This is a genomic window from Paraburkholderia unamae (assembly GCF_003268775.1).
GTDB lineage: Bacteria > Pseudomonadota > Gammaproteobacteria > Burkholderiales > Burkholderiaceae > Paraburkholderia > Paraburkholderia unamae.
This window is the reverse complement of record NZ_QLSU01000002.1, coordinates 113,030-170,700: the sequence shown is the minus strand read 5'-3', so window position 1 is coordinate 170,700 and position 57,671 is coordinate 113,030. Positions and strand designations below refer to the sequence as shown.

At 65.6% G+C, this 57,671-nt stretch carries 50 protein-coding genes, 1 tRNA gene, 1 pseudogene and 2 riboswitches (2 of these 54 running past the window's edge); of the genes and pseudogenes, 37 read left to right on the top strand and 15 right to left on the bottom strand.

Annotation, left to right across the window (positions count from 1 at the left end):
• The 5 genes from gcvP to C7401_RS03345 all read right to left on the bottom strand — a co-directional run.
• A protein-coding gene (gcvP, locus tag C7401_RS03365) for an aminomethyl-transferring glycine dehydrogenase (protein ID WP_112169943.1) crosses the window boundary here: on the bottom strand, positions 1–1,705 show its 5' portion. It extends 1,247 nt beyond the left edge of the window; only the first 1,705 of its 2,952 coding nucleotides appear in the window; the start codon lies at positions 1,703–1,705; its stop codon lies off the left edge, out of view.
• A gap of 73 nt (positions 1,706–1,778) precedes the next feature.
• Entirely contained in the window at positions 1,779–2,159 is a 381-nt protein-coding gene (gene gcvH / locus C7401_RS03360) for a glycine cleavage system protein GcvH (RefSeq protein ID WP_112169942.1), read from the bottom strand.
• 73 nt (positions 2,160–2,232) lie between these two features.
• Entirely contained in the window at positions 2,233–3,351 is a 1,119-nt protein-coding gene (gcvT, locus tag C7401_RS03355) for a glycine cleavage system aminomethyltransferase GcvT (protein ID WP_112169941.1), read from the bottom strand.
• A gap of 81 nt (positions 3,352–3,432) precedes the next feature.
• Positions 3,433–3,569: riboswitch (glycine riboswitch) on the bottom strand.
• A 56-nt stretch (positions 3,570–3,625) separates the two neighbouring features.
• Positions 3,626–3,727, bottom strand: a riboswitch (glycine riboswitch).
• 212 nt (positions 3,728–3,939) lie between these two features.
• Positions 3,940–4,314 (bottom strand): hypothetical protein, encoded by a 375-nt coding sequence (locus C7401_RS03350; protein ID WP_112169940.1) that lies wholly within the window; start codon positions 4,312–4,314, stop codon positions 3,940–3,942.
• Between the two features lie 188 nt (positions 4,315–4,502).
• Positions 4,503–5,552, bottom strand: a complete 1,050-nt coding sequence (locus tag C7401_RS03345; RefSeq protein ID WP_112169939.1) for an oxidoreductase — start codon at positions 5,550–5,552, stop codon at positions 4,503–4,505.
• 377 nt (positions 5,553–5,929) lie between these two features.
• On the opposite strand from C7401_RS03345, the gene C7401_RS03340 reads away from it, so the two are divergent.
• Both C7401_RS03340 and C7401_RS03335 read left to right on the top strand, forming a co-directional pair.
• Positions 5,930–8,020: a UvrD-helicase domain-containing protein gene (locus C7401_RS03340; RefSeq protein ID WP_112170277.1), complete on the top strand. Its 2,091-nt coding sequence runs from the start codon at positions 5,930–5,932 to the stop codon at positions 8,018–8,020.
• A gap of 87 nt (positions 8,021–8,107) precedes the next feature.
• Complete coding sequence (locus tag C7401_RS03335) at positions 8,108–8,686, top strand: hypothetical protein (protein WP_112169938.1); 579 nt, start codon at positions 8,108–8,110, stop codon at positions 8,684–8,686.
• 84 nt (positions 8,687–8,770) lie between these two features.
• On the opposite strand, the gene C7401_RS03330 is transcribed toward C7401_RS03335, so the two are convergent.
• Entirely contained in the window at positions 8,771–9,682 is a 912-nt protein-coding gene (locus tag C7401_RS03330) for a c-type cytochrome (protein ID WP_112169937.1), read from the bottom strand.
• Between the two features lie 319 nt (positions 9,683–10,001).
• Between C7401_RS03330 and C7401_RS03325 the strand changes: the two genes are divergently transcribed.
• Positions 10,002–10,077 (top strand) — tRNA-Arg (locus C7401_RS03325).
• 239 nt (positions 10,078–10,316) lie between these two features.
• Here the strand turns inward: C7401_RS03325 and fliT are convergent.
• The 3 genes from fliT to C7401_RS03310 all read right to left on the bottom strand — a co-directional run bounded on the left by fliT (position 10,317) and on the right by C7401_RS03310 (position 13,585).
• Positions 10,317–10,616: a flagellar protein FliT gene (fliT, locus tag C7401_RS03320; protein ID WP_112169936.1), complete on the bottom strand. Its 300-nt coding sequence runs from the start codon at positions 10,614–10,616 to the stop codon at positions 10,317–10,319.
• A 19-nt stretch (positions 10,617–10,635) separates the two neighbouring features.
• Positions 10,636–12,219, bottom strand: coding sequence for a flagellar filament capping protein FliD (gene fliD / locus C7401_RS03315; protein ID WP_112169935.1), 1,584 nt, complete (start codon positions 12,217–12,219; stop codon positions 10,636–10,638).
• A 184-nt stretch (positions 12,220–12,403) separates the two neighbouring features.
• Positions 12,404–13,585: a flagellin gene (locus C7401_RS03310; RefSeq protein ID WP_112169934.1), complete on the bottom strand. Its 1,182-nt coding sequence runs from the start codon at positions 13,583–13,585 to the stop codon at positions 12,404–12,406.
• Between the two features lie 187 nt (positions 13,586–13,772).
• On the opposite strand from C7401_RS03310, the gene C7401_RS03305 reads away from it, so the two are divergent.
• From C7401_RS03305 to C7401_RS03250, 12 genes are all read left to right on the top strand, one after another.
• Positions 13,773–15,563: a glycosyltransferase family 2 protein gene (locus C7401_RS03305; protein WP_258396822.1), complete on the top strand. Its 1,791-nt coding sequence runs from the start codon at positions 13,773–13,775 to the stop codon at positions 15,561–15,563.
• Positions 15,564–15,647: 84 nt separating this feature from the next.
• Positions 15,648–16,769: a DegT/DnrJ/EryC1/StrS family aminotransferase gene (locus C7401_RS03300; RefSeq protein ID WP_112169932.1), complete on the top strand. Its 1,122-nt coding sequence runs from the start codon at positions 15,648–15,650 to the stop codon at positions 16,767–16,769.
• Entirely contained in the window at positions 16,766–17,008 is a 243-nt protein-coding gene (locus C7401_RS03295; protein WP_112169931.1) for an acyl carrier protein, read from the top strand. The genes C7401_RS03300 and C7401_RS03295 overlap by 4 nt, the downstream gene beginning before the upstream one ends.
• Before the next feature lie 28 nt (positions 17,009–17,036).
• Positions 17,037–18,050, top strand: a complete 1,014-nt coding sequence (locus C7401_RS03290) for a ketoacyl-ACP synthase III (protein ID WP_258396821.1) — start codon at positions 17,037–17,039, stop codon at positions 18,048–18,050.
• A 2-nt stretch (positions 18,051–18,052) separates the two neighbouring features.
• Positions 18,053–18,808 (top strand): SDR family NAD(P)-dependent oxidoreductase, encoded by a 756-nt coding sequence (locus C7401_RS03285; RefSeq protein WP_112169929.1) that lies wholly within the window; start codon positions 18,053–18,055, stop codon positions 18,806–18,808.
• A gap of 1 nt (position 18,809) precedes the next feature.
• Positions 18,810–19,454, top strand: a complete 645-nt coding sequence (locus tag C7401_RS03280; RefSeq protein ID WP_112169928.1) for a NeuD/PglB/VioB family sugar acetyltransferase — start codon at positions 18,810–18,812, stop codon at positions 19,452–19,454.
• A gap of 64 nt (positions 19,455–19,518) precedes the next feature.
• The gene (locus C7401_RS03275; RefSeq protein ID WP_258396820.1) at positions 19,519–20,574 is read left to right on the top strand and encodes an aromatic ring-hydroxylating oxygenase subunit alpha; all 1,056 of its coding nucleotides are present in this window, start codon (positions 19,519–19,521) and stop codon (positions 20,572–20,574) included.
• Positions 20,571–21,770 carry an FkbM family methyltransferase gene (locus tag C7401_RS03270; RefSeq protein WP_112169926.1) on the top strand — a complete coding sequence of 400 codons (1,200 nt, stop codon included), beginning with the start codon at positions 20,571–20,573 and terminating at the stop codon, positions 21,768–21,770. The genes C7401_RS03275 and C7401_RS03270 overlap by 4 nt, the downstream gene beginning before the upstream one ends.
• Before the next feature lie 20 nt (positions 21,771–21,790).
• Positions 21,791–22,708, top strand: a complete 918-nt coding sequence (locus C7401_RS03265) for a nucleotidyltransferase domain-containing protein (protein WP_112169925.1) — start codon at positions 21,791–21,793, stop codon at positions 22,706–22,708.
• Complete coding sequence (locus C7401_RS03260) at positions 22,709–23,899, top strand: FkbM family methyltransferase (RefSeq protein WP_112169924.1); 1,191 nt, start codon at positions 22,709–22,711, stop codon at positions 23,897–23,899.
• 13 nt (positions 23,900–23,912) lie between these two features.
• Positions 23,913–25,058 carry an aromatic ring-hydroxylating oxygenase subunit alpha gene (locus C7401_RS03255; protein WP_112169923.1) on the top strand — a complete coding sequence of 382 codons (1,146 nt, stop codon included), beginning with the start codon at positions 23,913–23,915 and terminating at the stop codon, positions 25,056–25,058.
• Positions 25,059–25,235: 177 nt separating this feature from the next.
• Positions 25,236–25,757, top strand: a complete 522-nt coding sequence (locus tag C7401_RS03250) for an LbetaH domain-containing protein (protein WP_181565482.1) — start codon at positions 25,236–25,238, stop codon at positions 25,755–25,757.
• A gap of 145 nt (positions 25,758–25,902) precedes the next feature.
• Here C7401_RS03250 and C7401_RS03245 read toward each other — a convergent pair whose 3' ends face one another.
• Positions 25,903–30,792, bottom strand: a complete 4,890-nt coding sequence (locus tag C7401_RS03245) for an O-linked N-acetylglucosamine transferase family protein (protein ID WP_258396819.1) — start codon at positions 30,790–30,792, stop codon at positions 25,903–25,905.
• A 324-nt stretch (positions 30,793–31,116) separates the two neighbouring features.
• On the opposite strand from C7401_RS03245, the gene C7401_RS03240 reads away from it, so the two are divergent.
• Both C7401_RS03240 and rpsU read left to right on the top strand, forming a co-directional pair.
• The gene (locus C7401_RS03240) at positions 31,117–32,058 is read left to right on the top strand and encodes an aldo/keto reductase (protein WP_112169920.1); all 942 of its coding nucleotides are present in this window, start codon (positions 31,117–31,119) and stop codon (positions 32,056–32,058) included.
• Positions 32,059–32,493: 435 nt separating this feature from the next.
• Entirely contained in the window at positions 32,494–32,706 is a 213-nt protein-coding gene (rpsU, locus tag C7401_RS03235; RefSeq protein ID WP_006401410.1) for a 30S ribosomal protein S21, read from the top strand.
• 124 nt (positions 32,707–32,830) lie between these two features.
• On the opposite strand, the gene C7401_RS03230 is transcribed toward rpsU, so the two are convergent.
• On the bottom strand, positions 32,831–33,277 hold the full coding sequence (locus C7401_RS03230) for a hypothetical protein (RefSeq protein WP_112169919.1): 447 nt from the start codon (positions 33,275–33,277) through the stop codon (positions 32,831–32,833).
• A gap of 371 nt (positions 33,278–33,648) precedes the next feature.
• On the bottom strand, positions 33,649–34,245 hold the full coding sequence (locus tag C7401_RS03225) for a DNA-3-methyladenine glycosylase I (RefSeq protein WP_112169918.1): 597 nt from the start codon (positions 34,243–34,245) through the stop codon (positions 33,649–33,651).
• A 221-nt stretch (positions 34,246–34,466) separates the two neighbouring features.
• Between C7401_RS03225 and C7401_RS03220 the strand changes: the two genes are divergently transcribed.
• Together C7401_RS03220 and C7401_RS03215 are read left to right on the top strand one after the other, a co-directional pair.
• Positions 34,467–35,351 carry a glucosamine kinase nucleotide-binding domain-containing protein gene (locus C7401_RS03220; protein WP_112169917.1) on the top strand — a complete coding sequence of 295 codons (885 nt, stop codon included), beginning with the start codon at positions 34,467–34,469 and terminating at the stop codon, positions 35,349–35,351.
• Positions 35,352–35,522: 171 nt separating this feature from the next.
• The gene (locus C7401_RS03215; protein WP_112169916.1) at positions 35,523–36,344 is read left to right on the top strand and encodes a Cof-type HAD-IIB family hydrolase; all 822 of its coding nucleotides are present in this window, start codon (positions 35,523–35,525) and stop codon (positions 36,342–36,344) included.
• A gap of 87 nt (positions 36,345–36,431) precedes the next feature.
• Here C7401_RS03215 and C7401_RS03210 read toward each other — a convergent pair whose 3' ends face one another.
• Complete coding sequence (locus C7401_RS03210; RefSeq protein ID WP_112169915.1) at positions 36,432–37,040, bottom strand: histidine phosphatase family protein; 609 nt, start codon at positions 37,038–37,040, stop codon at positions 36,432–36,434.
• A gap of 333 nt (positions 37,041–37,373) precedes the next feature.
• Positions 37,374–38,120 carry an aquaporin Z gene (gene aqpZ / locus C7401_RS03205; protein ID WP_112169914.1) on the bottom strand — a complete coding sequence of 249 codons (747 nt, stop codon included), beginning with the start codon at positions 38,118–38,120 and terminating at the stop codon, positions 37,374–37,376.
• Between the two features lie 287 nt (positions 38,121–38,407).
• Between aqpZ and C7401_RS03200 the strand changes: the two genes are divergently transcribed.
• Positions 38,408–38,704 carry an H-NS histone family protein gene (locus tag C7401_RS03200; protein ID WP_112169913.1) on the top strand — a complete coding sequence of 99 codons (297 nt, stop codon included), beginning with the start codon at positions 38,408–38,410 and terminating at the stop codon, positions 38,702–38,704.
• 215 nt (positions 38,705–38,919) lie between these two features.
• Here the strand turns inward: C7401_RS03200 and C7401_RS03195 are convergent, their stop codons facing one another.
• Positions 38,920–39,984: a glycosyltransferase family 4 protein gene (locus C7401_RS03195; protein ID WP_112169912.1), complete on the bottom strand. Its 1,065-nt coding sequence runs from the start codon at positions 39,982–39,984 to the stop codon at positions 38,920–38,922.
• Positions 39,985–40,533: 549 nt separating this feature from the next.
• On the opposite strand from C7401_RS03195, the gene flhD reads away from it, so the two are divergent.
• The 17 genes and pseudogenes from flhD to flhA form a co-directional block, all read left to right on the top strand.
• Positions 40,534–40,851 (top strand): flagellar transcriptional regulator FlhD, encoded by a 318-nt coding sequence (gene flhD / locus C7401_RS03190; protein WP_112169911.1) that lies wholly within the window; start codon positions 40,534–40,536, stop codon positions 40,849–40,851.
• 103 nt (positions 40,852–40,954) lie between these two features.
• Entirely contained in the window at positions 40,955–41,497 is a 543-nt protein-coding gene (gene flhC / locus C7401_RS03185) for a flagellar transcriptional regulator FlhC (protein WP_112169910.1), read from the top strand.
• 342 nt (positions 41,498–41,839) lie between these two features.
• Entirely contained in the window at positions 41,840–42,700 is an 861-nt protein-coding gene (gene motA / locus C7401_RS03180; protein ID WP_112169909.1) for a flagellar motor stator protein MotA, read from the top strand.
• Positions 42,701–42,710: 10 nt separating this feature from the next.
• Positions 42,711–43,865: a flagellar motor protein MotB gene (gene motB / locus C7401_RS03175; protein ID WP_112169908.1), complete on the top strand. Its 1,155-nt coding sequence runs from the start codon at positions 42,711–42,713 to the stop codon at positions 43,863–43,865.
• 13 nt (positions 43,866–43,878) lie between these two features.
• Entirely contained in the window at positions 43,879–44,253 is a 375-nt protein-coding gene (locus C7401_RS03170; protein ID WP_112169907.1) for a response regulator, read from the top strand.
• A gap of 46 nt (positions 44,254–44,299) precedes the next feature.
• Positions 44,300–46,633 (top strand): chemotaxis protein CheA, encoded by a 2,334-nt coding sequence (cheA, locus tag C7401_RS03165; protein ID WP_112169906.1) that lies wholly within the window; start codon positions 44,300–44,302, stop codon positions 46,631–46,633.
• Positions 46,634–46,691: 58 nt separating this feature from the next.
• Positions 46,692–47,231, top strand: coding sequence for a chemotaxis protein CheW (locus C7401_RS03160; protein ID WP_372460323.1), 540 nt, complete (start codon positions 46,692–46,694; stop codon positions 47,229–47,231).
• Between the two features lie 176 nt (positions 47,232–47,407).
• Positions 47,408–49,249: a methyl-accepting chemotaxis protein gene (locus tag C7401_RS03155; RefSeq protein ID WP_112169905.1), complete on the top strand. Its 1,842-nt coding sequence runs from the start codon at positions 47,408–47,410 to the stop codon at positions 49,247–49,249.
• A gap of 228 nt (positions 49,250–49,477) precedes the next feature.
• The gene (locus C7401_RS03150) at positions 49,478–50,440 is read left to right on the top strand and encodes a CheR family methyltransferase (protein ID WP_112169904.1); all 963 of its coding nucleotides are present in this window, start codon (positions 49,478–49,480) and stop codon (positions 50,438–50,440) included.
• Positions 50,437–51,243, top strand: coding sequence for a chemoreceptor glutamine deamidase CheD (gene cheD / locus C7401_RS03145; protein ID WP_112169903.1), 807 nt, complete (start codon positions 50,437–50,439; stop codon positions 51,241–51,243). Before C7401_RS03150 ends, cheD begins: the two co-directional genes overlap by 4 nt.
• A complete protein-coding gene (locus C7401_RS03140; RefSeq protein ID WP_112169902.1) occupies positions 51,240–52,370 on the top strand; it encodes a protein-glutamate methylesterase/protein-glutamine glutaminase in 1,131 nt (376 codons plus the stop codon). The genes cheD and C7401_RS03140 overlap by 4 nt, the downstream gene beginning before the upstream one ends.
• Positions 52,371–52,500: 130 nt before the next feature.
• Positions 52,501–52,896 (top strand): chemotaxis response regulator CheY, encoded by a 396-nt coding sequence (gene cheY, locus C7401_RS03135; protein WP_112169901.1) that lies wholly within the window; start codon positions 52,501–52,503, stop codon positions 52,894–52,896.
• A gap of 82 nt (positions 52,897–52,978) precedes the next feature.
• A complete protein-coding gene (gene cheZ, locus C7401_RS03130; protein WP_112170275.1) occupies positions 52,979–53,692 on the top strand; it encodes a protein phosphatase CheZ in 714 nt (237 codons plus the stop codon).
• Positions 53,693–53,911: 219 nt separating this feature from the next.
• On the top strand, positions 53,912–54,508 hold the full coding sequence (locus C7401_RS03125; RefSeq protein WP_112169900.1) for a DUF2844 domain-containing protein: 597 nt from the start codon (positions 53,912–53,914) through the stop codon (positions 54,506–54,508).
• A gap of 19 nt (positions 54,509–54,527) precedes the next feature.
• Positions 54,528–55,847, top strand: a complete 1,320-nt coding sequence (locus C7401_RS03120) for a DUF3443 domain-containing protein (RefSeq protein WP_258396888.1) — start codon at positions 54,528–54,530, stop codon at positions 55,845–55,847.
• A 251-nt stretch (positions 55,848–56,098) separates the two neighbouring features.
• A pseudogene (flhB, locus tag C7401_RS03115) lies at positions 56,099–57,298 on the top strand (flagellar biosynthesis protein FlhB); the annotation flags it as partial.
• Positions 57,299–57,438: 140 nt separating this feature from the next.
• On the top strand, positions 57,439–57,671 hold the beginning of the coding sequence (flhA, locus tag C7401_RS03110) for a flagellar biosynthesis protein FlhA (RefSeq protein ID WP_112169897.1). The gene runs 1,867 nt beyond the window's last position; 233 of the gene's 2,100 nt are visible here — the first part of the coding sequence; the start codon lies at positions 57,439–57,441; its stop codon lies off the right edge, out of view.

The window sequence follows — 57,671 nt, the reverse complement described above, 5'->3', positions numbered from 1 at the left end:
GCTGATCGACCATCTCGCGATAGCCGACCGTTTGTTCGGCGGGCGCGAACGGGTGGATGCGGCCGAACTCGGGCCACGTGACCGGCAGCATTTCCGACGTTGCGTTGAGCTTCATCGTGCACGAGCCGAGCGGGATCATCGAGCGGTCGAGCGCGAGGTCCTTGTCGGAGAGGCTGCGCAGGTAGCGCAGCATTTCCGTTTCCGAATGATGACGGTTGAACACCGGGTGCGTGAGGTACGCGCTTTCGCGCGCGAGCGCGGCCGGGAACGACACGGCGGCGCTGGCGGTGAGTTCGGCGTCGAGCTTGTCGAGCGAAGGCGTTTCGCCCGCGAACGCGGCTTGCGCGAACACGGCGAGCAGGTCGGCCAGATCGGCGCGCGTGGTGGTTTCGTCGACGGACACGCCGACACGCGTTTCGCTCACGTGGCGCAAGTTCATGCCGCGCGCGAGCGCCGCGTCGTGCAGCGCCTGCGTGCGCGGGCCGGCTTCGAACGTGAGCGTGTCGAAGAAGGCGTCGTTCACCAGCGTGTAGCCCAGTTGCTTCGCGCCCGCGGCGAGGATCGCGGCGACCCGGTTCACGCGCTGCGCGATGCGCTTCAGGCCTTGCGGGCCGTGGTAGACGGCGTACATGCTCGCCATGATCGCGAGCAGCGCCTGCGCCGTGCAGACGTTCGAGGTGGCCTTTTCGCGACGGATGTGCTGCTCGCGCGTTTGCAGCGCGAGGCGCAGTGCGGAGTTGCCATTCGCGTCGACGGTCACGCCGACGAGACGGCCCGGCATCTGGCGCTTGAATTCGTCCTTGACCGCGAGGTAGGCGGCGTGCGGGCCGCCGAAGCCCATCGGCACGCCGAAGCGCTGCGAGTTGCCCACGGCCACGTCCGCGCCCCATTCGCCCGGCGGCGTGAGCACGGTGAGCGCGAGCAGGTCGGCGGCGGCGATCACCGCGCCGCCTGCGGCGTGGATGGCGGCGGCGAGTTCGCGGTAGTCGCGCACGTCGCCGTTGACGCCCGGATATTGCAGCAGCACGCCGAAGGCGCCCGCCTGAGCGGCTTCAGCGGCCGGGCCGACCTTCACCTCGATGCCGATCGGCTTCGCGCGCGTCTTCACCACTTCGAGGGTCTGCGCGAGCACGTCGTCGGCGACGAAGAACACGTTCGACTTCGACTTGCCCACGCGCTGCACGAGCGTCATGGCTTCGGCGGCGGCCGTGGCTTCGTCGAGCAGCGATGCGTTCGAGATCGCGAGGCCCGTCAAGTCGGTGATCATCTGCTGGAAGTTCAAGAGGGCTTCGAGGCGGCCCTGCGAGATTTCCGGCTGGTACGGCGTGTACGCGGTGTACCACGCCGGGTTTTCGAGCACGTTGCGCAGGATGACGGCCGGCGTGTGCGTGTCGTAGTAGCCCTGCCCGATGTACGAGCGGAACACCTGGTTCTTGTCCGCGAGCGCGCGCAGGGCGGCGAGCGCCTCGGCTTCCGAGCGCGGCTGCGAGAACGGCCCGAGCGGCAGCGTCTCGTTGCGGCGGATCTTCGCCGGAATCACCGCATCGATCAGCGCGGCGCGCGAGGCGAAGCCGAGCGCGTCGAGCATCGCCTGCTGGTCGGCCGTGTCGGGGCCGATGTGGCGGGCGGCGAAAGCGTCGTGCGCTTCGAGCGCAGCAAGCGAGAGCGGGGAGTTCATCAGACGATCCGGGTGTTCGAGCTTCATAGGGGTTCCTGCGGGCGCGGGCGGCGATGTCAGCGCGCCGCCGCGCCATGGCGGTTAAGGCGAGATTGCCAGCTTATGCGCCGATTGCCTTTTCGTACGCGGCAGCGTCGATCAGCGAGTCGAGCTTGGCGTCGGCGGCGGGCTTGATCTTGAAGAGCCACGATTCGTACGGCGCGCCGTTCACCTGGTCGGGCGTGTCGACGAGCGACGTGTTCGACTCGACGATCTCGCCCGCAACCGGCGCGTAGATGTCCGAGGCGGCCTTGACCGACTCGATCACGGCCACGGCGTCGCCGGCGGCGACCGCGCGGCCCGCGTCAGGCAGTTCGAGGAAGACGATGTCGCCCAGCGCTTCCTGCGCGTGGTCGGTAATGCCGACGGTCAGCGTGCCGTCGGCTTCGGTGCGGATCCACTCGTGCGATTCGGTGTATTTCAGATCGGCCGGGATGCTCATGGTTGCTCCAGTGCGTGGTTCGGTTTTTGTTGCTTGAAAAGGGGAGGGCGTGCGCGGCTCGAATCCTTGCGGATCAGGCGACGAGCACCTTGCCGTTGCGCACGAACGGCAGTTTTACCACGCTTGCGGGAAGGGCTTTGTCACGGATCTGCACCTGCACGACATCGCCCGGCTGCACGCCCTGGGGCACGCGTGCGAAGGCGATGGATTCCTGCATGCTCGGCGAGAAGGTGCCGCTCGTGATCTCACCCTCGCCGTGCGGCGTGAGCACCTTCTGGTGCGCGCGCAGCACGCCGCCGGCCTTGCCGTTTTCCTTTTGCAGGATCAGACCGACGAAGGCCGAGCGCGAGCCGTTGGCTTCGAGCGCCGGGCGGCCGACGAACTCGCGCGGCTCCTTCATGTCGACGGTCCAGGCGAGGCCCGCGTCGAGCGGCGAGACGCCGTCGTCCATGTCCTGGCCGTAGAGGTTCATGCCTGCTTCGAGGCGCAGCGTGTCGCGTGCGCCGAGACCGCAGGGCTTCACGCCCTGGCGTTGCAGGGCGTCCCAGAGTTCGCACACGGCGGCGGCCGGCACCACGATCTCGAAGCCGTCTTCGCCGGTGTAGCCGGTGCGCGCGATCATCAGTTCGCCGAACGGCGTGGCTTCGATCTTCGCGGCGTTGAAGGGTTTGAGCACTTCGGTGGCGCTGCGCGACGAGGGCGCGACCTGCCAGACCTTTTCGCGCGCGTTCGGGCCTTGCACGGCCACGATCGCCAGATCGCGGCGCGGCGTGATGGTGAGGCCGAAGCCGCCTTCGGCGTTGAGCTTCTCGAACCAGGCGATGTCTTTTTCAGCCGTGCCCGCGTTGACGACGGTGCGGAACTGGTCGTCGGCGAAGAAGTAGACGATCAGGTCGTCGATCACGCCGCCTTCTGGGTTCAGCATGCACGAGTAGAGCGCCTTGCCGGGCGTCGTGAGCTTGGCGACGTTGTTGGCGAGCGCGCGGGCGAAGAACTCGCGCGCCTTCGGGCCCGCAAAGTCGACCACGCACATGTGCGAGACGTCGAACATGCCGGCGTCGGTGCGCACGGCGCGATGCTCGTCGATCTGCGAGCCGTAGTTGACGGGCATGTCCCAGCCGCCGAAGTCGACCATGCGGGCGTTGAGCGCGCGGTGCGTGTCATTCAGCGGGGTGCGTTTGAGTTCGGTCATGGGGCCTCAGCGAGATACGCGCGAAAACGAAAAAGGCCATGCAGGAAGCGCCGCAGGCACGATGCCCGTGGTCGATTCTTGCATGGCCCCTCTGTCCTCGGTACCTGAGAGATTGCGCCTTGCTGCGACTGGCGCGCGCCCCTTCGGTGGGCAGCCTGAACGCGTGGGGGTACGATCCGCCGCCGCCCGTTCTACTGCCGCTCTCCAGAGTTGCGGACTTGTCTGCTGTCTCGCTTGCCTCGCGCCAAAGCACGAAACAGGCGAATCAGCGGTCCGGCGCGCACGGTCCTTTTGCCTGAGAGTTTGTGGGTTGCCCCTTCGGCGGCGCCGCTTGCACTGGTGAAAGGCAAACGGCACGCTCTCCCGGCGCGCGCAGCGATTGTGCGCGACGCCTCGGGGCTATGTCAATGCGGAAAAATTCGGCGCGCGGCGCGGCCAACGGGCGGGAAGGCCGGTGGCTGTTGGTGCGTGCGGGATTGCGCAGATCGAGGGCGCACGCGGCGCGGCGCCGGGGGAAACGGGGGCGGTATGGATAGCGGCCGGAAGGCAGTGCGAGCCGCGACCGCGCGGCTCGTACCAGGAGGACGCTTACTCGCCGATGGCGCGCGCGGCCGTGTCGAGTTCCTGGTTCAGCACATGCTGTTCGTCGGCCGAAATGCCGCCGCCGTGCTGCGCAGCCATGTCGTGCGCTTCGCCGCGGATCGTGTCGAGGCGATGATGCAGCGCGCCGCCCTGGGGCGGCGGGTAGTAGCCCTGGCTCACGCGCATGTCGATGCGGTGGCCCAGATTGTCGATGCGGCTGTCGACCTGATGCAGGCGATCGACGGCGACTTCATGCGGGTTCGGGCCCGGCGGGGGCGGCGCAACGGGGCGCGACGCCGGCTGGTTCACCACGCACGCGGCGAGGGTCGAGACGAGCACGCCGGCGGCGGCAAGGCGTAGAGCGTGGGTAAAGCGGGTCATTCAGACTCTCCTTTGTCTTGTCGTTGCTGCTTTTTTGGTCTTGCATGTCCACAAACGTCTGGCGATTGCCGCGTGATGACCCGGCCGCAGCAACCAGATGTAACCAATTGTTCGGACCTTTCAGCGGCGTCGGCGCAATGCAAGCTCGACGCCGCCGCATCCGAAAGCGGCGGCGCGAGCCGGCGCCGTCAGGACTCGCGCACGAACGCCAGCGTGCGGCCTTCTTTCGCGCTTTGCATCGCCAGCTCGATGAGCGTCATGACGTCGATGGCGTCCTGGGGGCTCACCGGGAACGCCTGGCCTTCGCGGATCGCGGCGGCCAGCGCGCGATACAGATCGGCGTAATTGCCCGCGGCGTTGGGCACTTCGAGATCGGCTTCCTGGCCGTCGTCTTTCAGCACGTGCAGGCGCCCCGCCTCGTTGCCCGCGCCGAAGCCGGGCTGACCGGGACGCAGCCCGTCCTTGAGCTGATCTTCCTGGGTGTCGAGCCCGTTCTTCAGATAGCTGCCGCGCGTGCCGTGAATCGCAAAGCGCGGCGCGTACGCGGCGAGGGCGCTCGCGTGCAGCACCGCGTCGTGGTGCGGGTAGCGCAGCACGAGGTGCGCGTAGTCCGGCGCGCTCGCGTGCTCGCGGCGCGTGTGGACGAACGCGGTGATCGATTCGGGCGCGCCGAAAAGCGCGAGCGTCTGGTCGATCAGATGCGGCCCGAGGTCGTAGAGCAGGCCGCCGCCGCGCGTGGCGTCCTCGCGCCAGCGCTGGCGCACCTGCGGGCGGAAGCGGTCGAAGTGCGACTCGTAGTGCGTGACGCGCCCGAGTTGGCCGCCTGCGATCAGGTCGCGAACGGTGAGGAAGTCGCCGTCCCAGCGGCGGTTGTGGAAGGGCGCGAACACGAGGCCGCGCTGCTTCGCGATGGCCGCGAGCGTGCGCGCTTCCTCGGAAGTGAGCGTGACCGGCTTGTCCACCAGCACGTGCTTGCCGCGCTCGAGCGTGCGGCGCGCGAGATCGTAGTGCGTGTCGTTGGGCGTGGCGATCACGACGCATTCGATCGCGTCGAGCGAAAGCAGGGCGTCGAGGTCGGGCACGATCGCGGCGTCCGGATAGTCGACCTGGGCGCGCTCGCCCTGGCTCGTCGCGATGGCGGCGAGTTGCGCCGCGCCGCTGTGCGCGATCACGGGAGCGTGGAAGGTCTGGCCGGCGAAGCCGTAGCCCATCAGGCCGATTTGCAGCGGTGCAGTCATGAGGCGCGTCCTTTTTCCAGCAGGGTGGCGGGTGGCGGGAGCCCGTTATTGTGGCACGGTCTGTGGCACGGTCGCCCACGTGTGCGGAGCGCGTCGAGGGACGGATGCGCCGCGGGCCTGCCGCGCGGGCTGGGGCAACGCGTGGGCAACTGCGGGGCAACGCGGAGGCAACTGCGGACAACTCGGGGCAACATCGTCGCACCGCGCGACGTGTTAACATCGCACCTCCCGCGTGAGAGGCCGCCGCGATGTTCGCGCGCCTCGCGCCGTGCGGTGCGCCGCGCTTTGGCGGTTATTGCCCGAAGCGGCGGCGTCACGAGAGGCGCAACGCCCGCACGCATCCCAGCCGTACCACCCGTTTTTCCAATCCAGCAACGATGTCCGCAGGCCTGAATCCCGCCCAAAGCGAAGCGGTGCGCTATCTCGACGGTCCCTGTCTCGTGCTCGCGGGCGCGGGCAGCGGCAAGACGCGCGTGATCACCCAGAAGATCGCGCACCTCATCGAAGCGAAAGGCTTCGAGCCGCGCCATATCGCCGCCGTCACCTTCACCAACAAGGCCGCCGCCGAAATGCGCGAGCGCGTGGGCAAGCTGCTCGAAGGCAAGACGCTCACCACGCCCGGCAAGGAGGGCCGCAAGGTGCCGACCAACCAGCTCACGGTTTGCACGTTCCACTCGCTGGGCGTGCAGATCCTGCGCCAGGAAGCCGAGCATCTGAGCCTCAAGCCCCAGTTCTCGATCATGGATTCCGACGACTGCTTCGCCATGATCCAGGAGCAGGTGGGCTCGACCGACAAGGGCTTTATCCGCAAGATCCAGTCGATCATCTCGCTCTGGAAGAACGGCCTCGTGATGCCCGAGCAGGCGCTCGCGACCGCGTCGAACGAGGACGAGCACCAGGCCGCCATCGTCTATCGCAACTACATGGCGACGCTGCATGCCTATCAGGCCGTGGACTTCGACGACCTGATCCGCCTGCCTGCCGAATTGTTCGCGAAGAACGAGCCGGTGCGCGAGCGCTGGCAGAACAAGCTGCGCTACCTGCTGGTCGACGAGTACCAGGACACCAACACCTGCCAGTACGAGCTGCTCAAGCTGCTGGCGGGCCCGCGCGCCGCGTTCACGGCCGTGGGCGACGACGACCAGGCCATCTACGGCTGGCGCGGCGCCACGATCGAAAATCTCGCGCAGCTCGGCAAGGACTACCCGAAGCTGCACGTCATCAAGCTGGAGCAGAACTACCGCTCGACGGTGCGCATTCTCACGGCGGCGAACAACGTCATCGCGAACAATCCGAAGCTCTTCGAAAAGAAGCTCTGGTCCGAGCACGGCATGGGCGACACCATCACCGTCACGCCCTGCAACGATGAAGAGCACGAAGCCGAGTCGGTGGTGTTCCGCCTTTCCGCGCACAAGTTCGAGCGGCGCGCGCAATTCCGCGACTACGCGATTCTTTATCGCGGCAATTTTCAGGCGCGCATCTTCGAGCAGGTGCTGCGCCGCGAGCGCATTCCCTACGTGCTCTCGGGCGGCCAGTCGTTCTTCGACAAGGCCGAGATCAAGGACATCTGCGCGTACCTGCGCCTGATCGCCAACCACGACGACGATCCCGCGTTCATCCGCGCGATCACCACGCCGCGCCGTGGCGTGGGCAACACCACGCTCGAAGCGCTCGGCTCGTTTGCCGGGCAGGCGAAGGTGTCGCTGTTCGAGGCGGTGTACATGGGCGGCATCGAGGCGCGGCTGTCGGCGCGCCAGGTCGAGCCGATGCGCGTGTTCTGCGACTTCATGCAGCGCCTCGCCGAGCGCGCGCATAAAGATCCGGCGACGGTCGTGCTCGACGACCTCATGGACGCGATCCACTACGAGGCGTATCTCTACGACGCGTTCGACGAGCGCCAGGCGCAGTCGAAGTGGCAGAACGTGCTCGAATTCCTGGAGTGGCTCAAGCGCAAGGGCACGAAGCCGGAGCAGGAGATCGGCGAGGAGAGCGAGGCCACGGGCTACGACAATGCCGACGGCCTCGCGGACACCGGCAAGAACCTCATGGGCCTGATTCAAACCGTCGCGCTGATGTCGATGCTCGAAGGCAAGGAAGAGGACCCGGACGCGGTGCGCCTGTCCACCGTGCATGCCTCGAAGGGGCTGGAGTATCCGCACGTGTTCCTGGTGGGCGTGGAAGAAGGGATCATGCCGCACCGTGGCGGTTCGGAAGACGACGTGATCGACGACTCGCGCATCGAGGAAGAACGCCGCCTCATGTACGTGGCGATCACGCGCGCGCAGCGCAGCCTGCATCTGAACTGGTGCAAGAAGCGCAAGCGGGCGCGCGAGACGGTGGTGTGCGAGGCGTCGCGCTTCATCCCCGAGATGGAACTGGACGAAGCGCCGCCGCCCACCGCGGAGGAAGCGCCGATGACGCCGAAGGACCGACTGGCGAGCCTCAAGGCGCTGCTGCAAAAGGGCTGATGACCTTGCGCGCGGCGCGTGTTTGCAATTTCGGGATGCGACGCGCAGTAGAGTGAACGACCTTGTTTCACACCCGGCCGATACCTGATGGATTCATTGCTTGCGCATTACCGTCACGCGCTCGAAACCTATATCGACGCGAAGGACAACACGAAGCCCGCGCGCATCCACGAAGCGTTCGCGCCCGATGCGGTGCTGACGTTTTCGCTGGCCACGCCGAACATCACGTTTCCGTCGCGCAGCGTCGGCGCCGAGGCGATCGCGAAAACGCTGGTGAGCGATTTCGGCGAGCGTTATTCGTGCTGCCGCACCTACTACCTTTGCGAAGCGCAAGCGCTGGCGGCGCATGACCGCGTGATCGACGCGCTGCCGTGGCTCGTCGTGATGCGCGAGGCGGCGGCGGGCGTGCTGCGCATCGGCAACGGTACGTATCGCTGGACCTTCGACGCCAACGAGGCCGCCCCGCGCGTGGCGCAATTCCACATTCACATTGCGCGCATGGACGTGATCGACGACCCGGACGGCGCGCGGCTCGCGCGCTTGCAGGAGGGCTTGAGCTATCCGTGGCTCGCCCCCGCCGATCTCGCCGAGCGTTACGGCGCGCTGGCCGACGACGCTTCGGGCGGGTTCGCCTTCGCTCGCGCATTCTCGCGACCGGCGCGCTGACGCGCGAACGCTTGCTCGTCTGCGGAAGTAAAAATCCCCGCGCCGTATCGCTACGGGCGGGGATGGGCGCGCGGTTGCGGCGCCTTACTTCGCGGCGCTCACCATGTAATCCACCGCGGCCTTCACGTCGGCATCCGAAGCGGTCGAGCCGCCCTTGGGCGGCATCTGGCCCTTGCCATGCAGCGCGTAGTTGTAGACGGTGTCCATCGAATCCTTCAGGCGCGGCGCCCAGTCGGCCTTGTTGCCGAACTTCGGCGCGCCCAGCACGCCCGCGGCGTGACACGCCTGGCAGACCTGCTCGTAGAGCGCCTTGCCCGCTTGCGAGGCGTCGGCGCTTTGCGTGCCGCCACCGGCCGCCGGGGCCGACGACGCTTGCGGAAGGGCCGCGATGGCCGCGGCGGCGGCTTGCGCCTGGGCGGCGTTCGCATCGGCCGCACCCGAAGCCGGAGCGGCCGCGCCCGCAGCCGCATTGGCGGCATTGGCCGCGCCGGGCGCGGGCTTGGGCGGGTCCTGGAAGGTCGCGCCGCCGTGGTTCGCCATGTAGGCGACGGCGAGGCCGATTTCGTAGTCGCTGTAGTCGTCGGGGCTCGTGCCGCCGCGCGGGGGCATCGCCCCCTTACCGGAGAGCGCCGTTTTCCAGAGCGTGTCGTAGCCCTGCGCGATGCGCGGCGCCCAGTCGCCCGCGTTGCCGAACTTCGGCGCGCCCGCTGTGCCCGCCGCGTGGCAGGCCGAGCACACGGCTTGATAAACCTGCTCGCCGGTCTTGAAGACGCGCGGCGCGTTGGCGTCGCGCAGGTTGAGCTGCGCGATCGGCGCGATGCGCGCGGAGACCTGCTGGTCGGAGAGTTCCTCGGTGCCCGCGCCGGTGCGCGTCGTGTTGTCGACGTAGTAGGCGAGCAGAATGATGATGACGATGGGGACGGCAAACCCGGCGATGACAGCGGCGATCAGCTGGCCGGGCGTTTTGATCGGGGCTCCGTGGGGTGCTTCGCTCATGCTTGTCTCGTCTCCCGTTGGTTTTTTGGTGAGCGGTACAGCAGGACGGCAATGGCCATGCGGCGGATCAAACACCGACGATTATAGTCGGAAGGGTTTGCGGCGGGTTGGCGCGCGCGGGGGGAGTTCAGCGGGCGTTTACCCGGAGCGCGGGCCGCTGGCGTTCTGGTTCCCGGCGCCGTTGACCCGCATGATCGTTGCGCCGTCCCCACGGGCCCGTGCGGTGGACGGTTTAACCGAAACCGGGTATTCTCTCTGTCTCTCTTCGGTGCTGTCGTCCCCGTGTTCCACGGTCCGGTGGCGGCGCCAGCAAGTCAATGCGCCCGTAGCTCAATGGATAGAGTACTGCCCTCCGAAGGCAGGGGTTGCTGGTTCGATCCCAGCCGGGCGCGCCAAGTCTGACAAGGGTTTCCGCCCGATCTTCCTCCAAGCGGTTTCGATTACGCGGTACAAGCGGCACACGCGTATCTCAGCACCTGTTCTGAGCGCCTGTTCGCGTTCGACCTCGCACGAGGCTTGGATCTACCGATCCAGTAATCGGGGCCCAATCAGAAAATCCCATCAAAAAGAAAAGGCCCGCACAAGGCGGGCCGGCTTTCTTCAATTCACAGCGACCGTAACCGTGGTCGCCGCTTCACCTGCGCGCCATGCTCAAGTACTGCCCGGCGTTGCGGCTCGCCTGCATGTTCGACTGATACTCGGCCCCCAGCGCCTGCCGGGCGGCCCGCGCGACCTCGACGATGCGGTTGTCGATCTCGTAAATCGACCGCAGCCGCGCCATGACTTCCTGCGGCGGCTGCGCGCCGAGCGAAGCGAGGAGCGGCGAGCGCGCGTCCGCGAGCTGCGCGGCCCGCTCCCACTCGCCGACCGCGACGGCCTGTTCGAGGTCTTTCGTCATCGACCAGATGTGCTCGATCGGGGCTACGTTTTGCATGGTTCGCTCCTGGCGGCGCTCAGCCCTTGTTCGTGGCGAGCGCGCCTGCGCTGCTGGTGCCGCCGAACAGTTGCGTGAGGTATTGCGAGTTGCTGTTCATCGTCGCCATCAGGGTGTCGAGCGCCGTGAACTGCGCCGTGTACATGCTGGTGAGCTGGGCTTGCCAGTTCGTCAGCGTCGTCTGCTGGTTCGACAGGCTCGTCAGGTCGGCGTTGATCGCGTCCGTGCGGTTTTGAATGATGCCGCCAGTCGACGTGTAGTTCGTGATGCTGTCGTCCAGTTGCGCGGCAATGCCGTTCACCGGGTTGAACAGCGACGCCACGACCGACTGGTTGTTCTGGAGCGCGCTGCTGAGCGTCGAGTCGTCGACCGACAGCGTGCCGTCCGACTGGAGCGTGATGCCGATCGCGGCAAGCGTCGTCTTGGAGGTGCCGCTGCCCACGCCGCTGCCCACGATCTTGGCGAGCTGGTTCTGGATCGTGCTCAACGTGGAGTCGCCGATCAGCACGCCTTGCGACGTCGAGTTCGCGTTGAACGCCGTGAGCGAGCCCATCGTCGTGACGAGCGTGTTGTAGAGCGTCACGAACGTGTCGATCGCCGAGCTCTCGGCGCTCGTGTCCTGCGCGATCGTGAGTGTTTGCGTGGTGCCGACCGCCGCAGACGTGAGGTTCAGCGTCACGCCGGAGAGGGCCGTCGTCACGGAGTTCGTGGTGCTGGACACGCCCACGCCGCCGAGCGTGAAGTACGAATTCTGGGCGGCCTGAGTCTGGGTCCAGCCCGAGCCGCTGATGGTCGACTGGCTGGGGTTGTACGTGTTGTTGCTGCTATCGGTGGCGGTGAGGTCGCTCGAGCTGCTGATCGTCTTGCCCGGCGTGGTCGTCACCGCGAGATCGTTCAGCGCGTCGGCCTTGCCGTTGGTCGTATTCGTGTCGCTGATCTGGATGCTGATGCCGCTCGACGCGCCCGTCGTGGTCGATTGCAGCACGAGGTGGGCGCCGTCCGAGCCGGTCACCACGGTCGCGGTGACGCCCGGATTGTTGTTCGACGAGTTGATCGCCGAGGCAATGCCGGCAATCGTGCTGTTCGAGCTGTTCAGCGAAATCGTGGCGCTCTGGCCGTTGACCGACAGGGTCATCGTGGCCGCGCCGGTGGCCAGGGCGGTCGACGCGTCGTAGCCCGCCGAAGTGAGCACCTGCGACGTGGCGACCTGCGAGACATTGAGCGAGTACGAACCCGCCACCGCGCCGGTTGCGGCCGAGGCGGTGACGCCGGTGCCGCTCAGGGTGGTCGAGAACGTACTGAGCGTGTCGCCGTCGCTGAGCGGCAGGACGGCTGCCTGCAACGCGGAGAGTGCCGCGGAGAGCGTGCCGTATGCCGAGATCAGCGTGTTGTCGGCGGTCTGTTCGGCGGCGATGGTCGCGGCCTGGCCGGCGGTCTTGCTGTTGACGAGCGCGGTGACGAGCGAGCTCGTGTCCATTGACGAATTGGTCGAGCCGCTGATGATCGACTGGGCGGCTGCCTGCACCGAGGCTTGGGCGGCGGCGGTCGTGGTCGCAACTGCGCTCGCGATCGCAGCAGTCGTAGATCCGGTTACGGTGGACATGAGGGGGCTCCGTGCGTCGGCAAGGCCGGTTAAAACGGTTGAATGCGTGGTTGAACGTGCGCTTGAGCGTACGGTCGAATGCGCGATTTAACGCTGGAAACGACAATCGGGAGGCAAGCCTCCCGACGGATTTGCGACCGGCGCGCGATGCGCTGCGCGCCGGAGGCCAGAGGCCGGAAGCGTCTTACTGGAGAAGCTTCAGGATCTGCTGCGGCTGCGAGTTCGCTTGTGCCAGCACCGAGATACCGGCTTGTTGCAGAACCTGTGCCTTGCTCAGGTTGGCGGTTTCCTGTGCGAAGTCCGCGTCCTGGATCGACGACTGGGCGCTCGACAGGTCGGTCGCTTGAGCTTGCTGCGTCGAGCCGATGGCGGTGAAGCGGTTTTGTGCCGCGCCAAGCGTTGCTTGCAGGTTGTTCAGCGTGGTCAGCGCGTTGTCGATCGACTCCATCGCCATGCTGGCGCCGCTCTGGCTGCTGATGTTGATGCTTGCCACGTCCGACGGCGTGTTCAGTGCGTCGATCGTCTTGCCGACGGTGTCGTTCGAAGTCGCAGTCGTGCCGCTGGTGAGGGTATCCAGCTTCGTGGCCCCGGCTGAGCCGATGCCCGAAGCATTGGCGGCGCTGATGGCGGTGTTGCCGTTGGCGTCGGTCGCCACGTTGGTGGTGCCGAAGATGGCCTGGGCTGCGGAGAGCGACAGGGCTTCGTTGTTCTGGTCGGTCAGCGTGTAGCCGCCCTTGCCGTCCGAGATCACGTTGATGGACGTGATCGTGGCGCCCGAAGCAACCGAAGCGCCGCTGTTGTCCAGCGACAGGCCGCTGAACGAACCGAGCGTGTTGCCGGCTTGCACGTTGCCGGTGCCGAGCTTGGCAGCCGACATGTCTTGCGTGAGGCTCAGGCTGATCGTCTGGCCGACGTTAGCGCCGACCTGGAACGACACGTTGCCCATCGAACCGTTGAGCAGGTTCATGCCGTTGTACGTCGTTTGCGACGCAATACGGTTCACTTCCGAAATCTGTTGCGTGACTTCCTGCTGGAGCGCCGCGCGGTCGTCGTCGGTCATCGAGCCGTTCGCTGCCTGCGTGGCCAGTTGGCGGATACGTTGCAGGCTGCTCGTCAGCGAGGACAGGCCGCTCGATGCCGTTTGCACCATCGACGTGCCGTCGTTCGAGTTCGACACGCCCTGGTTCAGACCGTTGATCTGGGTCTGCATGATGTTCGAGATCGCGAGGCCTGCTGCGTCGTCCGCTGCGCTGTTGATGCGCTTGCCCGACGACAGACGCGTGATCGCTTGCGACAGCGCGCTGCCCGAACCACTCAGGTTCTGCTGCGACACGAGCGAGTTGATATTGGTATTAATTCCGAGCATTTCAATTCTCCGAGTAGGGCAACGGCCCGATCCCAAAAAGCGGCAGCGGTAAGTGAGTTGGCCGCCTTGTTTGTGATAACGGTCCCCACCGGGAAAACTTTAAGGGAGGAATCGACAAAAAAAGTCAAATGGGGACAGAGTAAATGCAGGGACGGGATCGGGCGCGGTACCCGCAAGCGGATGTCCGGTGCCTGCGCATCGAAGGAATTGGGCGCGAAAAGCGTGCTTGTCTGCCGGATCGCGGGCTCGCGGCGGCCGATACACTGCCTGCTCGCCCAATTCCGCCGCCAGTCGTATGCCAACCGTCAGCATCCTTATTCCCGCGTTCAAGCCGACCTACCTGGCCAGGACTTTGGCGAGCGCCTGCGCGCAGAACTATGCGGACATCGAAATCCTGGTCGGCGACGACACGCCGGACGGCAGTCTGCGCGAGATTGTCGAAGGCGTGAACGATCCGCGGATCCGCTACTTTCACCACGGATTCCAGGACGGGCTGCGCAATCAGGAGGAACTGTGGGCGCGCGCGGCCGGAAAGTACGTGAAGTGGCTTTATGACGACGATCTTCTGATGGCGAGTTCGGTGGCCACGCTGGTGGCGGCGCTCGAAAGCCATCCCGAATCGGCCATGGCCTTTCACCAGCGGGTGGTCATCGACGCCGACGACAAGGTGATCGACGTCCCGGCCGCGCTGCTCCAGCCCGGCGCGACAGCGCTGCTCGATCGCGCGTTTCTGGTCGAGAACATGGTGGTGAGCGCCAACAACTTCGTCGGTGAGCCCAGCAACGTCATGCTCGTGCGCGAGCGGGTCGATGTCCGCGCCATGATGAAGTACCGGGAGCACGCGTTCATCTATCTGACCGATGTCACGATGTACCTGAACATGGCGCAGTTGGGGCCGGTCGTCATCGCCGGCGGCTACCACAGCTGCTTCCGGCGGCACGCGACGCAAAACTCCGGCGTTGCGAACCCGTGGCTCGCGGCGGGCTTTTTCGAATGGGAAATCATCGTGCGCGGCGAGGCGGCTGCCGGGACCATCGGCGCGGCGTCGCTCGACAAGGCGCGCGAGCGGCTGGACGAGGTTTACCGCTTTGCCATCGAGCAGCGCGGCCTGTTGGGGCTGGAGCCGCTGCGGCAAAGCCTGGACGAACTGGGGCGCATGCCGCCCCGCGAGCTGCCCGAGTCGCCCCGGTTTCTCGACGGCATCGCTCACGCGCGCGCGGTGGCGTCGGCAAAGAAGCGCAAGCGCGTGCGGCTCGTTTGCGCCACGCGGGGAAGCCAGGCGCAGTTCATGACCGAAACCGCGCTCGGCCGCTCATTGCGGCTGTATGGCGCTTCCGGGCGTGAAGACGACGTGGATATCCGCCTGACGATCAACAACACGCAGGGCTTGCCTGCTATCTACAACGCAGCGATCGAGGCGGCGGCCACCGATCCGGCGATCCTCGTCTTTATCCACGACGACGTCTGGCTCGCCGATTTTTTCTGGCAGGCGCGCATCCACGGCGCCGTGGACCATTTCGACGTGGTCGGTATCGCCGGCAATACACGGCGGGTGCCGGGCCAGCCGGCCTGGCATTCGACGACGCTCGCCTTCGAACCGGATACGGATCATCTGAGCGGAAGCCTCGGCCGCGGCCGGGGTATGCCCTGCGACGAAGTGAAGCTGTATGGGCCATCGGAGCAGGCGTGCAAGCTCCTCGACGGCCTCATGCTCATCGCCGACAGCGAAACGCTGCTGGCCAGCGGGGTGCGCTTCGATGAGCGTTTTGCGTTCGACTTCCACGATCTGGACTTCTGCCGGCAGGCCGAACTGGCCGGCCTGCGCATGGGAACGTGGGCGCTCAGCGTGATTCACGAGGGTGGACGGCGCTACGGCACTGCGGCATGGCACGAAGGCTACAACCGGTATCTGCGCAAATACGGCGAGACGGCGGGGCCTGACATGCCCCTCGCGCAGCTCGACGCCAATGAGGCGTAGTGAGGGGGAAAAGCCCCTTAGTTCCCCAGACTGAAATGGCGGCCCGAACCTCAAAATCTCGGGAACGACTCATCGCGATTGATCATGAAATTGCCCGGCCCCGAGCCCATCTACGTCACCCAGCCGTACATGCCACCGCTGGAGGACTTCATCCCCTACCTGGAGAAGATCTGGGACTCGCGGCGGCTGACCAATCATGGGCCGATGCACGAGCAGCTCGAGCATGCGCTCGCGGAGTATCTCGGCGTCGAGCACATCGCGCTCTTTTCCAACGGCACCCTGGCGCTGGTCACGGCCCTGCAAGCCTTGCGCATTGCCGGCGAGGTCATCACGACGCCGTACTCCTTCATCGCCACGGCGCACGCCCTGCGCTGGAACGGCATCGAGCCGGTGTTCGTCGACATCGACCCCGTGACGCTCAATCTCGACCCCACGAAGATCGAAGCGGCCATCACGCCCAAGACCACGGCGATCCTGCCGGTGCACTGCTATGGCAACCCGTGCAAGGTGGAGGCCATCGAGAAAATCGCCGACACCTATAACCTGAAGGTGATCTACGACGCCGCGCACGCCTTCGGGGTGCGCGATGCAGGCGGCAGCATCCTGCGCCACGGCGACCTCTCCGTACTGAGCTTTCACGCCACCAAGGTATTTACGACCTTCGAGGGCGGCGCAATCATCTGCCCGGACAAAAAGACAAAACAGCGCATCGACAACCTCAAGAATTTCGGGATTGTTGACGAAACCACCGTCGTCGCGCCGGGCATCAACGGCAAGATGGCCGAGGTCAACGCGGCCTTCGGCTTGCTGCAACTGCAACACATCGACAAGGCGCTGGCCCGCCGCCGCGAGATCGGCGAGAAGTACGGCGACCTGTTGAAGAACGTGCCCGGCATCGAATGCGTCCAGCAACGGGAAGGCAACGGCACGAACTATTCGTACTACCCGATCCTCGTTGGGCCGGAGTATCCGGTCAGCCGGGACGCGCTGTTCGAGCACTTGCGGAAAAAGGGAATTCACGGCCGCCGGTATTTCTATCCACTGATTACCGAGTTCCCGATGTATCGCGGCATGCCAGGGGCTTCGCGCAGCAATTTGCCCGTGGCGGCGAAAGTCGCCACGGATGTGATTTGCCTGCCGATTTATCCGAACCTCACTGACGATGAGGTCGAAAACATTGCAGCACTGATTCGAGACATTACATGACTACCGATTACCAAACCCCCACCATCGAGCAGTTCATCGAGAACTTTCTGGTCGTCACGGACTTCCAGAATCCGGTGGAAGTGACCCCGGAAACGGAATTGAGCAGCCTGGACGAGTGGGATTCGCTCGCCGCGCTGGGCGTGATCGTGATGTTCGACACGGAATACGGCAAGGCGATCACGGGTGAAGACCTGAAGAAGTGCGCAACGATCACCGACCTCTACAAACTGCTCGGGTAAGAACATGGCTTTTTCCACTCTGCGCAACGTGCGCTTCGCAGGCATGGCGACATGTGTGCCCAGACGTGTCTATGACAACGTCCTCGACGCTCCGCCGCAAATCCGTTCGGAGCGCGAGCGCCTGGTGCGCAATATCGGCATCAAGACGCGACGCCTTTGCCCGGAGTGGCAGTGCTTTTCCGACCTGGCTTTCGACGCGACCGAGAAGTTGCTGGCCGAGCTGGAGTGGGACCGGGAAGAGATCGATGCGCTGATCGTCGTGACGCAGTCGCCGGACTACCCGATTCCGTCGACGGCGATCATCTTGCAGGATCGCCTGAAGCTGTCGCAGGCGACGATTGCCTATGACGTGAACCTGGGCTGCTCCGGTTATCCCTTCGGTTTGCATTTGCTGGGCAGCATGATTGCCGCCGGCGCGATCAAGAAGGCGCTGCTGCTGATCGGCGATCGCTCGGGCAATCTTCGCGATCCCTTGTTCTCCGATGCCGGCACGGCGACGGCGCTCGAATTTGACGAGAACGCGCCGCCCATGCACTTCGACCTCAACAGCGACGGCAGCGGCTACAAGGCCATTTGCCTGCCGGTCGGCGGGCATCGCGAACCGGTCGGCATCCACCATCTGATCCCGACTCGCGACGAAGGCGGCTTTTTCCATTCCGGGCTGGACTTGACGCTCGATGGCCCTGCCGTGCTGAGTTTTTCCACGCAGCGCGTACCGCCCGCCGTCGAAAAGATTCTGGAAAGAACCGGCATGAGCAAGGACGACATCGACTATTTCGTCTTCCATCAGGCTAACAAGATGATCAACGAAACCATCCGCAAGAAACTGGGCTTGCCGGTGGAGAAGGTGCCGTCGACCTTGCCGGATTTCGGCAATACGAGCGGTGCATCGTTGCCTGTGACGATGACGGCCCGCTTGCACGACGTGCTGGGCCAGGCCCGCCATCGCTTGCTGTTGAGCGGCTTTGGCATTGGCCTGTCGTGGGGCACGGTCATCATGGATATCGAAGGCGCGAAGCTTCCGGCATTGATCGAGTCATGAACATGGACAATCCGTTTTCGCTTTCCGGCAAGCGCATCCTGGTCACGGGCGCGTCGTCCGGCATTGGCCGCCAGATCGCGATCTCCTGCTCGCAGATGGGCGCGCAAGTCGTCATCACGGGTCGCGACCGCGAGCGTCTGAAACAGACGCTCGAGATGCTCGACAAGTCGGCGCTGGCAGGACATCAGGCAATACAAGCCGAGCTGACCAATGCATCCGATCGTGACGCATTGATCGCGGAACTGGGCGGCGTTGCGTTGAATGGCGTCGTGCATAGCGCCGGCATCTCGCGGCTCAGCCCGGTGCGCATGTTCACGGAGCAGCATTTGCGCGAAGTGCAGGCCATCAACGTCGACGCGCCCATGTTGCTGACGCAGGCGCTGCTCAAGCGCAATCTGGTCGCACAGGAGGGGTCGCTGGTATTCGTCGCCTCGATTGCGGCGCACATCGGCGTGGCCGGCGTCGCGGCTTATTCGGGCACGAAGGCCGCTCTGATCGCCATGACGCGCTGCCTTGCGATGGAAGTGGTCAAGCGCCGTATTCGCGCCAACTGCCTTTCGCCGGCCCTCGTCGAAACGCCGTTGCTGGAGGCGACCGCTACCATGGTGGGCTCGATGGAGCAGGAGCGAAACAACTACCCGCTCGGCTTCGGCAAGCCGGAAGACGTGGCCAATGCCGCGATTTTCCTGTTGTCGAACGCGAGCCGCTGGATCACCGGCACGACGATGGTGATGGACGGCGGCTTGACGATCAGCTGACATGTCGAACGCTCATCGCAACCTGCTGATCGTCGGGGCCGGAGGGTTCGGCCGCGAAGTATTGGCCTACGTCGAGGACGACAATCCCTTATTCAAGGTGAAAGGCTTTCTCGACGGCCGTCCTCACGCGCTCGACGCAACGCCGCGCGACGTGCCGATCGTCGGCGATCCGCTGACGTACCAGCCGTTGCCGAACGAGGCGTTCATGGCCGCGCTCGGCGACCCGCAGCAGCGCTTCAAGTACACCGCCACGCTGCGCGACGTTCATGACGTCGATTTCGCAACGGTCGTGCATCCGCGCGCCAATGTCAGCAAGCACGCGCATCTGGCGCACGGCTGCATCATCGGCCCCGGTGTCGGCATTTCGGTCGACACGCACGTCGGCGCATTTACCTGCATTCAGGAATACACGGTTGTCGGTCACGATGCGCGCATTGGCGAGTGGAGCCAGATCAACAGCCACTGCACGATCGCAGGCGGCGCGCGTATCGGCAACTTCGTCACGATTCATCCCAACTGCGTGATTACGAGCCGCGCCGTCATTGGCGACGGCGCGACGGTCGCGCCGGGCAGCGTTGTCATCGGCCGAATTCCGGCAGGCATCACGGTCCTGGGCAATCCGGCCAAACGCTTTTCTTTCCGCTGATTTTATGTCGACTCAACAGATCCCGCCCCGCGCTTACGCCGATTCTGTCCAGCACGAAAACGAGTTGAATGGCTTGTTTCGTCAGTCGTGGCTCTTCGCCGGGCTGAAACTGGAACTGCAAGGCAACTCGCATCAGGGCGTGCGCCTCGGCAATACGGAAATCGTTCTGCAATGCGACGAGGCGGGCAAACCGCGCGCGTTTCTGAATGTCTGCTCACATCGTCATGCCCGCTTGTGCGAGCCCGGCAAGCATCGCGGCTTCGTGCGTTGTCCGTACCACAGCTGGGTCTACGACAAGTGCGGCGTGCCGCTGAGCGTGCCGCAAAAGCAGGCGTTTCCTCAAGTCGTCGCTCAGCCGGAGAACTTCCGTTTGCAGGAGTTCGCGTGCGAGGCGGCAGGGGAATTCATCTTCGTGCGCCTCGCGCAAGACGGCCCGAGCCTGCGCGACTATCTCGGTTCGCAATATGACTTCCTCGAACGCGCCAGCGTTGGCTTGGACGCGGTGCAGGACGAATTCCGCGAAGAGGTCGGCGCCAACTGGAAAGTCGTGATCGAAAACGCGCTCGAGGGCTATCACGTTCCCTCGGTGCATTCCGGCACGTTCATGGAAGTCGACGGCATGAGCCGCGAGAAAGAAGCGCCGCGCTTTTTCTTCGACGACGCCCGGCACAGCCACCTGGAACACGACGCCAACGCCGACTGGGTCGCCCGCTTCAAGCGCATGGAATCGAAGATCGGCAGCTGGCCGTGGCGTTTCGAGCATTACACGCACCATCACATTTTCCCGAACCTGACCGTGACGTCCTTCATGGGCTACAGCTTTCACGTGCAGCGTTTCGACCCGACCTCGGCGGAATCCACGACGGTGCATTCGCGCACGGTCGGCGTGAAATTCGAAGGCGCCACGGAGGCCGGGAAAAAGATGATGGAGCACATCTACGCCGACGGGCACGCCTTCACGAAGAAGGTGTTTGCGGAAGACGGCGCGATTTGCGCCAAGGTGCAGGCAGGCGTGCGCCAGGCGACGAAGCTGGCTGTTCTCGGCGAGGGAATCGAAGACCGCGTTCGTCATTTTCAGCAGGCCTATGTTGCAGCCCAACCCATTGAAGGACAGGAATGAGTGCCGTTGATATCGCGGGAAAAACTGCGGAAGAATCGTTTTATCGTCTGTTGGAGCAGTATCGGGAAGATGCGGCCTGCTTCGTCCCCGACAATGCGCGCAAGGTAATCGGCAAATACGGCAAGGAAACGAAATACGTCGTGCTCGGCACGAAGGATTTCGGCGCGCAGTTTATCGCCGCACTGGGCGAGAACGGCCGCGCGCTGCATGTCGTGGACGACTTCAAATGCCATCGCGGCGAGCAGTTCTGGGGCGTGGATATTATTTCCACCGACGTCTTCCTCGATCTGGTCAAGAAAGACCCCGCCATCGTCGCGATCAATTCCTGTCGCTATGACCATTCCAAGCGCTTCTTCGACGATCTGTGCCGTCGCCACGAGATTCCCTGCCTCAATTTCGAGCAGGCGGTGCGCGTTCTCGACCTGAATTCGTCGCTCGACTATCGCGTGGCGGACTGGGCGCAGGTCATTGCAGACCGTGCCGACGGGTTCGTTGCGTTGTCGAAGCGCCTCGCGGACAGCTATTCGCAGGAAACGCTCTGGCGCGTGCTCTCGTTTCATCTGACATGCGACCCGGAGTGGTATCTGAACGTCGCCCGGCCGTATTGCACCTTGTATTTCCGCTCGGGCCTGCTGTCGTTCAGCGATCACGAAAAATTCGTCGATTGCGGCGCTTCCATTGCGGAGTCCACGACGGGCTTGATCGGAACGACGCAAGGCAAGTTCGATCGCGCGTGGATGATCGAGCCGGATAACCTCAACATCAAGACGCTCAAGCAATTCCTGCGACGTTTTGAAGGTACGGACGTGGAACGCAAGGTCAGCCTGCATCCTTATGCCGTTGGCGAGAGCCGCGCGATGGTGCCGTTCAACCATGTGGGCGGGCACGGCGGTTCGATTCTCCCTGGCGGCGACGAAAAGCCCTCGGGGATGGTCGAGCTTCGCCCTGTCGACGAGATCATCGACGACGCGCCTACCTTCATCAAGATGGACATCGAAGGGTTCGAGCTGCCGGCGCTCAAGGGCAGCGTGAAATCGATCCAGGCCGGACATCCGAAGATGGCCATTTCGGCTTATCACCGCGCCACGGATTTGCTGGATCTCCCGGCATTCGTCGATTCCATCGAGCCGGGTTACCGGATCGGCCTGCGTCACCACACCGAAGACCGGTGGGATACCTGCCTGTACTTTTACTGAGCCGGCGAGCAAGGAAAAGCATGGCAATCAGTAACATCTTCATCGCCGGTATGGACAAGTGCGGCACGACCGCGCTGTCCGAATGGGTGGTCGCGAACGATCTGGCCGAAGACAGGGTGCCGGGTGTGAAGGAACCCGCGCTGTATGTCAGCGATGAACCGCATCCCGGCAAATTCCGCCTTCCCGAAGGGCGTCCGCTGCTGGACGCCACCGTGGCCTATTCCAAGAGCGCCGAATACATTGGCTTGCTGCCCGAGCACGACACCCGGATTGTCATTTGCTGGCGCAATCAGCTCGACCGGTCGTGGTCCTTGTACAAGATGCTGAAGGTCTACGAGCGAAGCGGCGCCGAACTCGACAGCTATTTCCTTTCGCCTCTGGAAAAGCGGGGGGCGGACGAGATCAAGCGCCGGACTTTTTTCGAAATCGTCGAGCGTTACTTTCCGCGGCGTCTACACGGCGTGTTCAAGGGATACGTCGAGAAGGAAATGGAGCATATCCGCACCCATAGCTTTCTCGAACGCGTCGAGTACGAAATGGGTTTTTATCTCTCACGGCAGCAGTGGCCGTTCTGCTCGGTGCTTGCCGGCGGGTTTTATTACCGCCCGATTCGCATGCTGCTGGAAAAATACCTGCCGCAAGATATCGCGGTGATCTCCGTCAATCAGCTTGCCGACCCCGATCGACGCCGCCACTTCGTTCGCGAGGTGTTCGAGCAGGACGTCGATACGCCTGACGTGCCGCTGTCTTTCTCGATCGAAAACATCGAGCTCGAAGAACCCAAGCCGGATTTCCGTGACAGGAAGTTCGACACGCTGCGCGCGTGCTTTCGCTACGACCTGGAACAAGCCCGTGAACTGGTCAAAACGACCTTGTTCGGAGACAGTCTGCTTGACCACGCCGGACTGGATCGCTATTTCACTGAACAGACAAGATAAATGACGAACGCATCCTCATCCCTGCGCGAGCGGCTGCTGCGCGCCTTTGCCGACGATACGGCGCCCGCGCGCGCCGCCGCCAGTCTGAAGGACGTGGCGCTGGTCGTCTGCGGTCCCGGCTCATTCCTCGCGTCGATTCATCTGCCGAGCTTGCTCGCGCGCGGGGCGAACGTGGTGCTGGCGGTGGACGACTGGTCGCGCGTGGACGAAGTCGCCGGCATTCCGGTGTGCACGTCCGGGCAGTTGGCTGCCGAACTGGCGCGGCGCGTGCCGAAGGGCACGCCGGTCAAGGCCGTCGATTTCACGCAGAGCCGCTATGGGCAGGCGCGCTTTCGCGCGCTCGCGAAGCATCTGGACCTGCCGATGCATGATCTCGTGGAATTGCTTGCGGCCTATGATTGCCCGGGCGTCTACGAGCCGGTGTTGCAGTATCGGGCGCGCACCAAAGAGCGTGCCGACGACTGGCTCGCTTTCGCCGAAAGCCTCGAAGACGAGCGCAGCCGCGAAACGCTCTATGCCGTGCTGCTCCAGCGCCTGGAATTCGATCGCCACGCGCTGGATTCGATCCTGACCAGCCCTCATGACGAATATTTCGGCGTGGGCAGCGCCCATAGCGAAACCTTCGCGATCGGTACCCGTGAGCACTTCGTCGATTGCGGAGCGCATACCGGCACGGTCGTCGCCAAGCTGCTGGGCGCGACCGACTGGAAGGTGGAGAGCGTGCACGCGTTCGAGCCGGATGCGAAGAACTATGAGGCGTTGAACAAGCTGATGCCCTATCCGCTGCCTTTCATGAACGCGCATCACTGTGCGGTGTCCGACCGTAACGAGACCCTGCGTTTCCACGAAACCGGCACGATGGGCAGCCATGTCAGCGCGAGCGGCGGCGTCGAGGTGCCTTGCGTGAAGCTCGACGATCGGGTGGAAGACGCCACCTTCATCAAGATGGACGTCGAAGGTTTCGAGGCGCGCGCCTTGCGCGGCGCGGCGCAGTTGATCGCGCGGGCAAAGCCGAGAATGGCGATCGCCTCCTACCACTACGCGAACGACCTGCTCGACGTGGCCGATACGCTGCGCGAGATCGTCCCTGGCCATCGCCTGAACTTGCGTCATCATTACAGCTTCTTCTACGACAGCATCATCTATGCTTCGCCGCGCGATGACTGGGCGCCGCTGACGCGGGCGCAATAGGAAGCCCTTCGACATGGCTATTGAATCGAAGCTTCCGCCGCGATGCTTCTCCGATCCGGCAATCTTTGCCGCCGAGCAGTCGGTCCTGTTCGAGAGAACCTGGCAATTTGCCTGCCTCGGGACCGACGTCCGCGACGACAAGGATTTTGTGACCGGCAATGTCGGCAGGCAGCCGTTCGTGTTGCAGAATTTCCGCGGCCGTCTCGGTGCCTTGCATAACGTGTGCTCGCATCGCGCGGCACCGTTGCAACCGGCGGAACGCGGCAATCGCGGCCTGCATTGCCCGTATCACGGCTGGGTTTATGACCCGTCCGGCGTACCGGTCGGCATTCCGCACAACGAGGCGTTCTATCCCGTTAGCGTAGAGGAGGCCAAATGTCTGGCTGCGAAGTCCTTTTCGCATGCGGCGTTGGGCAACCTCGTGTTCGTGTCGGCCGCGCCGGACGCTGACTTGCGTACGCAGTTGGGCGAGCACGCCGGTTTGCTGTCGAGTATCGGCAACGCGCTCGACGACATCAGCTTTCGCACCCGTATCCATGCCGCGTGTAACTGGAAATTCCTGATGCACAACGGCTACGACGACATCCACGCGCAGTTCGTGCACCCGGTGTCGTCGCTGGATACGCGCGACTACACCGGCGCCGAGTGGTTGTCCCATCCTTTCGACGCCGCCGGCGAACGCATTCCCGAGGGTTACGGCAAACGCCATGCGTTGCTCAAGGTGATGATGACGCAAGAGGCGCTGGCGCGTAATGCGGCGATATTCGAAGGCCGCCTGGCGAACCGGGAATTTGCGTTCGACCACTATATGCATCTGGCGCTGTGGCCCAACGTCATCATTACCTCGGTGCAGGGCCTTTGGTACAACATCGTGCGTTATCGTCCGACTTCGGAGTCTTCGACGGAAATCGATGTGTGGGTGGTTCCGGGGCGCCAGAAAGACGGCCAGTCCAAAATCACGCCGGATGTCCTGTATCACCTGGCGCTCAGCGGCCTGCGCGTGTTCAACGAGGACATCGAGGCGGTCGAATCCAGCCAGCGCGGCATTGCGTCGGTGCGGCGACATGCGGCATTGGGCAAGCGTGAAGACAAGATCATCAATTTCGACAGCGCCTACGTCGCCGCCATGACGCGCGCTGGTGTCGACATCGGCGCATAACCACGCCTAATCACGATACGAGAACGGTATTTCATGAGTCGCAAGATCATCGTATTTGGCGTTGGCCCTTTCTCGCGCATGGTCTGCTCGTTGTTCGCGGACAGCGGCGCCGACGCGGTTGTGCGTACGGCGCATCAGCGTTTCATCCCGCAGGACGAGCAGGGCGATTTGCCTTTCGTGCCGTTCGAGGCGCTGGCGCAGAGCCATCCGCCGCACGAGTACGAGGTGTTCGTCGCGCTGGAACATGCGAGGCAGAATGCCGCGCGCGCCGAAATCGCCGAAACCGCCCGCCAGCAGGGTTATCGACTGGCTTCGTACGTCAGTCCTTCGGCGCAACTCGGCGCGGGCGTTGTCATCGGTGAACACAGCCTGGTGCTCGAAGGCGTCATCGCGCAATACGGCGTGCAGATCGGCGACAACGTCATCGTCGGGGCAAAGTGTTTTTTCGGTCAGGGTACGGAGGTGGGCAAGAACGCCTACTTCGGCTCCGCGGTGTTCGTCGATCGTTACGCGAAAATCGGCAGCCATTGCACGATCGGGAGCCAGGTTCGCATTGCCGAATCGGTGAACGTGCCGGCCTGGTCCTATCTCAGGGCGTTCGAGGATGTGCGCGCCTCGTCGACGGAACCGGTTTTCGTCCATGAGGCGCTGCGCGCGGCCGCCCGCATTGTCGATCGCCGGCTTGCCGTAGAAAAATAGAGCAGGGCGTGCCGCCCCCGCTTTTTGGGGGCCGCAGACGCCGCGAAACACAACGAAGCTAGCGCAGCCTTCCGGCATCGGCTTCGTTTCCGCTCATGTCAGGCTGCGCTCGCCGGAGTCCGGCGGGACTCCGGCTTGCATTGCGCTACTCCCCGTATTTCCCCAGATACCGCTCGTACCCCTCACGCCAACCCGGCGACCCGAACGCCCCTCCGCTTTCGTGCACCACGCTCAACGGCCAGGTGCCCATGCGCAGGCCTTTGAGTTCGGCCTGGCGGCAAAAATCCATGTCGTAGAAGTGGAACTTGAACTGCTCGTCGAATCGCACGTCGCGGCTCACCAGCGTTTCACTGTCGGCAATCAGCAGGAGGCCGTCGAGCAGCTTGCATTCCTGTGCGACCGGGCCGAAGTTCGACACGTCATGGCACGGGAATCCCTTGCCGTGGCCGACCGTTCCGCTCAGGTAGCGGCGCTCGTCCCAGCGCAGATCGGGCGTCGCGAAGATCCATGACGGCTGCTTCGGCAGGCGGCGCAGGTTGCCGGCGAGGCCCACCACGTCGAATTGCGTGAGCGACCGGCGCACGCGCAGGTTCCAGAAGAAGTCGCTGAGCCAGATGTCGTCGTGAATGAAGACGAGAATCGCCGGGTCGTGCTTTGCCTGCTCGATGGCCTCGTTGTAGATGGTGGAGAGCCCGCGCGAGTTGCTCGCGAACAGTTGAAGCTGGATGTCCGGCTGGTTCGCGTACGGCTTGAGCGTGCGGCCCAGTGCGGTTTCGGTCCAGAACTGCTCGCTGCTGCTCCGCGTGCCGCAGACCAGACGGATCGGCTTGAGTGCCGCGGGAGTGTTGTCGACGTTGTCGCTCGTCGCGACCGGCGTGGCCGCCGCTCTGGCGGCGGGTTGCGCGTCGACTTCCCGCGCCGCGGCCGGCTGCGCCAGCGCATGCTTGTCGCGCGCCGCCACCTCGAAGTGGACGGGTTCGAGCCCGTCGCACCAGCGTTGCCACATCGTGCGCAGCGCGCGCGAAGCGGCGTCGGCGATCGTTTCCGCGCTGATGAGCGAGGACTGCGCGCAATGCGCCCGAAGCTCGCCGCGCACCATCGCGAGCGCTTCCGGGTGGGCGGCCAGCGCGACGCACTTGCTCACGAAGTCGTCCTCGTCGCGCGCGACGAATGCCTCGTCGATGCCCAGGTGCGAGAGCCAGCCCGTGCTGCCGCGGCTCGCCATCGAGACACCGGGCAGGGTCACGGTCGGCACGCCCATCCACAGCGCGTGCATGGTCGTGGTCGAGCCCGCGAACGGAAAGGCGTCGAGGCACACATCGACCTGATGGTGCTGCTCCAGATAACCCGCCATGTCCACGCGCGGCAAGAAGCCGATGCGGCTGCCGTCGATCCCTTCGTTCGCGAACAGCGCGCTCACCTTGCCGATCTGCTCCGGCGCGACAATCGCCCCGATGACCATGCGCGAGTGCGGCACCTCGCGCAACACGCGCGCCCACAGCGCGACGACTTCCGGCCCGATCTTGAGCATCTTGCTGAAGCTGCCGAAGGTCACGAAGCCGTTCTTCAGGGCGGGCAAGGCGTTGACTTCGGGCGCGAGCGGGTGCGGCTTGAACGGCGCGAGCGCCGGCAGGAACACGAGCTTTTCGGAGAACTGCCCGGCGAACTGCGCAAGCGGCGTGACGAAGCGGTCCGACAGGTAATAGTCGATGGCCGTCAAACCCGTCGTCGACGGATTGCCGATCCAGCTCGCCTGCACCGGCGCCGGTTTGTGCGCGAAGGTCACGAGCCGGTTGCGGCCGGTATGGCCGGACAGATCGATGAGGATATCGATGCCGTCGGCGCGGATCTTTTCCGCGAGCGCCGCGTCGCTCATCCCGGCAACCAGATGCCAGCCTTGGGCATGGGCGCGAATCTGCCCGGTGTAGCCGTCGCTGACCGTGTGGTTCGAGTAGAAGTGCAGGGCGAGGCTCGCGTCGCGCGCCAGATGCTCGACGATCGACAGCAGGAAATAGGCGATCGGATGATTGAACAGGTCGCCCGAAACGAAGCCGATGCGCAGACGCCGCGACGCATCGCGATCATTGGCATGCTTTGGCCGGCGCGCGCGCAGGGGCGCCTCGTGGCGCGTCGCGAATTCGCGGTACTGCGCGAAGGTGCTCGCTGCGTCGAGACCGTACTTGTGCATCAGGCAGAACAGCAGGTTGCTGTGCACCTGCGCCTGCATCGGCGCCAATTCGAGTGCGCGACGCAAGGCCGGTTCGGCCGCCTTGTGATCGCCATATTCGAGCAGCGCGACGCCCAGGGCGTCGTGCGCGAGCGCGTTGTCCGGCGTGAGCGCCACGGCGCGGCGGAAACAGTCGATGCCTTCGGCGTGACGGCCCATCGCCTGCAAGACGACGCCCAGGCTGTGATGCAGCGCCGCGCTCTCGGGATGGCGTTCGAGCGCCTGGCGGCAGTGCGCTTCGGCTTGCTCTAACTGGTGCGTGATTTTCAGCGCGTCGGCGAGCAGGGTTTGCGCGGAGAGGGTGTCGGGCAGCAGGGCGGCGGCGCGCTCGGCGGCGCTCGCGAACTCCGTGTGCTTGCCCAGGCGTTGCCACGCGCACGCGAGCGCGAGCCAGCATTCGCCGTGCGACGGGTATTGCTGCGTCAAGCGCTGCGCGGTCTTGAGCGCCGCCTCGATTTTTCCGCTGGCGAAGAGATCGGTGTACTGGCGCATCTCCTTGGCGTTCGCGCGTCGGCCATCGCTTTTTGCCGGGGGCGCGGCATCCGCCACGGCGATCTCGCGTTCGGGTTGCGCCGCGACGGTCGGCGCGACGGCTTCGGCCGGAACCGGTGCGGCGACGTCGAAATGCTCGGGCGCAAGCCCGTCGCACCAGCGCTGCCACATGATGCGCAGCGCCCGCGATGCGGCTTGCGCGACCGGCTGCGCACGGAACACGTTCGACTGCCCGCAATGCGGGCGCAGCTCGTGGCGCAGCGTCGCGAGCGCCTCGACGTCGGCGGCGAGCGTCACGCACTTGCGCACATAGTCGTCCTTGTCCTGCGCGACGAAGGGCGCGTCGAGTCCGAGCAGCGAGAGCCAGCCCGTGCTGCTGCGGCTCGCCATCGAGTCGCCGGGCAGCGTCACCGTGGGCACGCCCATCCACAAGGCTTGCAGCGTCGTGGTCGAGCCGCCGAACGGAAACGCGTCGAGAATGACGTCGATCTGGTGGTGCTGCTCCAGATACTCCCGCATGCCCTTGCGCGGCAGAAAGGCGAGGCGCGCCGCGTCGATGCCTTCGGCCGCGAACAGCGCGGTCAGCTTGTCCATCTCGTCCTGACCGGAAATCGAACCGATGGCCAGACGCGCATCCGGAACTTCGCGCAGCACGCGCGCCCACAGCGCGACGACCGCCGGTCCGATCTTGCTCATCCGGCTGAAACTGCCGAACGTCAGAAAGCCGTTGCGCGCCGCGGGCAGCGCGTTCACGGGCGGCGCGTGCTCCGGCGCCCGGAACGGCGCGAGCGCGGGCAGGAACACGAGTTTTTCCGTGAACTTGTCGGCGAACCGTTCGAGCGGCGTGACGAAACGGTCGGTGAGGTAATAGTCGATGGACGCGAGTCCGGTCGTGGCCGGATTGCCGATCCAGCCGACCTGCACGGGCGCCGGTTTGTGCGCGAACGCCGCGAGCCGGTTGCGGCCCGAATGGCCCGCGAGGTCGATGAGGATGTCGATGCCGTCCGCGCGGATCTGCTGCGCGAGCGCGGCGTCGGTGAGGCCGAACACGTCACGCCATCCGTCGGCGAACGTGAGGAGCCGGGCCGTGACGCTGTCGCGAGCCGGATTGTTCGAATAGAAGTGCAGCGAGAGGCCCTTGTCCTGCGCGAGATGCTCGACGGCGGGCAACAGAAACGACGTCACGGGGTGATCCACCAGATCGCCCGAAACGAAGCCGATGCGCAGTCGCCGCGACGGATCGCGCGGGTTCGCATGGTCCGGCCACTGCGCGCGCAGCGGCGCTTCGTGGCGCTGCGCGAACTCGCGCGCCTCGGCCCGGAACATCGCCATGTCCCGATCGACCTTGTGCATCAGGCAGTGCAGCAAAGCGGTGTACGCGCTGGCGTCCATCGGCGTCAATTCGAGGGCGCGGCGATAGGCGGTTTCCGCTTCCTCGTTCTGGCCGTGCCCGAGCAGGGCGGTGCCGAGCGTGCCGTAGATGTCGGCATGGCCGGGCGCGAGCGCCGCCGCGCGGCGGCAACTGGCGATGCTTTCGGTGTAGCGGTGCGTCCCCGTCAGGCTGTTTGCCAGCATGCGATGCAGTTCGGCGTAGCTGGGAAACTGCTTGAGTGCCTCGCGGCATGCGGCCTCGGCGCGCGGCCAGTCGGCAATGGCGCACAGTGCGCTCGCCAGCAGCATGTGGGAAACCAGATCCTGGGGGAGCAACCGCACCGCGTGCTGCGCGGTGGCCACGGATTCGGCGTATTGCGCGAGACGCTGCTGCGAGAGCGCGAGCGCCCGCCAGCCTTCTCCGTGCGACGGGTAATGCGTCGTCAGGCGCAGGGCGGCTTTGAGCGAAGCCTCGATCTCCCCCTGGCTGAACAGGGCCGCGTGCTCGTTGAGTTCCTCGACGCTCGCGCGACGCGTGTCGCTCGAGGGCATGCGGGCGATCAGCGTGGCGAAGGCCGGCTCGCGCACGCCGAGTTGCTGCGCCAGGTCGCATGTGGCCCGCGCCGCTTCGTTCTGGCCGCTCTCGATCAGGGCGTTGATATAGCCGACCCAATACGGGCCGTTGTTCGGCTCGCGATCGAGTGCGGCTTCGAAATGCGGCCACGCCTCGGCCTGGCGGCCCGATTGCACGAGCAGCAGCCCCAGATGATGGTGCGCGCCGGCGTGATCGCGGATCGCGTCGAGAATCGCGGTGTAGAGCGAAGCCGCCTCGTCGAATTCCTGCCTGCGGTGATGCTCGAACGCCGCTTGCATGACGACGGCAATGTCCTGCTCCAGCTGTGGTTCGCGCTCGGGGGCGGCGGTTGAAGTAGCGGCAGTGGACATGTCGAATTCACGCATAGATGGCGAGGAGGCGGAGCGTGCCATTATGCGGGGCGCTCCGCGGGCCCTAAGCGCCGAGCTAACGCCAAAACGACCGTCAATTACGAATAACGGCGAGGTGTTCCGGCAAAAGGGGCGCAAGCCATTACGACCTCTTTTGCATGCTGAATCGATTGCGCTCGACCGCGACCGGGCGCGACCCACTGCAACCGGGCGCGCGGCATGCGGCTCGCCTGCCGTGCTCGCCTGCAACCTCGTGGGATGCGGCGTATGCTCAACGGTCCCGGGCTCGCCCGCACCACCCGACCACTCAACCCTGGAGCCATCATGGAACTACGCAGGATCGGCACTTCCGCCTTGCAGGTCGCCCCGCTCATGTTCGGCGGCAACGTCTTCGGCTGGACGGCCGACGAAGCCACCTCGTTCTCGATCCTCGACGCGTTCACCGACGCCGGTCTCAACTTCATCGACACCGCCGACGTCTACTCCGCCTGGGTGCCCGGCAATCACGGCGGCGAATCGGAGACGATCATCGGCAAGTGGATCGCGAAAAGCGGCAAGCGCGACAAGGTGGTGATCGCAACCAAAGTCGCGAAGGATTCACGCCGTCCCGGCCTCTCCGCCGCCAACATCGCGGCGGCCGTGGAAGATTCGCTGCGCCGCCTGCAAACCGATTACATCGACGTCTATTTCTCGCACGAGGACGACCAGAAGGTGCCGCTCGAAGAAACGCTCGGCGCCTATCAACGCCTGATCGAGGCGGGCAAGGTGCGCGTGGTCGGCGCGTCGAACTACACGGGCGCGCGCATCGAGGAGGCGCTCGCGGTCGCGAAAACCTCGGGACTGCCCGCGTATCAGATCATCCAGCCCGAGTACAACCTGTACGATCGCGCCCACTACGAGGCGGATCTCGAACCGGTCGCCATGGCGCAGAAGCTCGCGGTCGTGCCCTATTACAGCCTCGCGAGCGGCTTTCTTTCGGGCAAATATCGCTCGCGCGAGGATCTCGCGAAGAGCGCGCGCGGCTCGCGGGTGGAGAAGTACCTCGATCACCGCGGCATCCGCATTCTCGCGGCGCTCGACTACGTGGCCGAACGCCACGGCAGCACACTCGCGGCCGTCGCGCTTGCGTGGCTGATCGCCCGTCCGAGCATTACCGCGCCGATCGCGAGCGCAACTTCGCTCGATCAGCTGGAAAGCCTCGCGGCGGCGGTGCGCCTGAAGCTCGATCCAGCCGATGTCCAGGCGCTGAACGACGCGAGCGCCTGAGCGCAAAACTGCTCAAAACGACGCAAAACGGGGACAAAGTTAGGGCAAAAGCGCGCGAGACGGTGTTAATCCAGGTGTCCTAAACGATGCGGCGAGCGCGACGGCCGTGGGCGGTCGCGCAAGTCACTGAGTAGAATCAAGAAACCCTGGTCGCACAGATCGTTTCCTGATATCATTGAGAGTGAATTGAGATCTTTGCCTGTTTTGTTGCCGTGTTCGTTACTGTTGGCGGCCGCAAACCGGCGATCAGGTGTGTTGCAGCAAGGTCTACCTGATCGCGTTCCGCTGTGAACCCCCTACTTCTCTTTTCCGGCCTCCGTGGCCGCCTTGCCTCTCGTTCAGCCCCAGTGTGGCGAACGACCGGAGGGCCGGGGCGTGAGCGACTTTGGCGCTCGCGCAATTGAACCGTATCAAGCGATTTGAGTTAGGAAATACATGACGACGATTCTTCTGAAGGAAAACGAGCCGTTCGAAGTGGCTATTCGCCGCTTCCGCCGTGCAATCGAAAAGAACGGCCTGATCGCCGAGCTGCGTGAGCGCCAGTCTTACGAAAAGCCGACGGCAGTTCGCAAGCGCAAAAAGGCAGCTGCTGTGAAGCGCCTGCACAAGCGCCTGCGCAGCCAGATGCTGCCGAAGAAGCTCCACTAAGCTTTTTCGCGCTTTTTGCTGTTCCGCCAAACGGCGGTGCATGCTTCGCAAGAAGCTGCACCGCCGTTTGCATTGGTGCCGCCCGATTGACGATCGGGCGCGGGCCACGCCGTGCTTCACGCGATCAGGCCGCGTCCTTCAGGCGCGCGGGCGATAGCCCGAACTGCGCGGCGATCGCGCAAAGCCGCTCGCGCCACTCCCACACGCCGAACACGTCGTGGACGTTTTGCAGGCAACTGAGCAGCTTGATCGTGGCGGGGTCGTAGATGTTGAGATGGGCGCGCAGCAGCGCCTTTTTCAGCGCGGCCACGCCGACGTCCATGTAGAGCGGCACGTCGCCCGCCTCGCGGCCGACGTAACGCACCGGTATGCCTTCCATGGCGCTCATGTAGTCGCGCGGCCGGATGAAGTTGCCGACCGGGCAGCCGCCATAGCTGTGCCCCCCGCCGCAGCCGCCGCCCCGGTAGGCGCCGCCGCCATGCGGAAGCAGTGCCGCGCACCCTTGGCCAAGAAGATGCGCCACCGCGCGGTCGAAGATCTCCTGATGCGTCAGGAAGTGGACGTTTTTCATTTCAGCCCCCTGCTGCCCAACTGCCGGGCACAGCGGTTAATTCCCAGCGAATGCGGCGCCGCCGGCCTTCCCGCCGGCTATTTCAAGCGTTCCCCTGACACGCCTGCACTCACTTTCCGTTATAGCGGCACGCCGGAAAACGAACGTGGGGCTGCGCACCGTGGCGACACGAAAATGCCTCGGACCGAAGTGCACGGGTGACTGTGAAATCTGCGCAAAGCCTTGGTGGACAAGGACTCGCGGCGTATCGAGGCAGGGGCTTGGGATTTTCCCGGACGACCGGCGCCCGGTGGCTGGACTGTTGCCTTGACGCCGCAGCCCGGTGCTTGCACGCCTGCGTTCATGCGTGCCGCGCGGGCCGTTCGAGCCGCTCAGGCGCGGCGCTTCTTTTTCCCTTGCGCGGCGCAAGCGGCGCGGCACATGCAGTCATGTTCGTGGTCGTTGACCATGCCGACCGCCTGCATGAAGGCATAACAGATCGTCGTGCCAACGAATTTGCAGCCGCACTTCTTGAGCGCCTTGCTGAGCGCATCCGAGATTTCGGTGGACGCCGGCGCGTCGCGATACGAGGCCCAGTCGTTCTGGATAGGCGTGTCGTTCACGAAGGACCAGACGAACTTCGCGAGCGAGCCGTGCTCGGCCTGGATCTGCTGCACCGCGCGCGCATTGGCGATGGCGGCCTCGATCTTGGCGCGGTTGCGCACGATGGAGGCGTCCTGCATGAGCGTTTCCACTTTTGCAGGCGTGAAGCGCGCGACCTTGGCGATGTCGAAGCCTGCAAAGGCGCGATGATAGCCCTCGCGCTTGTTGAGGATCGTGGACCACGAGAGCCCGGCCTGCGCGCCTTCGAGCACGAGCATTTCGAACAGATGCTGGTCGTCGCGCGAGGGCACGCCCCACTCCTCGTCGTGATATTGGACGTACTGCGGCGACGCGCTGGCCGATACCCAGTTGCAGCGGTGTGTCACGGTGAGTTCTCCTTGCTAGACGTCGTTCAGGCCACGCAAGCATAGCGGATCGGGGGCGCCCCGCCACCCTGGCCGGATGGCCGATTGTGCGAACGCAGTGAAGCCGTTAGTCTCTGCGGCACGAAGCGATATTCAGCCCGGCCAGGGTCGCTTTTTGGCCTTCCCCTGGTTATCGGACCAATCGAACCCGACTCACGCGCGCGCGAGGCGCGGCAGACATCATGCAGAAATACACCTGGTTGATCGGCGTGGACGGTGGCGGCACCGGCACGCGCGTCGCGCTTGGCGACACGAACGGCGCTGAACTCGCGCGCGCCTCGGCGGGGCCGTCGGGGCTCGGGCTCGGCATCGAGCGCGCCTGGCAGTCGATCGAGGAAGCCTGCCGCGCGGCATTCGCGCAAGCGGGCCTCGCGTTCGACTGGTCGCAATGCGTGCTCGGTTGCGGGCTTGCGGGCGTGAACAATCCGGACTGGCAGGCGGCGTTTCGCGCCGCCGCGCCGCCGGTCGCCGGACTCGCCGTGGAGAGCGACGTCTACACCACGGTGCTCGGCGCGCATGCCGGGGCGCAGGGCGTGGCGGTTGCGCTCGGCACCGGCAGCATCGCGGCCGCGCTGGACGAGCACGGTCAGTGCCGCATAGCCGGCGGCTTCGGCTTTCCTTCGGGCGACGAAGCCAGCGGCGCGTGGTTCGGCCTGCGCGCAATCGCCTGGGCGCAGCAGGCGCTCGACGCGCGCGCGCCCATGGACGACTTCGCGCGGGCGCTGCTCGCGCACGTTCATGCGAGCGACCGCGAAAGCCTGATCGTGTGGCAATGCGCGGCCAACCAGACAGCCTACGCGAGCCTCGCGCCGGTCGTGCTCGCGCATCGCGAGCATCCGTTCGTCGCGAAGCTGCTGGCCGAGGCCGGCGTGGAGATCGCGAAGCTCATCACCGCGCTCGATCCGTCGGCCCGCTTGCCGGTGGCGTTGTCGGGCGGGCTTGGCCAGCCGTTGCGCGAATGGGTGCCGCAGGCCGTGCGCGATCGCCTGCGCGCCCCGTTCGCCGATTCCACCAGCGGCGCGCTGCGGCTCGCGCAACAGGAAGCCCGCAGGCTGGCGGGCGGCTAGTCGTCGCTTCTTTCAATCGTCGCTTCGCTTAAGGGTCGAATGCGATGCAATGCGAGGCCAATGCGCGGAGATCGGGTGGCGACACCGGCAACGCGCACGGCTCGTAGGTCAAGGGCAATGCCCCGCCGCAGATGCTACGATTCAGGGTTTCCCGCTAGCTGTCCGATCACCATGTACAAGGTCATTGCAACCGATCTCGACGGAACGCTGCTCAACAGCGACCATCAGGTCGATCCGTTCACGGTTGCCACGCTGGGCGCGCTCGACGCACAGGGTCTGCCGTTCGTCATCGCCACCGGCCGCCACTATTGCGACGTGGCCGGCATTCGCGACGTGCTGGGCATCCGCCCGTATCTGATCACCGCGAACGGCGCGCGCGTGCACGCACCCGACGACACGCTCATCCACGCAAGCAATCTGTCCGCGCCCGTCGTCGAGCGCCTCGTGGCGCCCGACACCGTTGGGGCGCATGGCCGCGTGATCGTGAGCATTTATACCGACGACGCGTGGCTCATCGACCGTCACGCGCCGGAACTGCTCGCGTACCACCAGGACTCGGGCTTCGAGTATCGTGTGGCGGATCTGCGCGCCTATGCGGGCGCGGGCATCGCCAAGGCGCTGTATATCGGCGAGCCGGCGGATCTCGCGCACGTCGCCCAGAATCTCGCGCGCGAGTTCGGCGACGCGCTCTATGTCACCTACTCGCTGCCCGATTGTCTCGAAGTGATGGTGGCCGGTGTGTCGAAGGGCCGCGCGCTGCGCGTGGTGCTCGAGCGGCTCGGCATGGATGCGACGGGCTGTGTCGCGTTCGGCGACAACATGAACGACATCGACCTGCTCGAAACGGCGGGCCATCCGTTCATGATGAACAACGCCAATCCCGATCTCGTCAAACGGCTGCCGTTGGTGCCGCGTATCGGCAATAACTTCGAGGCCGGTGTCGCCCATCACCTGCGCAAGCTGTTCGCGCTCAACGACGAAATCGCGTCCTGACAAGCGTAGCAAGCGTGACAAGCGGCAGATGCCACGCGAGGCGCGTCGTCATCGCGCCTGCGCTTTCTGCCTGAGCGTGCCTGCGCGCTACTGCGCGGCCGGCAGTTGTGCGCACGGGCAGTCGTCGGAGCGCCCGTCCAGCCCTTCGCGCTCGTGCGAGAAATGCGCGCGCGCAACGTTGCCGCTCCAGTCGATGCGAACCACGTAAATGCTGTCGAAGTCCGCGCTTTCCCAGCGCGGCACATCGTTTGCGTTGCCGCCGTGCGCGGCGACGACGCGCCGCACGAATGACTCGATTTCACGATGCTCCCAGGCGACGAGCACGGTACGCCCGCGCCACTGCGGATCGATGAACGCGGCTTGCAGCGAATCGATTTGCGAGTGGCCGTATGGCGTCTGGATCGGCATGCCGAACTGGATCGCGGTCGGCTCGATGGTGGCGAGCGGGCGCACGTAATAGTACGGACGACCGTTGTCGTTCTTCTGTTCGCCGGGGTCGGGCGCGTAGATGGCGTCCGGTTTGCCGTACTTGGCCGCGATCACCGCCGGCAGCGCAAGCGCGCGATTCAGGCCTTTGCAGTTCAGTTGGCCGAGTCCTTCCGCTGGCTTTTCGCCGTGCCTCACGAAAACGAGCGTCTCGATGTCGCGAGCCTGGCTCGTGCTGTTCGTACTGCTCGCGGCTTGTTGAGCGCGCACGGGTGCGGGAGTCGCCTCGCTTGTGCCACCCGCCTGCGGCAGCGGCGCGCAAGCGCAAAGCACTGCGCCAAGGCATGCGGCCAGCATCGAGGCGAGCGTCGGGGTAAGCCGGGACGGCCGGGTTCGTGAGCGCTTCATGCGGTGGCGAGGGAGTCGAGGTGGCGTACGATTGCAACAGGATGGAACTGTTGCCCGATTCTAGCAGTGCACCCGCAATGGGCATGCTGCACCCGCCAAGGCAAACGGGCGCCGCAGCGCCCGTTTGCCAATCCCTCTCCAGAATCCGGAAAATAGTCGAGCCAGGCTTCGCCCGGCTCGAACCGTCGCGACGCCTCAGGCAGCTTCGCGCACGGCAACGGTTGCGAGCGCTTCGCGCCGCCCCGCCACCGCCGGATACACGATGCCTGCGATGATCGCGCCGACGATCGGTGCGACCCAGAACAGCCACAGTTGCGAGATGGCCTCGCCGCCCACGAACAGCGCCGGGCCGGTGGAGCGCGCCGGATTCACCGAGGTGTTGGTGACCGGAATCGAGATCAGGTGGATCAGCGTGAGGCACAGGCCGATGGCGATCGGCGCGAAGCCGGCCGGCGCGCGCTTGTCGGTGGCGCCGAGGATCACGAACAGGAAGAAGGCGGTCATGACGACTTCGCAGACGAAGGCCGCGCCCATCGAATAGTGGCCCGGCGAGTGCTCGCCGTAGCCGTTGGTCGCGAAGCCGCTCGCCACGAGGTCGAAGCCCGGCTTGCCCGTGGCGATGAGCGAGAGCACGAACGCGCCGATGACCGCGCCCACCACCTGGGCGACGATATAGGGCACGAGGTCGCGCGCCGGGAAGCGGCCGGCCACCATGAGGCCGACGCTCACGGCGGGATTCAGATGGCAGCCCGAGATGTGGCCGATCGCAAACGCCATGGTGAGCACGGTCAGGCCGAACGCGAACGCCACGCCCACGAAGCCGATGCCGAGCCCATGAACCGGGCCCGCGAAATTGGCGGCGAGGACGGCGCTGCCGCAACCGCCGAGGACCAGCCAGAAAGTGCCGATGAGTTCGGCGGTGAGTCGTTTGGACAAGTGCATGGAGTGACACCTCGAAAAGTCGATTTTTGAAGGGGCCGCGAAAAGCACCGGCACCTGGAAATGCCAGATTCTAGGCAGTCGCCCTTTGGTGAGGTGTCAAGGATTGTCAATTTTGACGTAATTGAAGGAATTATTGCGATTGATGTACCTCGAATAGTTGTCGGAACGATAGAACGTTAAATCGTGGAATAACGTGATAAAGCAGTATTAATAGCGATTGCGAATTCCGTTATTTACGTCTAATCTCCGATCGAGTCGGTTAGACGGACAATGAAGGGGGGATAGAAATGTCGCAATATTCAGAACTCAAGGCGCAGATCGCGAGACTCCAGGCTCAGGCGGAAGATGCGCGGCGTACGGAGATCGCAGACGTCATCACCACGATTAGGGAGAAGATCGCCGAGTACGGTCTCTCCGCCCAGGACCTGGGGTTCGCCGAGGCCGCGCGTCGCGGGCGTCCGCCGAAGAAGGCGCCGCTGCCCCCGCGCTATCAGGATCCCAAGACCGGCGCGACCTGGAGCGGGCGCGGCAAGCCGCCCAAGTGGATCGCGGGCAAGAACCGCGAGCGCTACCTGATCGCCTGACGCGCGCACGCGCCGGCGCATGCTGGAGAGCGTCGCAAAGACGCCGGAAAGCACGATGGCGCCCCAGCGGCGCCATCGCAATTCCAATAAAAGAGCCGCATGATCCATGCGGCTCTTTTTTTCACCTCGGGCGTAATTACGCTATTCGATCTGACGCAAACGATTCACGCCGCACATTTGTCTGGATTTATCTCGAAAGTCGCACGCGATCGTATTCAGCCTGCGGCCACACGGCGCAGTACCGGACGCTGTGCGGCTTCGTTGAGCGCGGTATAAGTGTCGACATAATTGCGCGCCATGATGTGCGAAGTGAATCGGCTTTCGAATTGAGTGCGAATCGCTTCGCGTGAAAGCGAATCGATATTCTGGAGCGCAGCCACCGCGCTTTGCACGTCCTCGACGATATAGCCGGTTACACCCTGGTCGATCACTTCGGGCACCGAACCGCGGTTGAAGGCGATCACCGGCGTGCCGCACGCCATCGCTTCGATCATCACGAGGCCGAACGGCTCCGACCAGTCGATCGGGAACAGCAGCGCTTTCGCGCCCGAGAGGAACGCGGGCTTCTGCTCCTCGTTGATCTCGCCGACGAACTCCACGTGCGCCTGCGAGAGCAGCGGCTCGATCTCGGTCTTGAAGTATTCCTGGTCGACCTTGTCGACCTTGGCGGCGATCTTCAGCGGCAGGCCCGACAGCGCGGCGATGCGAATGGCCGTGTCCACGCGCTTTTCCGGGCAGATGCGGCCGAGGAACGCGAGGTACTCGGGCTTGCGGTCGGTTTGCGGCGTGAGCAGATTCTTCGGCAGGCCGTGATAGATCGTGTTCTGCCACGCGGCCTGCGGCAGCGGCTGGCGCTGCGAGTCCGAAATCGAGATCACCGGGGCGTTCGGGAACTGCTCGAACACCGGTTGCAGCTCGGGCAGGTCGAGACGGCCGTGCAGCGTCGTCACGAACGGCGAGTCCATGGTCGAGAACAGCGGGAACGGCAGGTAATCGAGGTGGAAGTGCAGCACGTCGAACTCGTGCGCGACGCGGCGCACCCGCTCCAGCAGGACCATGTGCGGCGCCAGCGCGTCGCGCACGGTCGGGTCGAGGCGCAACGCGCGCGGCCAGGCGGCTTCGAGATTTGCCGAAGTGACCGAATCGCCGCTGGCGAACAGCGTCACGTCGTGGCCGAGGTCGACCAGCGCTTCGGTCAGGTAGGACACGACGCGCTCGGTACCGCCATAAAGCTTGGGCGGAACGGCTTCGTAAAGTGGCGCAATTTGTGCGATTCGCATTCTTCGATCTCCATGGGCATTGGCCGCGTGTGCAATAACGGGATGCGGCACTGCGGCGGATACAGCGCTATCGGGTTATCCCTGAGTCCGATTATGGCCATTTTGCTGGGCGACACACGCGCTTTTGCAAACGCTTAATGTTGTTACAGCGGGATACAGCGCGTGTAAAAGGCCATTGCAAAGCGTGACGCGGCATGGCCGCGCGATGCGCAAGCGCCGTGCCCGGATGGCGGGTATGCTGTGCGAATATGTCGCAGGAATGAAAAATCCTGTAATCTACAGACAATTGAGCGGCTTATGCTCATGACATGACGCACCCCGCGCCCCGCCGCTTCTCCTCGCCTCTTGTCAGAAAAATTCCTACACGCTTGCGAAAGTTTTTCTCGCAACGCGTCGCGGCATCCGTCCGATTTCCATTTGTTCCCGCCCCAGCCACAATGCGAGCACGACCATAAACAGGCCGTTTGGCTGCACGCGTATGCATCCGGACGAGCAAACGTTTTCCGCAGGCGGATTGACCAGCCGCCGCGTTTTGATTCGGGGGAATCCATGAGCGCGACGACGCACAGCGACATGCTGGGTGAGATCAAGGAAGTCAATCTGTCGTATTTGTTGCTCGCGCAACGGCTTTTGCGCGAGGACAAGCCGACCGGCATGTTCCGCATGGGCATTTCGGAGCAGTCCGCTGAAGTGCTCGCGAATCTCTCTTTCGCGCAAACCGTCCGTCTTGCGGCATCGAACCAGTTGCTTTGCCGCTTCCGTTTCGACGACCACGCGATCTTGAGCGCGCTTGCCGACAAGGGCAAAACCGCGCTGACCCATACGGCCATCATCATGGCCGGCCAGGACATCGAGCAGATCGGCTGATCCAGCCCCGCGCCGCAGCGCGCGGCAGCGCATCGCACTCGAGCGGCCCGCCAGGCGGCCGCCGGGGCCGAGCGCATTCCTTTGCGGCTTCCAACGGGTGTCTATGGCGACCAAGAGTGTGGTTCAGGAGGTGAAGGAGATCGCTCTGGCGATCGAGCTGATCGAGCTGGGGGCGCGTCTGCAACTGCTCGAAGCGGAGACCTCGCTCTCGCGCGACCGGCTCATCCGGCTTTACAAGGAAGTGAAGGGCGAATCGCCGCCCAAGGGCATGCTGCCGTTTTCGACAGACTGGTTCATGACCTGGCAGCCCAACGTCCATTCCTCGCTGTTTTACAACACGTTCCTGTTCATGAGCGGACAGGCGCATTGCGAGCCCATTCACGCCATCGTGAAGAGCTACCGGCTCTACCTCGAGCACCTGCGGCTGCATGACGAAACGCCCGCGCTGAGCCTCACGCGCGCCTGGACGCTCGTGCGCTATTTCGCCTCGGGCCTGTTGCAGATGACGCCGTGCAGCCGCTGCGGCGGGCGCTATGTGGCCCATGCGCACGATCCGCAGCGCGGCTTCGTGTGCGGGTTGTGCCAGCCGCCTTCGCGGGCGGGCCGCACCCGGCGCAACGCGCTCGCTGCGCAGATCGCGGCCTGATGTTGGCTTGATGGTGGGCTGACGGTGGCCTGATTCCGGCGAGCGGGCCGGCGGATCCGGATAAACCCGGCCTGCGTGCCGCCGCCGAGCCGGGCTCGCCGCGCGTATCGGCGTGTCGGTGCGAACCCAGGCTGTGCAACGCCCGGCGAATCGGCCCCAAATCTGTTCTGCCCTTTCCGTGGGCATCCTGTCACTGGCAAACAAGCCACAAACAACGCGCGGGCCACCGCACCGGCGGTCCGCACTCACCCAATCCCAAAGTTTTTCGCGCCGATGCCGTAAACCCAGCTAAGGGCGCGGGCCGACGGCGGTTCGCGGCGCATTTCTAGTGAGGACCCGGCAGTGCTGATTATCGTGGGAACACTCGTGACGATCTTGTCCGTCTTCGGCGGCTACGCATTGGAAGGCGGCCATCTGGGCGCCCTGATGCAGCCCATGGAGCTGCTCATGATCGGCGGAGCGGGCGTTGGCGCCTTTGTCCTCGGCAACGGCATCAAGACGATCAAGGCCACGCTGCGCGTTCTTCCGGCGCTGTTCAAGGGCGCCAAGTACAACAAGGACGTGTACATGGAGCTGCTCGCACTGCTCTATGTCCTGCTCGCCAAGGCGCGCAAGGAAGGCACGCTCACGCTGGAAGCTGATATCGACGATCCGCAGAAGAGCCCGATCTTCACGCAGTACCCGAAGATCCTGGCCGACCACCACATCGTCGAATTCCTCACCGACTACCTGCGTCTCATGGTGGGCGGCAACATGAACGCCTTCGAGATCGAAAGCCTCATGGACGAGGAAATCGAAACGCACCACGCCGAAGGCGAAGCGCCTGCGCACGCGCTCTCGAAGGTGGGCGACGCGATGCCGGCGTTCGGTATCGTCGCGGCCGTGATGGGCGTCGTGCACACCATGGCTTCCGCCGACAAGCCGCCCGCGGTCCTCGGCGAGATGATCGCCCAGGCGCTGGTGGGCACCTTCCTCGGCATTCTGCTTTCGTATGGCCTGATCGGCCCGCTCGCGAGCCTCGCGGAGCAGCGCGTGACCGAGTCGACCAAGATGTTCCAGTGCATCAAGGTGACGATCCTCGCGAGCCTGAACGGCTATGCCCCGGCGATCGCCGTGGAGTTCGGCCGCAAGGTGCTGTTCTCGACCGAGCGCCCGTCGTTCACGGAGCTCGAAGAGCACGTGCGCCGCGTGAAGGCGAAGTAAGGATCCGGCCATGAGCAACAACAAGGACCGCGCGATCGTCGTCAAGCGCGCCGCGCCGAAGAAGGCGGGCCACCACGGCGGCGCCTGGAAGCTCGCCTACGCGGACTTCATGACCGCGATGATGGCGTTCTTCCTGCTGATGTGGCTGCTTTCGTCGGCCTCGACGGTGCAGTTGCGCGGGATTGCCGACTACTTCAACCAGCCGCTGAAGATCACGCTCTGGGGCGGCGACCGCAGCGCCGAAGACTCGAGCATCCTCAAGGGCGGCGGCCGCGACATTTCCTCGCCGGAGCAGGGCATCACGCGCCGCAGCGACGGCGCGACCGAGCGCTCGGAGCGCACCCAGTCGAAGCACAACGACGACGACGCCACCAAGCAGCTCGAAGGCTCGCTCGAACGCAAGGAGCAGGTGCGCCTGCACGACCTGCAAGTGAAGCTGATGGCGGCGATCGAGGCGAATCCCGTGCTGCGCCAGTTCAAGCAGCAGATCCGCATCGACTCCACGTTGCAGGGCCTGCGCATCGAGATCGTCGACTCGCAGAAGCGGCCGATGTTCGCCACGGCGCGCGACGTGGTCGAGCCGTACATGCGCGACATCTTGCAGGCGATCGGCAAGACGCTCAACGACGTGCCCAACCGTATCGTCGTGCAGGGCCACACCGACGCCGTGCCCTACGCGGGCGGCGAGAAGGGCTATAGCAACTGGGAGCTTTCCGCCGACCGCGCGAACGCCTCGCGCCGCGAGCTGATCGCCGGCGGCATGGACGAATCGAAGGTGTTGCGCGTGCTCGGTCTGGCTTCGACGCAGAACCTGAACAAGGCCGATCCGCTCGACCCGGAGAACCGCCGCATCAGCATCATCGTGTTGAACAGGAAGTCCGAAGACGCGCTCATGCACGACGACTCGACCACCACCACGCTCTCCGACGACGCGGCGGGCTCGGGCAAGAGCCTGCCCGCGCTCACGCCCGACCTGGTGCCGGGCAAGGCCGCGCCGGCTCCGGTGCGGGTCGCGCCTGGGCTTCCGCCTTTGCTTTCGCCCTCGACGGCGCAGGCGACGACGCCGAAGGTCGTGACGAAGGCGGAGCCGGTGACGGCCACGGCTGCGCAAGCGGCGCCCGGCGTGACGCCGCCCCCGGCGGCGGCGTCAACAGAAGCGCAATGACAACGAGGAACGGATGATCAGGAACATTCTGGCGATCGACGATTCGGTGTCCATGCGGGAGATCCTGCGTGCGGCGCTGGGTTCGGCCGGCTACGCGGTGACGGTGGCGAGCGACGGCGAGGAAGGGCTCGAGCATGCGCTCGCCCAGCGCTTCGACCTCGTGCTCACCGACCTTTACATGCCGCGCATGGGCGGACTCGACCTGATCAAGCAGTTGCGGGCGAATCCTTCGTACCTCGCGACGCCCATCCTCGTGCTGACCACGGAATCGGACGAAGGCTTCAAGGCAGCCGTACGCGACGCAGGCGCGACCGGCTGGATCGAAAAACCGGTTGACCCCGAGCTGCTCGTCGATCTGGCGAGCGCGCTCGGCGAGGCCAACCCATGAGGCGCGGCGCGCCTGCCAACCCGGCATTTTTCGCGGTGAAAGAGCAATGACTCTCGACATCACTCAGTTCTATCAGACGTTCTTCGACGAGGCGGACGAGCTGCTCGCGCAGATGGAGCAGCTTCTCCTGAACCTGGACGTCGGTCGCCCGGATCCCGAGGATCTGGCCGCGATCTTCCGCGCGGCCCATTCGATCAAGGGCGGCGCGGCGACGTTCGGCTTCACGGCCCTGACCGAGACGACCCACATTCTCGAATCGCTGCTCGACCGCGCGCGCAACAACGAACTCGTGCTGCGCAAGGACATGATCGACACGTTCCTCGAAACGAAGGACGTGCTTTCCGACCAGCTCGGCGCGTACCGCGCGAGCGCCGAGCCCGACGCGGCGGCGGCCGCCGCCGTGCGCGGCAAGCTCGAGCGGCTCTACGCGGAAAGCCGTGGCCTGCCCGCGCCCGAAGCCGCTCCGGCTCCCGTGGCCGCCGTTGCTCCCGTAGCCGCACCCGCACCGGCCGCGCAAGCGAGCGCCGCCGATTCGGAAGAAGACCTCGAAGCCGCCTTCGAAGCGCACAGCACGCTCACCGCGGGGGCGTCAGGCGCGCCCGAGCACGTCGTGAACGAGGCGATCGACGCCGCCGGCGCGAGCGCTCAGGTGGGTGACGCAGCGGACGGCGCAGCGGGTGGCGAAGGGCCGCACCTGCGCATCACGCTGCGCGCCGTCGACGCGAAGGATCAGGAGCTGCTCGTCGAGGAGCTCGGCAATCTCGGCCGGATTCTCGGCCAGGTGAAGACCGGCGACGACCTCACGCTGTGGCTCGAAACCGATGTGCCGTCCGACGACATCATCGCGGTGTGCTGCTTCGTGATCGACGAGAAGCAGATCTCGATCGGCCGGGGCGCCGCGCCCCAGGACGACGCGCAACCGGCCGCCGAAGCCGCGCCCGCAGCAGCAGAGGTACACGCACCCGCGCCCGCAGCGCCCGCGGCTCCGGTCGCCGCAGCGGCTCCCGCGCCGGTTGCCGCCGCGAGCGCACCCGCCGCAGCGGTTGTGCCGGCAGCGAGCGCCGCGCCTCACGCCGACCACGACGCGCCGCGCGCCGCCGCGAGTGCGCCCGCGCATGCCGAAGGCGAGCGCAAGGCGCGTCCGGCCGCCGCCGCCGCATCGGCGGAAGGCAGCTCGATTCGCGTGGGCGTGGAGAAGGTCGATCAACTGATCAACCTCGTGGGCGAACTGGTCATCACGCAGGCCATGCTCGCGGAAACCACCAGCACCTTCGACCCGGCCCTGCACGACCGCCTCTTCAACGGCATGGCGCAGCTCGAACGCAACGCGCGCGACTTGCAGGAAGCGGTGATGTCGATCCGCATGATGCCGATGGATTACGTGTTCAGCCGCTTCCCGCGTCTCGTGCGCGACCTGGCCTCGAAGCTCGGCAAGGAAGTGGAGCTCGTCACGTTCGGTCAGGCGACCGAGCTCGACAAGAGCCTGATCGAGCGCATCATCGACCCGCTCACCCACCTCGTGCGCAACTCGCTCGACCACGGCATCGAAACCGTGGAGGCGCGCCGCGCCGCGGGCAAGGACGGCACGGGCCAGCTCGTGCTTTCCGCCGCGCACCACGGCGGCAACATTGTGATCGAGGTGAGCGACGACGGCGCGGGCCTGCGCCGCGACAAGATTCTCGCCAAGGCGATCAAGCAGGGCATGCAGGTGAGCGAGAGCATGAGCGACGACGAGGTGTGGAACCTCATCTTCATGCCGGGCTTCTCGACCGCCGAGCAGGTCACCGACGTTTCCGGCCGCGGCGTGGGCATGGACGTGGTCAAGCGCAACATCCAGTCGATGGGCGGCCACGTGGAGATCACCTCGCACGCGGGCAAGGGCACCACCACGCGCATCGTGCTGCCGCTCACGCTGGCGATTCTCGACGGCATGTCGGTGAAGGTCGGCGAAGAGATCTTCATCTTGCCGCTGAACTTCGTGATGGAGTCGCTCCAGCCGCGCCACGAAGACATCTACACGGTCACCAATGGCGACCGCGTGGTGCGCGTGCGCGGCGAGTACCTGCCGCTGGTGGCGCTGCACAAGGCGTTCAACGTGGAAGGCGCGCGCACGGACCCGACGCAAGGCATCGTCACCATCATGGAAACCGAGGGCCGTCGCTTCGCCATGCTGATCGACGAGCTGGTCGGCCAGCAGCAGGTCGTGGTGAAGAACCTCGAAACGAACTACCGCAAGGTGCACGGCATTTCGGCGGCGACCATCCTCGGCGACGGCAGCGTCGCGCTGATCGTCGACGTGGCCGCGCTCAATCGCGAAACACGCGCCTCGCACGGAGTGAGCGCCAGCGCAAATTCGGGTGCGTTCGCCGAATTCGCGTAAGACGTTGTGAAGTCCGGACGCACTCAACCCATCATCTCCCAACCGTTCAGGGGCTAACGTGGCAGAAGTCCAATCGATTCAAGGCGGCGGCGCGCAAAGCGCGGCGCTCGCCGGCGCGCAACGCCGCGACGCGCAGCAGGCCGACGCAGGTGGTCAGGAATTCCTCGTCTTCACCCTCGGCGCGGAAGAGTACGGCATCGACATCCTGAAGGTGCAGGAAATCCGCGGCTACGACAGCGTGACGCGCATCGCGAACGCGCCCGATTTCATCAAGGGCGTCATTAACCTGCGCGGCATCATCGTGCCGATCGTCGACATGCGCATCAAGTTCCATCTGGGCCGCGTCGAGTACGACCACCAGACGGTCGTCATCATCCTGAACGTCGCGCATCGCGTGGTCGGCATGGTGGTGGACGGCGTCTCAGACGTGCTCACGCTGCAAACAGAGCAGATCATGCCCGCGCCCGAGTTCGGCGCGACGCTCACGACCGAGTACCTCACGGGTCTCGGCACCGTGGAAGGCCGCATGCTGATCCTGATGGACATCGAAAAGCTGATGACGAGCCGCGAAATGGCATTGATCGAGGCGCTGGTCTAACGCGTCGCGACACAAACCGGGGGGGCCGCGAGGCCAGCGTGAGAGAGAGCGGACAAGCCGCCGCAAAGAAGCGGCAAGCCGCCTTCGTTCTCGCGCGCGCCGAGTGCCTGGGCTGCGAAGCCGCCGCGCCCGGTCCGGTGAGCCGCCCCGTTTCGCACAGGACAGGAGCAAACGAGATGCTGCAAAAATGGTCGATCCGCACGACGCTCACGGGCGTCGGGGTCATTCTGGTTGCGCTGACCGTGCTGGTCGGCGGGCTCGGGCTGTTCGCGCTCGACCGCGCGACCGACGCGCTCGGCACGATGGCGCGCGGCGATCTCGTCGCGATGCGTGCGCTCAACGACACGTCGTCGTATCTGCTGCGCTCGCGCGTCGCGATCGACCGCGCGAGCGCGCTCACGGCGGCGGGCCAGGCCGACGACGCGAAGAAGGCGATCGATCGCGCCGAGCAACTGCTCGGCAAGTCCAACGAAGCGTGGCAGGCGTTCCAGGGCGCACCCAAGGGCGGCCTCGACGCCGCCGTGCTCGACTCGCTCGCGGCCAAACGCGCGACGCTGCTGCAAGACGGCGTCCAGCCCGAATTCGCGGCCTTGCGCGCGAACGACCAGGCGGCCTATCACGCGATCGCCGACACGAAGATCAGCCCGATGTTCGTGGACTACGACAGCGTCTCCGCGCCGCTCGCCCAGTCGCTCCAGGACGGCGCGCAGGCCCGCGAGGCGAATGCGCGCGAGAAGATCGGCGTGATGCGCGTGCTGATCGGCGCCGTGATCGTGCTGGCGCTCGTGCTCGTGGTGGTGATCCGCTTCGCCATGCGCGGCCTGATCGTGCAGCCGCTCGCCGACGCCGTGACGTGCTTCGAGCGCATCGCCCAGGGCGATCTCTCGCAGCCGGTCGTCGTCGACAGCAACAACGAGATCGGGCGGTTGTTCGGCGGCATCAAGCGCATGCAGGAAAGCCTCGTCACGCTCGTGAGCGCGGTGAACACGGGCGCAAGCTCGATCGACGTGGGCGCGCGCGAGATCGCGATGGGCAACACCGATCTTTCGCAGCGCACCGAGCAGCAGGCCGCCTCGCTCCAGGAAACGGCTTCGAGCATGGAGCAGCTCACCGGCACCGTGCGTCAGAACGCCGAGAACGCGCGCCAGGCGAGCCAGCTCGCCGTGAACGCCTCGGACATCGCGACGCGCGGCGGCGAGGTGGTCGGCGAAGTCGTGAGCACGATGCAGGACATCGCCGTGAGTTCGGCGAAGGTCGTGGACATCATCAGCGTGATCGAGGGCATTGCGTTCCAGACCAACATCCTCGCCCTGAATGCCGCCGTGGAAGCGGCGCGCGCGGGCGAGCAGGGCCGCGGCTTCGCGGTGGTGGCGGGCGAAGTGCGCAGCCTCGCGCAGCGCAGCGCGAGCGCGGCGAAGGAAATCAAGGAACTCATCAACGATTCGGCGCAGAAGGTGCAAAGCGGCTCGCAACTGGTGGGCCGCGCCGGCACGACGATGGAAGACATCCTTCAGGCCGTGCGCCGCGTGACCGACATCATGGGTGAGATCAGCGCGGCGTCCGAGGAACAATCGGGCGGCATCGAGCAGGTCAACCGCGCGGTCACGCAGATGGACACCGTCACGCAGCAGAACGCCGCGCTCGTCGAGCAGGCGGCCGCCGCCGCGGCGTCGCTCGAAGAGCAGACGCGCCAGCTGCAAGGCGTGCTCGGCACGTGGCGCACGGGCGGCGCGCAGGCGCGCGGCATGGGCGCCGGTGCGAGCCCGGCGCGGGTGACGCCGGCGAGCCTGCCGGTGGCCAAGGCTAAACGCACGATGTCTTCGGTGGCTTCGGCGGCGCCGAGGTCGCCGGCCGTCAGTGCGCCGGCAGCGGTCGAGGCGGCCGCGCAGTCGACGCCGCAAGCGGCGGCGAAACCCGCGGCAAAGGCGCCGGCGAGACCGGCCGCCACGGCGCGCGCGGAGTCGCACGTGAGCCCGGTGGCCTCCGCCACGGACGATTCGGACTGGGAAACGTTCTGATCGAACGCGGCATGAAAGCGTAGTGAAGCACTGAACACGACGAGCAACTGCAATGCACATGAGCGCTACACAACGGCATGACCTGCCGCGCACCGCCCGCCGGGCTACGTGCGCGGCGCGGGTCGCCCATGCGCCGCACGCATTGCAAGCGGGCGGGCGCGGCGAACGGGTGACGTTCGCCACGGCCGTCCATGCAGCGGGCGGCGCGCAATGCGAAGGAGCACGAGCATGAAAGCGCTGCGATTGTCGCGCCACGACGCGGGCGAGCCCGCGCGCGGCGCGTCGCCCGGCACGGGCGGCGGCGGTGGCGAAACCGGCCGCGATTTCGAGTTCACCTCGGCGGACTTCGAACGCATTCGCGCGCTGATTCACCGCCGCGCGGGCATCTCGCTTTCGGACCACAAGCGCGATATGGCGTACAGCCGGCTTGCCCGGCGCCTGCGCGCGCTCGGCCTCGACAGCTTTCGCGACTACCTCGACCAGCTCGAAGCGCGCAACGACGCGAGCGAATGGGAGGCGTTCACCAACGCGCTCACCACCAACCTCACGGCGTTCTTTCGCGAGGCGCATCACTTCCCGATCCTCGCGGACTTCGTGAAACGCCGCACCCAGCCGGTTTCGGTATGGTGCTCGGCGGCCTCGACGGGCGAGGAGCCTTACTCGATCGCGATGACGCTCATCGAAGCGCTCGGCGATCGCGCCGCGCGCGAGGCGCGCGTGCTCGCCACCGACCTCGACACCCAGGTGCTCGCCAAGGCCGAAGCGGGCGTGTACGCCTACGACCAGGTGAAGCATCTCTCGCCCGAGCGCCTCAAGCGCTTCTTCTTCAAGGGCACCGGCTCCCACGCCGGGCTCGTGAAGGTGCGCCCCGAGCTGCGCGCGATGATCAAGTTCGAGCAGCTCAACCTCACCGACGCGGACTACGGATTGCGCACGACCTTCGACGCGATCTTCTGCCGCAACGTGATGATCTACTTCGACAAGCCGACCCAGGCGCAGGTGCTTACGCGCTTCGAGCCGCTCATGAAGCCGGACGGCCTGCTGTTCGCGGGCCACTCGGAGAACTTCACCTACGTCACGCAGGCCTTCCGCCTGCGCGGCCAGACCGTGTACGAACTCACGCGCGGCCGCGCCGCCGACGCCGCGCAGGCGCCGCGCCGCGCCAGCGATTCGCTTGGAGTGCCAGCATGAGCGGCCGCCTCCCGATCGCGACGAATCGCTATTTCGATACGCACTTCCAGCGCCCCGGCGTGAAGCTGCTGCCCAACGAGTTCTACACGACGAGCGAAGACATGGTGCTCGTGACCGTGCTTGGCTCGTGCGTGGCCGCCTGCATTCAGGACCGCACCGCCGGCATTGGCGGCATGAACCACTTCATGCTGCCCGACGACGGCGCGGACTCCGCCCATGCGCTCACCGCCGCTTCCGACTCGATGCGCTACGGCGCGTACGCGATGGAAGTGCTCATCAACGAGCTCATCAAGGCGGGCGGCCGCCGCGAGCGCTTCGAAGCCAAGGTGTTTGGCGGCGCGGCCGTGCTGGCGGGCATGACGACGATGAACATCGGCGATCGCAACGCCGCGTTCGTGCGCCGCTATCTCGCGACCGAAAATATCCGCATCGTGGCCGAGGACCTGCAAGGCTCGCACCCGCGCAAAGTGGCGTTCCTGCCGCGCACGGGCCAGGTGATGGTCAAGAAGCTGCGCCTGTCGCAGGACGCGAGCGTGGCCGAGCGCGAGCAGCAACTCGCCGCGCAAACCGCCGAAGCGCGCGCGGAGCGGCTCGCGCGTGCGCGGGCGCGCGTCGAGCTGTTCGGCGTGGGCAGCGCCGCGCGCGCAGGCGCGGGCGCGGTTTCGCAAGCCACGCCGGCACAACCGAATTTCCAATCCCAGCCGCAGCCCGCGCGCCCCCGTATCGAGCTGTTCGGCTCGGGCGGAGCGTCGGCGCTGCGCGCATCCGGTCAAGACAACGCCAGGACAGTAGAGGAGGCGTGAACGCTGTGCAAAAAATCAAGGTTCTCTGCGTCGACGATTCGGCGCTGATCCGTAGTCTGATGACGGAAATCATCAACAGCCAGCCCGACATGACGGTCGTCGCGACAGCGCCGGATCCGCTCGTCGCGCGCGAGCTGATCAAGCAGCACAACCCCGACGTGCTCACGCTCGACGTGGAAATGCCGCGCATGGACGGCCTCGACTTCCTCGAGAAGTTGATGCGCCTGCGCCCCATGCCGGTCGTGATGGTGTCGTCGCTCACCGAGCGCGGCAACGAAATCACGCTGCGCGCGCTCGAACTCGGCGCGGTCGACTTCGTGACCAAGCCGAAGGTCGGCATTCGCGACGGCATGCTCGAATACTCGGAAAAGCTCGCCGACAAGGTGCGCGCCGCCGCGCGCGCGCGCGTGCGCGCCCACCACGCGCCGAGCGCGCCGGCAGCGAGCGCGGCCGCGCATGCGCCGGGCGCCCACGGCCACGCCGCCGCACCTGCGGCGAGCCCGGCGCCGATGATCAACAACCCGCTCGTCTCGACCGAGAAGCTCATCATCGTCGGCGCGTCGACGGGCGGCACCGAGGCGATTCGCGAAGTGCTCCAGCCGCTGCCGCCCGACGCGCCGGCGGTCCTGATCGCGCAGCACATGCCGCCCGGGTTCACCAAGTCGTTCGCGCAGCGCCTGAACGGGCTGTGCCGCATCACCGTCAAGGAAGCGGAGCACGGCGAACGCGTGCTGCCCGGCCATGCCTATATCGCGCCGGGCCACGCCCACCTCTTGCTCGCGCGCAGCGGGGCGAACTACATCGCGAATCTGTCCGACGACCCGCCGGTGAACCGGCATCGTCCGTCGGTTGACGTGCTGTTTCGCTCGGCGGCGCTGCACGCGGGCAAGAACGCCATCGGCGTGATTCTCACGGGCATGGGCCGCGACGGCGCGGCCGGGCTGCTCGAAATGCGCCGCGCCGGCGCGTTCACGCTCGCGCAGGACGAGGCGAGCTGCATCGTGTTCGGCATGCCGCGCGAGGCGATTGCGCTCGGCGCCGCCGACGAAATCGCTTCGCTCTCCGATATGAGCCGACGCGTGATGACCCGTCTTGCCTCGATGGGCGAGCGGGTTCAGCGCGTTTGATGAACAACCGATATAGAGATATCGTGCCGGCAGTTCGCGCTTGCACGATCGCTCACGATTAATTTATCTGGATAGGCACTGCGCTTCTCTGGATAATTGCCCGGGTTTTCGCCTGGAGGAATGGAACGAGATGGATAAGGGAATGAAGATTCTGGTGGTGGACGACTTTCCGACGATGCGCCGGATCGTCCGCAACCTGCTCAAGGAACTGGGCTACTCGAACGTCGACGAAGCCGAAGACGGCGCAGCGGGCCTCGCGCGCCTGCGCGGCGGCAACTACGACTTCGTGATTTCCGACTGGAACATGCCGAACCTCGACGGTCTCGCCATGCTCAAGGAAATCCGCGCCGACGCGAACCTCACGCATCTGCCGGTGCTGATGGTGACGGCCGAGTCGAAGAAGGAGAACATCATCGCGGCGGCGCAGGCCGGTGCGAGCGGCTATGTGGTCAAGCCGTTCACGGCCGCCACGCTCGACGAGAAGCTCAACAAGATTCTCGAGAAGATGGCCAAGACGGGGAGCTGACGTGAACGAGCCCATCAGTGCGCAATCCGACGCTCATCGCAATGAGTCGCCGGAAGCCGAGCGCGCCGCGCAGGTCGCCGAGCTGGCGGAGCTCGCTGCGCTCGCCGCCGCCGCGCCCGCCGCAGGCGAGGCGGGCGAGCTCGCGACGGACCGCATCCTCGCGCGCATCGGCCAGCTCACGCGCAGCCTGCGCGACTCGATGCGCGAGCTCGGTCTCGACAAGCATGTCGAGCGCGCCGCCGAGGCGGTGCCCGACGCGCGCGACCGCTTGCGCTACGTCGCGAACATGACCGAGCAGGCCGCGGAGCGCGTGCTGTCGTCGATCGACATCGCCAAGCCGCTGCAAGAGACGCTCGAACGCGACGCGAAGGAGCTGTCGAGCCGCTGGGCGACGTGGTACGACGCGCCGATCGGCCGCGAGGAAGTGCGCCAGTTGATGGGCGACACGCGCGCCTTTCTGGAAGGCGTGCCGCAGGCGACCACGGCCACCAACCAGCAGTTGCTCGAAATCATGCTCGCGCAGGACTTCCAGGACCTGACGGGGCAGGTGATCAAGAAGATCATGGATGTGGTCTACCTGATCGAGCAGCAGTTGCTCACCGTGCTGGTCGAGAACATCGCGCCCGAACGGCGCGAGCAGTTCGCGGCGACGGCGGCGGCGCTTGCCGAAACGCAGAGCAGCACCGGCAGTCCCGAAGGGCTGCTCAACGGCCCGCAGATCAATCCGGAAGGCAAGACCGACGTCGTGCAGGACCAGGCGCAGGTCGACGATCTGCTCGCCAGCCTCGGTTTTTGAGCGCTAACAAACCATTGGCCGTTTGGCCAACTGTCGCTTGTCATTCAGGGCGGGCATACTACTGCTCATTCGCTCGTGCCCTGCCGCGACGCCCGTCGCGGCGGTGCAACGAAGCGTAGCCGGCCGTTGCCCAGTCCCGCTGCTTCGCCCCGCCGCGACGTGTGTCCGCGGCCCGACAGCGCATGGCGCAACGCGCCATCGAAAGAGGGAGGAGCCGCCGTGTACCCGCACACCCCGTTTTCCGGCACCGCCGCGCGCGCCAGCACGCGCCGCGCCGCGCTTGCCTGCGCGCTCGGCGCAGCGCTTGTCACCACGCTGCTCGCGGCGCGCCCGGCGTGCGCCGCACTGGGCGGCGCGCCGATGACCACGCCCGCGGGCGCGACCACCAGCACGCTTTCCGCCGCTTCGGCCGCGGCTGCGCAAGGCAACGCGTCCGCCGTCGCCCGCCAGGCCGTGCAAAGCGCGGCTTCCAGTGCTTCAAGCGCTTCGAGTGCGTCCTCCGCCTACACCGTCCAGCAAACCACGCTCGCCAACGGCACCGTTGTGCGCGAGTACCTCACGCAGGCGGGCACCGTGTTCGGCGTCGCGTGGAGCGGCCCGCAGCCGCCCGATCTCGCCACGCTGCTAGGCAGCTACTTTCCCCAATACACGGCCGGCGTGAAGGCGAGTCACGCGGCCGGCCTCGTGCGCGGACCGGGCGTGGTCGAAAACTCGAACGTCGTCGTGCATTCGGGCGGCCACATGGGCGCCTTCTCCGGTCAGGCGTGGTTGCCGCAGGCGCTGCCTGCCGGCGTCAGCGCCACCGATATCCAATGACGAGCGGAGGCCCAACGTGCTGACATCACGCAACCCCCGCAGCGTTTGCTGGCTGCGCCCTTTCCGGTTCCTTTCGATCGTCGCTCTGGTTTCGCTCATCGCCGCCTGCGGAGGCGGGGGCGGCAGTGGCGGCAGCACCAGTAGCAGTACGGGCGGCAATAGCGGCAACAGTGGCAACAGCGGTAGCAGCGGCGGCGGCTCGCCGTCCGCGAGCCCCAACCAGCAGCCCACCGCGGCCACCGCCGCGAATACGGTGCCGGTGACGGTGAATAGCGGGCTGACCGGCTCGCTGCCGAACATTCCCACCGTGAGCGTCACGGTGTGCGTGGCGGGCACGAGCAACTGCCAGACCGTCAACAACGTGCAGGTGGACACGGCGTCGTTCGGCCTGCGCCTGCTCGCGTCGTCGCTGCCGGCGTCGTTCGTGAACGCGCTGCCCGTGGCCGCCGCCGGCAACGGCAGCACGCTCGCCGAGTGCACGGCCTTCGCCGACGGCTATACATGGGGGACCGTGCGCTCCGCCGACGTCAAGCTCAGCGGCGAAACCGCCTCGGCCATTCCGATCCAGTTGATCGGCGACCTCGCGTCCAGGACGGTGCCCACGGCCTGCGCGAACTTCGGGGCCGCGCAGAACACCGTGCAGGACCTGGGCGCAAACGGCATTCTCGGCATCGGCGTTGCACCCCATGATTGCGGCTCGGCCTGCACCGTCGCGGCGAACAGCAGCTACTACGCCTGCCCGTCGGGCGCGAACTGCGCCAAAACGGCGGTCACCCTCGCGCAGCAGGTGGCCAACCCCGTGCCGCACTTCGCCACCGACAACAACGGCGTGATCTTGCAGATGGCGCCCGTGTCCGACAGCGGCGCGCCAAGCGCCACCGGCACGCTCGTGTTCGGCATCGGCACGCAGTCGAACAACGCGATGAGCGCCTCGCAAACCTTCGCCACCGACTCGTGGGGCAACCTGAGCGCGACCTTCAACGGCCGCACGCTCCAGGCCTTCCTCGACTCGGGCTCGAACGCGTTCTTCTTCGCCGACAGCGGGCTTGCGCAGTGCGGCGGCAACCTTGGCACGTTCTACTGCCCGTCCACCACGCAGGGTTTCAGCGCAACGCTCATCCCCAATGGCTCGGGCGCGTCGGGCACCGCGAGCTTCAACATCGCCAACGCGAACACGCTGATCGGCAACGGCCAGAACTACGCGGCCAACAACCTGGGCGGGCAGTTCGGCTCGTCGGCAAGCCTCGACCTGGGGCTGCCGTTCTTCTATGGCCGCTATGTCTACTACGGTCAGGACATGACCGCGAGCGGCGGCAAGGCGCCCTTCGTCGCCTTCTGACGCCTGGCTCACACGGCGTGAGGCAAGGCGGGCGGCTTCGGCCCGCCCGCCTCGAGCCTTGAGCGCGGCGCGCGCCATCGCTCGCCCGCAGTGATGGCACCCCGTTTCCATCCACCGAAATACCCCGGTTTCCCCGCCTTACTCCGTCAATCAGTGCCTGGCTTGCGCGGCAATAATCGCTCTCACTGAAAAAGGGCGCGCGCCAGCCGCGCAGCCGCGACGAGCGGCGCGTGCCCGCGACCGGAGCATGCGTGGCTGAGGACAGCGACCTCGAGAAAACCGAATCCGCCACTCCCAAGCGCATCGGCAAGGCGCGGGAGGAGGGGCAGGTTCCGCGTTCCCGGGAGCTTTCCACGTTCGCGCTGCTCTCGGCGGGCTTCTATGGCGCGTGGATGCTTTCGGGCACCATCAGCGAGCACTTGCAGGCCATGATGCGCGGCGCGTTCACGTTCAACCACGCGGGCGCGTTCGAAACGCGGCGCATGCTGATCGGCGCGGGCGTGGCCGCGCGCGAAGGTCTCATGGCGCTCTTGCCGGTGCTCGCGCTCACGGGCATCGCCGCGCTGCTCGCGCCCATGGCGCTCGGCGGCTGGCTCATCTCGACGAAGGCGCTTCAGCCGAACTTCGGCCGGCTCAACCCGATATCGGGCCTCGGGCGCATTTTCTCCGTGAACGGTCCGATCCAGCTCGGCATGTCGCTCGCCAAAACGCTGGTGGTGGGCGTGATCGGCGGCTCCGCGCTGTGGGTCCGGCGCGACGAGATCCTCGGGCTCGCCATGCAGCCCGCGTCGCGCGCGTTTGCCGACTCCATGCATCTGATCGCGGTTTGCTGCGGCACGACCGTGGCCGGCATGTTCGTGGTGGCCGCGCTCGACGTGCCGTATCAGCTCTGGTCGTACTACCGCAAGCTGCGCATGACCAAGGAAGAGGTCAAGCGCGAGCACCGCGAGAACGAGGGCGACCCGCACGTGAAGGGCCGCATTCGCCAGCAGCAGCGCGCCATCGCCCGCCGCCGCATGATGACCCAGGTGCCCAAGGCCGACGTGGTGGTGACCAACCCGACGCACTTCGCGGTCGCGATCAAGTACGCCGACGGCGAGATGCGCGCGCCCAAGGTGGTCGCCAAGGGCGTGAACCTCGTGGCCACGCGCATTCGCGAGCTCGCCACCGAGCACAACGTGCCGCTGCTCGAAGCACCGCCGCTCGCTCGCGCGCTCTATTACAACGTCGACCTCAACCGCGAAATTCCGGGACCGCTCTACGGCGCGGTCGCGCAGGTGCTCGCGTGGGTCTACCAGCTCAAGCGCTTTCGCGAACATGGCGGCGACGTGCCGATGGCGCCGACCGACCTCGACGTGCCGCCCGAACTCGACAAGGGCGCGATGAGCGCGGAAGACGAAGCCGAGGAAGCCGACGACGCGCTCACGCCCGAGGAGCGCGCCGCGGCAGCCAACCGCACGAATAGCGCAAACGCCGCGAACGCGGCGAATGCGGCAAACACCGCGAATGCAGGCAACGCGGCCAACGCATCGAACACCGCCGGTCGCGCCGATACCAATGCGCCGCGCGACGGCACTGAAGGAGCAACAGAATGAACGCCCGCACCGGTTTCCTCGCGCGGCGCCCGGAGATGCTGCAAAGCACGAATCTGCGCGCGCTGGCGGGACCGATCCTGATCTGCATGATCCTCGGCATGATGATCCTGCCGTTGCCGCCGTTCCTGCTGGATCTGCTGTTCACGTTCAACATCGCGCTTTCGGTGATGGTGCTGCTCGTCAGCATGTACACCACGAAGCCGCTCGACTTCGCGGCCTTCCCGAGCGT

Excerpts from the sequence above, each read along its gene's own strand:
- C7401_RS03335 (WP_112169938.1), top strand. The coding sequence starts at position 8,108 with ATGGATTCATTGCTTGCGCATTACCGTCACGCGCTCGAAACCTATATC.
- C7401_RS03280 (WP_112169928.1), top strand. The coding sequence starts at position 18,810 with ATGTCGAACGCTCATCGCAACCTGCTGATCGTCGGGGCCGGAGGGTTC.
- C7401_RS03340 (WP_112170277.1), top strand. The coding sequence starts at position 5,930 with ATGTCCGCAGGCCTGAATCCCGCCCAAAGCGAAGCGGTGCGCTATCTC.
- C7401_RS03265 (WP_112169925.1), top strand. The coding sequence starts at position 21,791 with ATGGCAATCAGTAACATCTTCATCGCCGGTATGGACAAGTGCGGCACG.
- C7401_RS03285 (WP_112169929.1), top strand. The coding sequence starts at position 18,053 with ATGGACAATCCGTTTTCGCTTTCCGGCAAGCGCATCCTGGTCACGGGC.
- C7401_RS03300 (WP_112169932.1), top strand. The coding sequence starts at position 15,648 with ATGAAATTGCCCGGCCCCGAGCCCATCTACGTCACCCAGCCGTACATG.
- C7401_RS03350 (WP_112169940.1), bottom strand. The coding sequence starts at position 4,314 with ATGACCCGCTTTACCCACGCTCTACGCCTTGCCGCCGCCGGCGTGCTC.
- C7401_RS03330 (WP_112169937.1), bottom strand. The coding sequence starts at position 9,682 with ATGAGCGAAGCACCCCACGGAGCCCCGATCAAAACGCCCGGCCAGCTG.
- C7401_RS03230 (WP_112169919.1), bottom strand. The coding sequence starts at position 33,277 with ATGAAAAACGTCCACTTCCTGACGCATCAGGAGATCTTCGACCGCGCG.
- rpsU (WP_006401410.1), top strand. The coding sequence starts at position 32,494 with ATGACGACGATTCTTCTGAAGGAAAACGAGCCGTTCGAAGTGGCTATT.
- aqpZ (WP_112169914.1), bottom strand. The coding sequence starts at position 38,120 with ATGCACTTGTCCAAACGACTCACCGCCGAACTCATCGGCACTTTCTGG.
- gcvT (WP_112169941.1), bottom strand. The coding sequence starts at position 3,351 with ATGACCGAACTCAAACGCACCCCGCTGAATGACACGCACCGCGCGCTC.
- C7401_RS03200 (WP_112169913.1), top strand. The coding sequence starts at position 38,408 with ATGTCGCAATATTCAGAACTCAAGGCGCAGATCGCGAGACTCCAGGCT.
- C7401_RS03215 (WP_112169916.1), top strand. The coding sequence starts at position 35,523 with ATGTACAAGGTCATTGCAACCGATCTCGACGGAACGCTGCTCAACAGC.
- C7401_RS03240 (WP_112169920.1), top strand. The coding sequence starts at position 31,117 with ATGGAACTACGCAGGATCGGCACTTCCGCCTTGCAGGTCGCCCCGCTC.
- flhD (WP_112169911.1), top strand. The coding sequence starts at position 40,534 with ATGAGCGCGACGACGCACAGCGACATGCTGGGTGAGATCAAGGAAGTC.
- motB (WP_112169908.1), top strand. The coding sequence starts at position 42,711 with ATGAGCAACAACAAGGACCGCGCGATCGTCGTCAAGCGCGCCGCGCCG.
- C7401_RS03295 (WP_112169931.1), top strand. The coding sequence starts at position 16,766 with ATGACTACCGATTACCAAACCCCCACCATCGAGCAGTTCATCGAGAAC.
- C7401_RS03245 (WP_258396819.1), bottom strand. The coding sequence starts at position 30,792 with ATGTCCACTGCCGCTACTTCAACCGCCGCCCCCGAGCGCGAACCACAG.
- C7401_RS03310 (WP_112169934.1), bottom strand. The coding sequence starts at position 13,585 with ATGCTCGGAATTAATACCAATATCAACTCGCTCGTGTCGCAGCAGAAC.
- C7401_RS03255 (WP_112169923.1), top strand. The coding sequence starts at position 23,913 with ATGGCTATTGAATCGAAGCTTCCGCCGCGATGCTTCTCCGATCCGGCA.
- C7401_RS03345 (WP_112169939.1), bottom strand. The coding sequence starts at position 5,552 with ATGACTGCACCGCTGCAAATCGGCCTGATGGGCTACGGCTTCGCCGGC.
- C7401_RS03260 (WP_112169924.1), top strand. The coding sequence starts at position 22,709 with ATGACGAACGCATCCTCATCCCTGCGCGAGCGGCTGCTGCGCGCCTTT.
- C7401_RS03220 (WP_112169917.1), top strand. The coding sequence starts at position 34,467 with ATGCAGAAATACACCTGGTTGATCGGCGTGGACGGTGGCGGCACCGGC.
- cheY (WP_112169901.1), top strand. The coding sequence starts at position 52,501 with ATGGATAAGGGAATGAAGATTCTGGTGGTGGACGACTTTCCGACGATG.
- fliD (WP_112169935.1), bottom strand. The coding sequence starts at position 12,219 with ATGTCCACCGTAACCGGATCTACGACTGCTGCGATCGCGAGCGCAGTT.
- cheD (WP_112169903.1), top strand. The coding sequence starts at position 50,437 with ATGAGCGGCCGCCTCCCGATCGCGACGAATCGCTATTTCGATACGCAC.
- gcvH (WP_112169942.1), bottom strand. The coding sequence starts at position 2,159 with ATGAGCATCCCGGCCGATCTGAAATACACCGAATCGCACGAGTGGATC.
- cheA (WP_112169906.1), top strand. The coding sequence starts at position 44,300 with ATGACTCTCGACATCACTCAGTTCTATCAGACGTTCTTCGACGAGGCG.
- flhC (WP_112169910.1), top strand. The coding sequence starts at position 40,955 with ATGGCGACCAAGAGTGTGGTTCAGGAGGTGAAGGAGATCGCTCTGGCG.
- C7401_RS03270 (WP_112169926.1), top strand. The coding sequence starts at position 20,571 with ATGAGTGCCGTTGATATCGCGGGAAAAACTGCGGAAGAATCGTTTTAT.
- C7401_RS03150 (WP_112169904.1), top strand. The coding sequence starts at position 49,478 with ATGAAAGCGCTGCGATTGTCGCGCCACGACGCGGGCGAGCCCGCGCGC.
- C7401_RS03155 (WP_112169905.1), top strand. The coding sequence starts at position 47,408 with ATGCTGCAAAAATGGTCGATCCGCACGACGCTCACGGGCGTCGGGGTC.
- C7401_RS03195 (WP_112169912.1), bottom strand. The coding sequence starts at position 39,984 with ATGCGAATCGCACAAATTGCGCCACTTTACGAAGCCGTTCCGCCCAAG.
- C7401_RS03170 (WP_112169907.1), top strand. The coding sequence starts at position 43,879 with ATGATCAGGAACATTCTGGCGATCGACGATTCGGTGTCCATGCGGGAG.
- fliT (WP_112169936.1), bottom strand. The coding sequence starts at position 10,616 with ATGCAAAACGTAGCCCCGATCGAGCACATCTGGTCGATGACGAAAGAC.